The sequence below is a fragment of the Pseudomonas sp. D5(2026) genome, assembly GCF_057766845.1.
The window spans coordinates 748,366-803,036 of sequence record NZ_CM173421.1; the positions used below are offsets into that span (position 1 = coordinate 748,366).

Sequence of the window (54,671 nt, forward strand, 5' to 3'; positions counted from 1 at the left end):
GACTGATGACTGTCATCGCCAGCCTGTTGCGCAACGCGCAGTTGCCCGAATCGCCCACTGAGCGCCTGGATGCCGAGTTGCTGCTGGCTGCGGCCATCGGTAAGTCGCGCAGCTACCTGCACACCTGGCCTGAGCGTATCGTCAGCAGCGAAGATGCCGAGACCTATGCCAGCTACCTGCAGCGCCGCCGTGGCGGCGAGCCAGTGGCCTATATCCTTGGGCTGCAGGGCTTCTGGAAGATCGACCTGGAGGTTGCGCCGCATACCCTGATCCCGCGGCCGGATACCGAGCTACTGGTCGAGACGGCCCTTGAGCTGCAACCCGCTTCGCCAGCCAAGGTTCTTGACCTGGGTACGGGAACGGGTGCCATCGCCCTGGCGCTGGCCAGCGAGCGCCCGGCCTGGCAGGTGACAGCGGTTGACCGTGTGGAGGAGGCTGCTGCCCTCGCCGAGCGCAACCGTCAGCGGTTGGGTCTGGCCAACGCTCGGGTACGGCTAAGCCACTGGTTCGACAGCCTGGCCGGCGAGCGTTTCGATCTCATCGTCAGCAACCCGCCCTACATCGCTGCTGAAGATCCGCACCTGGCGACCGGAGACGTGCGCTTCGAACCCAGCAGTGCACTGGTGGCCGGTGCCGATGGCCTGGACGACCTTCGTGTGATCGCTACCCAGGCCCCAGCGCACCTGTTGCCTGGTGGCTGGCTACTGCTGGAACATGGCTACGATCAGGCGGCAGCGGTACGCGCTCTGCTGGCTGAACATGGCTTTATCGAGGTGGCCAGCCGCACGGACTTGGGCGGCCATGAACGTATTACCCTGGGGCGACTGCCATGCTGAGTGATCAGGAACTGCTACGTTACAGCCGCCAGGTGCTGCTGGCTCAGATCGACATTGATGGCCAGCTGCGGCTCAAGCAGAGCAAAGCGCTGATTGTCGGGCTGGGTGGCCTGGGCTCGCCAGTTGCCCTTTATCTGGCCGCGGCCGGAGTAGGTGAGCTGCACCTGGCCGACTTCGACACCGTCGACCTGACCAACCTGCAACGCCAGGTAATCCACGACAGTGCCAGCGTCGGCATGAGCAAGGTCGACTCGGCCTTGCAGCGTTTGCAGGCTATCAACCCGGAAGTCAGCCTGGTTGCTCACCGCCAGGCACTGGACGAGGACTCGCTGGCGGCTGCGGTGGCGGCGGTCGACCTGGTGCTGGACTGCTCCGACAATTTCTCTACCCGCGAAGCGGTCAACGCTGCCTGTGTCGCCGCCAGCAAGCCATTGGTCAGCGGTGCGGCAATCCGTCTGGAAGGTCAACTGTCGGTGTTCGACCCGCGGCGCGACTACAGCCCGTGCTACCACTGCCTTTACGGACACGGTAGCGAAGCTGAACTGACTTGCAGCGAAGCAGGCGTCATTGGCCCGCTGGTGGGGCTGGTGGGTAGCCTGCAGGCGCTGGAGGCGATGAAGCTGCTGGCGGGCTTCGGTGAACCGTTGGTTGGCCGCTTGCTGTTGATTGATGCCCTAGGTACCCGTATCCGCGAGCTTCGTGTCAAGCGCGACCCGGCGTGCACGGTCTGTGGCAAGCGCGATGGCTGAGCGCTCGGCGCCGGTAGGCGTCATGGACTCGGGGGTTGGCGGTTTGTCGGTGCTCGCCGAGATCCAGCGCCTGCTGCCCAACGAGACGTTGCTGTATGTGGCCGATTGCGGGCATATACCCTACGGTGAGAAGTCGCCGGACTATATCCGCGAGCGCTGCCGGCACATTGCCGGGTTCTTCCATGAGCAAGGCGCAAAGGCCATGGTGTTGGCCTGCAACACCGCCACGGTGGCGGCAGTGGCCGACCTGCGAGAGTTGTATCCGACCTGGCCGTTGGTGGGCATGGAGCCGGCCGTGAAGCCTGCTGCAGCCGCCACCCGCTCGGGCGTGGTCGGTGTGCTGGCCACTACCGGTACCCTGCAGAGTGCCAAGTTCGCAGCCTTGCTCGACCGCTTCGCCAATGACGTACGGGTTATCACCCAGCCTTGCCCAGGGCTGGTCGAGCTGATCGAAACCGGTGACCTTGCAAGCCCGGCGTTGCGCCAGATGCTGCAAGGTTACGTGCAGCCGCTGCTGGCAGCAGGTTGCGATACGCTGATCCTCGGCTGCACCCATTACCCTTTCCTTCGCCCATTGCTGGCCAGCATGGTGCCGGAGGACGTGGCCATCATCGACACCGGCGCGGCCGTGGCGCGTCAGTTGCGACGGCTGTTGGGTGCCAATGATCTGCTGGCCGAAGGCCCGGCTGGCGCTGCACGCTTCTGGACAAGCGCTGATCCAGAAATCCTAAGAAAAATCCTACCTGTGCTGTGGCATAAGTCCGGCGATGTGCAAAGCTTTGCGTTGTGAAAAAAACGTGAAAACCAGCTGAACTATCGTTCCACTTCTGCTTTCTACCGCTTTGCCTGAGATGAGGCGGACACTAACAACAGCATCAGGAAGAAGGATGTTTCTCATGAGGAAACTGCTCGGCTTGGCAGCGGCTGCTGCCTTTGTTATGGGACAATCGATGTCGGTACAAGCTGCCGATGTTTCGTTTTCGGTGGGGCAGACCGGCGATTCGACCATGGTCTACCGGCTAGGGCTGCAATCGAACTGGGATGCGAGCTGGTGGCAGACCAGCGTTGGTCGGCTGACCGGCTATTGGGATGGCGCCTACACCTACTGGGATGGCGACGAGACCGCGAGCAATCACAGCCTGTCCTTCGCGCCAGTGTTCGTCTATGAGTTTGCCGGGGAGTCGGTGAAGCCTTACATCGAAGCGGGGATCGGGGTGGCGGCGTTCTCCAGCACCGAGTTGGAAAGCAACGAGCTGGGTTCGGCTTTCCAGTTCGAGGATCGCATCGGCTTTGGTTTGCGCTTTGCCGGCGGGCATGAGATTGGGGTGCGGGCGATTCACTACTCGAACGCCGGCATCAAAGAGCCCAATGATGGTGTAGAAAGCTATAGCTTGCATTACCGAATGGCGCTCTGAGTTCACCTGCATTCCCCCCTTCGCGGGCAATGCCCGCGAAGGGGGTAGTACTGAATTCAGGTGTTAGCGCGTCAGTGGCCACAGGCTACTGACGTTCAGCGTCTCCAGGACCAGTTCCGGTTCTCGCTGAGGCCACCGCCGCAATAACTCCTCTGCGGCACTGTCGGGCGTCCACGCCTCCGGTATCGCCTGTGCCGACGTCACCGTTACCTTCAGCGATTGTGGTCCTACAATGGTCAGTGCTACCCCTTGCTCCTCAAGGGCCTTGCGCTGCTCACGCATCCACTGCGGCAAGTTGTTCCAGCCCGCAGTCACCTGTGTCGGTGCAAACAGCTGCAACGCCGAATAACGGTTGAAAAGCGCCATCACCTGCGGTGACTGCCCCTTTGCCAGCAACGGCAGCGCTTTGCCCAGGCAATGCTCTGCGGCAAGCTGGTTGGTAGTGACGATTGTTTCGATCAGCTCAGCGTCATTGACATCGGCTGACAGGTAATCGCTGGTGCCGGTGTTGATGATCAGACCGTCCAGCGAACACCAGGCATGGCAAATCTGTTGGCATGCATGGGTGATTTGTTGTTCTTCATGCAACTGCCACGGCAAACGCAACAATTGGCGGCCGTAGCGTGCCCCCAAAGCATCCAGTGCAGCGCCATCCTTGCCGCTGGCGGCAACGCGATGCCCTTCCTCGAGCATCCTCTTCACCAAAGCCAAGCCAAGTCCGTTGCTTGCGCCCGTAACCCAGAAACTGCGTGAGTTATTCAAGACGTTATCCCCTGATTCTGCCGGCGTGGCAGCCCTTTGAACGCTTCCAGGGCCCGCTGGCGACTGCTGCTGAGATCTACGATTGGACTTAGGTAAGCAGTATTACCGAAAAGGTCCGTCGATTTAATGGGGTGATGGATGGCTTTTTCGTCGAGCGCTTGTAGTTCTGGTACCCAGTGGCGAATGAAATGCCCCTGAGGATCGAAGCGCTGCGACTGCGAAATCGGGTTGAAGATACGGAAATAGGGCACCGCATCGGTGCCGGTGGACGCACTCCACTGCCAGCCCCCGTTGTTGGCGGCCAGGTCGCCGTCAATCAGGTGGCGCATGAAGTGCCGCTCGCCCTTGCGCCAGTCAATCAGCAGGTTCTTGCTGAGGAACATGGCCACGACCATGCGCAAGCGGTTGTGCATCCACCCGGTGTGCAGCAGTTGGCGCATGGCGGCATCGATGATCGGGAAACCGGTGCGGCCCTGCTCCCACGCCTCCAGGTCTGCCGGGGCGTCACGCCACGGCAGGGCTTCGGTCTGGGCACGGAAGGCGCGGTGGCGGGAGACCTGTGGATAACCGCTCAGGATGTGCTTGTAGAACTCGCGCCACAGTAGCTCGTTGACCCAGGTCTGCACGCCCGTGCTGCCACTGTCGAACTCGCCCCGGTTGCAGGCCAGTGCACCGTGCAAGCATTGGCGGGGCGAGATCACGCCGGCGGCCAGGTAGGGTGAAAGCTGGCTGGTACCGGGCTTGGCAGGCAAATCACGCAAGTGCTGGTAGTCGTCGATGGTTTCGTCGAGGAAGCGTGACAGGCGGGACTGTGCCTCAGCCTCACCTGCTGGCCAGTGGTCGCGCACTGTGTGCGTGGTTGTTCCGAATCCCTCTACGTGTAGCGGGACCGGATCGCTGCCGATGTTCAACGGTGCCTGGCGCTTCACTCGCCGGGCCAAGGCCGGCAGGCTGCGGTGCAAATGTTCCAGGCAGGTTTTCTTGAACTGGCTGAAGACCTGGAAGTAATCGCCACTGCGGGTAAGCACGGTACCCGGACGGAAGAACAGCTGGTCGAGGTAGCTGTGTGCCTGGATGGCCGACTTTTCCAGCAGTGCCCGGGTGGCATCATCCCGGCGCTGCTCATTGATGCCGTACTCCTCGTTCCAGTGCACGCTTTGCACCTGATGCTGGCGGCAGACATCGAGCACCGCCTGTGGCGCCTGGTCCCAGGTTTCGATTGTGCGGATCAGCAGGGGTATGTTCAGCTTTTCCAGTGATTGGCGCAGGTCATTCAGGTTACGCAGCCAGAAGTCGACTTTGCAGTCGGCATCGTCATGGGCTTGCCATTGCCCGGGGCTGACAAGCCACAGGGCGATGGTCGGGCCGCGCTCTGTGGAGGCGCTGAGTGCAGTGTTGTCATCGATGCGCAGGTCGCTGCGCAGCCAGGTCAGGTGCATGGGGGAGTTTTCTCTACAGGCTGTCGATCGTGGGCTTGAAGCACGCGCAATGCCGCCTGCGGGGTATCGAACAGGAAAAGATCGGGAAGCTCAAAAGCCTTCAAGCGGGCTTCATGCAGCGCCAGCGTGGTACCGCCCAGTAGCTTGGGGACCGGCAAGCCTTGCAGGGTGCGCAGCAACGCCTTGTCGTCGATGCGTGGCCCCAGGTGCAGGAGTAAGGCGCGTGGTTTCAGAACGTTGACGGCGCTTAGCAATTGCGGGCCTGCGACAGGCTGCTCGAGTACCTCGGCCGGGAAGCCGTTGCTGGTGAGCAGCCAGGCGCACAACCATAAGCCTGGACTGAAGGTGCGTTCGCTGTCTTCGGCCAGCAATACGGCAGGGCCTTGCAGCAGCTGGTTGTCGTGATACACGCGGGCACCGAGCTTGCTGCGTAGCCAGCTGTGGAAAAACACCTGCTCCAGCCGAGCGTTGAAGTAATTGCGCCAGCGCAGGTCGAGCATGTCGAGTAGCGGCAGCAGCAATTGCTCGCACAGGGTGACCGCCGGGTACAGCGCCATGGCCTGGTTAAGTTGCTGGTCGAGGGCGCGCTGTGACAGGCTGGCGATGGCCTCGATCAGCTGGAATTGCCTGGCTTGCCAGTCACCCTTTGGTGGAGTGCTGGTAGGTTTGTCGAGCAACTCGCGGACTTGGCCGACCGACGCGCCACGCTGCAGCCAGGCCAGGACGGCCTCGACGCGTTCGACCTGCTCAAGTGGATACAGGCGATGCCCCTTGGCGGTGCGCTGTGGCTTGAGCAACCCATAACGGCGCTCCCAGGCGCGCAGGGTGACGGGGTTGACGCCGGTGCGACGGGCCAGTTCGCCGATGGGCAGCAAGTCCTCAGACCGCATTGCGCAAGCCCAGGCTCTCGGGGTGCGGTTGCAGGTAGGCTTGCTGCTGCAAGTAGGGGTCTGGGTGCTTGCGCAAATGGTGTTTGAGCAGGGTCAGTGGCACTACCAGTGGTACTACGCCTTGTTGGTATTGGCCGATGACTGCCTGCAACTCAGCCTTGTCCTGCTGCGTCAGGGCATCCTTGAAGTAACCGCTCAGGTGCTGCAGCACGTTGCTGTGGGTGCCGCGGCTGGCACAGCGGCGCAGGGCCTGCATCAGCTGGCTGAAATAGCGCGGGCCGATGCTCTGTGGTTCGTCATCCTTGCTCATGCTGCCAAGCAGGCGGCCGAGGGTGCGATAGGCCTGGGGGTTGTTGGCCATCAGCAAATACTTGTAGCGCGAATGAAAGCGCACCAGAGCACCACGGTTCAGGCCTTCGGCCAACAGGCGCTGCCAGTCGGCGTAGGCGTAAACGCGGCTTATGAAGTTTTCGCGCAGCACGGGGTCATGCAGCCGACCTTCTTCCTCTACTGGCAGGTCCGGGCGCAGCGCGCAGAAAGCCTGGGCATAGACACCACGGCCGCCATGCACGGCCGGGTGGCCATTGTCCTGATAGACCTTTACCCGTTCCAGGCCGCAAGAAGGAGACTTCTGCATGAAGATGTAGCCGCAGATGTCGTCAAGTTCGTTGGCCATCTGCTCACCATAGGTGCGCAGCGGGTCGGTCAGGTCCTTGCCGCGGTCGCGGGTGCCGACCACTTCGGGCTGTTCGGGGTTGCCGACCAGGCGAATCGGGTCACGGGGAATACCCAGGCCGATTGCCACTTCCGGACACACGGGTAGCCAGTCGAAGTGATGTTCCAGCTGTTTACGGCACAGGTCGGAAGCCTTGTGGCCGCCGTTGTAGCGCACGCTGTGCCCGGTCAGGCAGGCGCTGATGGCGATGCGTGGCTTGCTGTGTACGGAAGGGTCGTGCATGGCTGCCTCCGAAAATAAACCTGTACGTGACGCAAATCTTGTACAGGTTTATTTCAGCACAGCGCTGAAGTTATGCAAACTAGTATTTTTGTATAGTTCTGCATCACTCAAGGTGTTCGAGCAAGCGCCGAGCTGCTTCCTGGCCACTGAGCCAGGCGCCCTCGACGCGGCCGGACAGGCACCAGTCCCCACAGGCGTACAAGCCTTGGTCAGCATCCGCCAGTGCCCCCCACTCATGGTTGCTGCTGGGGCGGGCATAGAGCCAGCGGTGGGCGAGGGCGAAGGTGGGCGGCGGTACCACGCAGCCGACCAGCTCGGCGAATTCGCCCCACAGCTGTTCGATGACTTCTTCCTTGGGCAGGTCGATGTGCTGCCGGCTCCAGTCTGACGTGGCGTGTAGTACCCATGTGTCCAGGTGCTCATCGCGGCCGGGCTTGCTGCGATTGCGGGCCAGCCAGCCCAGCGGGCTGTCCTGCACGAAGCAGCCTTGCATTGGCGTATCCAGCGGTGCCTCGAAGGCAAGGGCGACGGCCCAGGTAGGTTCCATTTGCACGCCAGCGGCCACGGCAGCCAGCTTCGGTGTGGCGGCCAGAAGTGGCGTGGCCTGCGGTGCCGGGACGGCGATCACTACACGGCTGTAGGGGCCGTGGCTGCAACCTTCGGTATCCTGCAGGTGCCAGTACTGCTTGCCGCGAAACACTTCCGCGATGCGGCAGCCGAAGTTGACGGTGACGTCCTTGAGCAAGCCTCGGGTGATGGCGCTCATGCGTGGCACGCCTACCCAGCGCGTCTGCTCGTCGGGGGAGGGGGTGAGTTCGCCATCAAGGTAGTTGTACAGCTGAGGCTTCCACTGCTCGGCCCAGCCAGCGGCCACCCATTGCTGCACCTGATCGACAAAGCGGCGGTCACGGGCCGTGAAGTATTGGGCTCCGAGGTCGAGCGCGCCGGCCTCGCTGCGCTTGCTGGCCATGCGCCCGCCACTGCCGTGGCCTTTGTCGAACAAGTGCACGGATTGCCCGGCCTTCTGCAAGGCCTGGGCGGCTGACAAGCCGGCGATGCCGGCCCCGATGATGGCGATAGGTACTGTCATGATGGCCTCTTCAAACCTTGCTGTGAGCAGACTACGCTGTCAGGCAAACCTGTACAATGCACAAATTATGTATAAGGTTATTCCGTGTGGCGAACAGGTTGGCCTATGTTTATCCGAGAGCGTCGGGTCAAAAAAGTGCCTTGATGTTAAAAATAGACCACCGCCGCATTCTGCGAGGACACAGCCATGCATATATTGCTGACAGGTGGCACCGGTTTGATTGGCAAGCATCTATGCCAGTACTGGCTTGGCCAAGGGCATCGGCTTACGGTTTGGAGTCGGCGTCCTGAACAGGTGGCGAAGATTTGTGGTAGCGGGGTACGTGGCATCGCCCGCCTGGAGCAGCTGGAGGCCGATGATCATCTTGATGCGGTGGTCAACCTTGCCGGTGCGCCGATTGCCGACAGGCCCTGGACGGCCGCCCGGCGCAACTTGTTGTGGGCCAGCCGTGTCACCCTTACCGAGCAATTGCTGGCTTGGCTGGGCACCCGTGAGCAGCGCCCGGAGGTGTTGATCTCCGGCTCTGCGGTAGGTTGGTACGGAGACGGCGGCGAACGTGAACTGACCGAGGCTTCACCCCCGGTGCGTGAAGATTTCGCCAGCCAGTTGTGTATTGCCTGGGAAGAGACCGCCCAGCGTTCGCAAGCACAGGGGATCCGCGTGGTACTGGTACGTACCGGCCTGGTGCTGGCCAGTGACGGCGGCTTTTTGTCGCGCCTGCGCGTGCCCTTCAAGCTGGGGCTGGGCGGGCCTTTGGGCAACGGGCGGCAGTGGATGCCCTGGGTTCATATAGATGACCAGGTCGCCCTGATTGATTTTCTCTTGCAGCACAAGGATGCCAGCGGTCCTTATAATGCCTGTGCCCCGGAGCCTGTGCGCAACCGTGAGTTTGCCAGGCGACTGGGCCGCGCCCTGCATCGGCCGGCGCTGCTGCCAGTGCCGGCATTGCTGCTCAAGGCCGGGCTTGGCGAGATGTCGACCTTGCTGCTGGGAGGCCAGCGGGCGCGCCCGGTACGCTTGCTCGAAGCCGGCTTCACCTTCCGCTTCAACGATCTGCAATCGGCGCTGGACAACCTGTCCAGTCGCCTCTGACATAGGACGCTGCATGACCGATCACGCCCTGCTGCTGGTCAACCTGGGTTCCCCGGCCTCCACCTCGGTGGCCGATGTGCGCCGCTACCTCAACCAGTTCCTCATGGACCCGTACGTGGTCGACCTGCCGTGGCCGGTGCGGCGCTTGCTGGTGTCACTGATCCTGGTCAAGCGCCCGGAGCAGTCGGCACATGCCTACGCTTCGATCTGGTGGGAGGAGGGCTCGCCTTTGGTTGTGCTGACCCGTCGCCTGCAGGCCGCGATGGTCGAGCACTGGCCCCATGGCCCGGTGGAAATTGCCATGCGCTACGGCCAGCCGGCCTTGCCTGATGTGTTGGCGCGGTTGGCCGCTCAAGGTGTGCGCAAGGTGACTTTGGCACCGCTTTATCCACAGTTCGCCGACAGTACGGTGACCACTGTGGTCGAGCAGGCAAAACAGGCGGTCAGCGAGCGGCAGTTGCCGTTGCAGATGCGCGTGTTGCAGCCGTTCTACGAGCACCCGGCGTACATCGAGGCGCTGGCAGCCAGCGCCCGGCCGTATCTGGAGCAGGGTTACGACCACCTGCTGCTGAGCTTTCATGGCTTGCCGGAACGGCACCTGAAGAAGCTGTTTCCGAAGGGGGTCAAGCACGACCTGCGTGCTGCCGATTGCTGCCACGGTGCACCCGCCGAAGTACGTTCGGTTTGCTATCGCGGGCAATGCCTGGCTACGGCCAAGGCCTTTGCGCAGCGCATGGGCATACCTGATGGCAAATGGTCGGTATCGTTCCAGTCGCGGCTGGGGCGGGACAAGTGGATCGAACCTTACACAGAGACGCGGTTGGATGAGCTGGCCAAGGCCGGGGTGAAGAAGCTGCTGGTGATGTGCCCTGCGTTTGTGGCGGATTGCATCGAGACGCTGGAAGAGATTGGCATGCGTGGCAGCGAGCAGTTTGTCGAGGCTGGCGGCCAGGAGCTGGTGCTGGTGCCGTGCCTGAATGATCACCCGGAGTGGGTCAGGGTGTTGGCTGATATGTGTGAAAACGCCTGAATCAAAGGGGCCGTGTGGCGGCCCCTTCCGACCGGTTATACATCCAGCTTCTTGTGCTTCCAGCCATCATTGCCCGGCAGAATCAGGTTCAGGGCAATAGCCACAATGGCGCACAGGGCGATGCCCTTCAGGCCCCAGTCATCCGGACCGTCACCGCTGCCGATCAGCACGCCGCCGATACCGAACACCAGTGTCACCGAGACGATCACCAGGTTGCGTGCTTCGGCCAGGTCGATCTGGTGGCGGATCATGGTGTTCATGCCCACCGCTGCAATCGAGCCGAACAGCAGGCACAAAATGCCGCCCATCACCGGCACCGGGATGCTCTGCAGCAGCGCGCCGAACTTGCCGATGAAGGCCAGGGTAATGGCGAAGACCGCCGCCCAGGTCATGATCTTCGGGTTGTAGTTCTTGGTCAGCATCACCGCGCCGGTCACTTCGGCGTAGGTGGTGTTGGGCGGGCCGCCGAACAGGCCGGCAGCAGTGGTGGCCAGGCCGTCGCCCAGCAAAGTCCGGTGCAGGCCGGGCTTTTTCAGGTAGTCACGGCCGGTCACGCTGCCCACTGCGATCACCCCGCCGATGTGCTCGATCGCCGGCGCCAGAGCAACCGGGACGATGAACAGAATGGCCTGCCAGTTGAACGCAGGGGCGGTGAAATTGGGGATTTCCAGCCACGGTGCGGCAGCGATCTTGGCGGTGTCGACTACGCCAAAGGCGAACGACAGGGCAAAGCCCACCAGCACGCCGGAGATGATGGGAACCAGGCGGAAAATACCTTTGCCGAATACGGCAACGATCAAGGTTGTCAGCAGCGCTGGCATCGAGATCAGCATGGCCGTCTTGTACGGCATCAGTGCTGTACCGTCCCCACCTTTGCCCATCGCCATGTTGGCGGCGATCGGTGCCATGGCCAGGCCGATGGAGATGATCACCGGGCCGATCACTACCGGCGGCAGCATGCGGTCGATGAAACCGGTGCCTTTGACTTTGACCATCAGCCCCATGAAGGTGTACACGAAGCCAGCAGCCATTACACCACCCATGGTCTCGGCAAGGCCGAACTGGCCTTTGGCGAGGATGATCGGCGTAATGAAGGCAAAGCTCGAGGCCAGGAACACGGGTACCTGACGACCGGTGACCAGCTGGAATAGCAGCGTGCCGATGCCGGCGGTGAACAGCGCGACGTTCGGGTCGAGGCCGGTGATCAGGGGCATCAGCACCAGCGCGCCGAATGCCACGAAGAGCATCTGCGCGCCCGAAACGACCTGGCGCCAGAGCGGGTCGTTGAAGCCGTCCTGCATGGTCAGGCGTCCTTTTGCTTGGTGCCGAAGATCTTGTCACCGGCATCGCCCAGGCCAGGCACGATGTAGCCGTGTTCGTTCAGGCGCTGGTCGATCGAGGCGGTGTAGATCTTCACGTCCGGGTGGGCTTTTTCCACCACCTCGATGCCTTCTGGCGCGGCGACCAGGACCATGGCGCGAATCTCTTTACAGCCGGCCTTTTTCAACAGGTCGATGGTGGCAACCATCGAGCCGCCGGTGGCCAGCATCGGGTCGATGATCAGGGCCAGGCGCTGGTTGATGTCCGGCGCGAGCTTTTCCAGGTAGGTATGGGCTTCGAGGGTTTCTTCGTTACGGGCAACGCCGACGGCGCTGACCTTGGCACCCGGAATCAGGCTGAGCACGCCGTCGAGCATGCCGATGCCGGCGCGCAGGATCGGCACTACAGTGATCTTCTTGCCGGCGATTTTTTCAACCGAGACCTTGCCACACCAGCCGTCGATCTCGTAGGTTTCGAGGGGCAGGTCCTGGGTGGCTTCATACGTCAGGAGCGCGCCGACTTCCTGGGCGAGTTCGCGAAAGTTTTTGGTACTGATATCGGCACGGCGCATCAGGCCGAGCTTGTGGCGGATCAGCGGATGGCGGATCTCACGAGTGGGCATAGGGGGGCTCCGAAAGGCGGGCAAAAAAACCGCGCTAGATTAATCTATTCAGCCTGTGCTGTCGTCTGGTCATTCTGGACGTTAGTCCATAAATGCTTGATCTGTGACGAGCGGATGCGTACCTTTGCCCGCTTTTCCAAAATGCACCCCCGGAGAGCGCCATGTCCGCCGATCTCGAGCATATCCGTCAAGTCATGCGTGAAGCTGACTGCCTGTACACCGAAGCCGAAGTCGAAGCGGCCATCGCCAAAGTCGGCGAGCAGATCTGCAAGGACCTGCACGACAAGAACCCGGTTGTGTTCTGCGTGATGAACGGCGGCCTGATCTTCTCCGGCAAACTGCTGACCCACCTGCAGTTCCCGCTGGAAGCTTCGTACCTGCACGCTACCCGCTACCGCAACCAGACCAGCGGTGGCGAGCTTTTCTGGAAGGCCAAGCCGGAAGTGTCGTTCATCGACCGTGACGTGTTGATCGTCGATGATATCCTCGACGAAGGGCACACCCTCAGCGCCATCATCGAGTTTTGCAAGCATGCCGGCGCCCGCTCGGTGTACACCGCTGTGCTGATCGACAAGGACCACGACCGCAAGGCAAGCCCTGACCTCAAGGCCAACTATGTGGGCCTGCCTTGCGTTGATCGCTATATCTTCGGTTACGGCATGGACTACAAAGGTTACTGGCGCAACGCTAACGGCATCTTCGCCGTAAAGGGGCTGTAACCGTGCGCCAGCCTGCGTTCATCGACCAATCGCTGTTCGCCGGGCTGGCCGAAAAGGCTACTGCCAACCCGCGCGGGCGGCAGCATCACACCTTCCATGAAATGGAAGAGCCGTGCCATCGCATGGCGGTCGGGCTGCAACCGAGCACCTACATTCCGCCGCATCGCCATTTGAGCGCCGACAAGGCTGAAACCTTGATAGCGCTCAAGGGGCGCTTTGGCCTGTTGATCTTCGATGAGCAAGGCGCGGTCACTGACAAGCGGGTGCTGCAGGCCGGTGGCGACTGTCTGGGGGTGGATCTGGCGCCTGGTACCTACCATGGCTTGGTGGTGCTGGAGCCGGACAGTATGTTGTTCGAGTGCAAGGCTGGGCCATACCGACCGGTGGGCGAGGGTGAGCACGCACACTGGGCGCCGCGCGAGGGTGAAGCCGGTGTGGCCGATTACCAGGCCTGGATGCGCGCGCAGTTCGATTGATATCGGCTGTACCCGGCGTGCTAGAGTGCTCCTTCAGACAAGGAGCCTCACATGCGTGCGATTCTTCCCCTCCTGCTGGCGGTCAGTATGCCGCTCGCTGCCGCACCGCTGCACAGTCAGTTCCTGCCACCTGATGACCAGTCCCTGCGCCAGGAAGCGCCGACCAGCCAGCAATTGCTGCAGGTGACTGACTATTCGGTGGTCGTAGGGGCCCAGCGCCAGTCCGATCAGCAACCGATCCCGATCACATCGTCATTGCAGGTGCGTCTGAAGGGCAAGCCGCTGAGCAAGGGTGCGACCATTGCCCAGGTGCTGCTGACGTTCGATGGTGAAGCGGCCAAAAGCCTGAAAAAGCCTGTGTATGACGCTAAAACCCGTACCTTGAGCCTGAATTACCCGGTCAGCAACTACCGGGTGGTCATGGACCTGCTGCGTAACGAAACCCTATACGTGCAGTTTCTGACTTATGGCAACGGCCACATCTGGGCCGACCTGCACACCGGGACGGTACGTACGCGTTGAGGCGCGAAGCCTGCGGGGGGTAAACTGCCGGCCTTCGAAATTCAGTGATGGTCCAGTTGGAGTCGGCAATGCGTAAAGACAAGAAACAGGTAATCGGTGACGAAATCAGCGACGACTACGTCAAGTCGTTCCTTCAGTTCGAGCCGGCCGATGGTGTGACTTCGCCGTCGCTGCACAAGCTGGTCAAGGCCTACCGTGGCCTGCGCGTTGGCGACTTCGAGCGCTTTGTAGGCTTCTTCGTCGAAGCTGGCCTGGACCTGGATGGCAAGGACGAGCACGGCAAAACCTTCGTCGAGCAGATTGCCGACCAGCGCAATGCACCTGAGTACATCGAGATCATCGATAAAGCCCGCGGTTGATCTTCAACCTGTGCTGGCCCTTTCGCGGGCTCGCCCGCTCCCACAGGGATGAGGGCAGCGCCGAACCTGTGGGAGCGGGCAAGCCCGCGAAGAGGCCGGCACAGGCTGATAGGTCTCCAGGCACAAAAAACGCCCCGAGGGGCGTTTTTTCGTTAGCAGGCAGTTCAGGCGTAATGCTTGGCCGCCGGGCTGCTTTCTGCCAGGTCCAGGGCCGCGTCGTTATCGGCACTGATCTTGTGGTACAGCGCAGCATCGGTTGCCAGGGTCTTCTCGCGAGCCGGGAAGATTTCCTTGAGCTTGGCAGCCCAGGCACCCTTGGCCTGCTCGGGGAAGCAGCGCTCAATCAGTTCCAGCATGATCGATACGGTTACCGAGGCACCCGGCGATGCGCCGAGCAGTGCGGCCAGGCTGCCGTCCTGGGCCGAGACCAGCTCGGTACCGAACTGCAGCACGCCGCCTTTCTTCGGGTCTTTCTTGATGATCTGCACACGCTGACCAGCCACTTCCAGGCGCCAGTCCTCGGCCTTGGCCTGCGGATAGAAGCGACGCAGGGCTTCCAGGCGCTGCTCCATCGACTGCATCACTTCGCTGACCAGGTACTTGGTCAGGTCCATGTTGTCGCGGGCCACAGCCAGCATCGGGCCGATGTTGCCCATGCGCACCGACAGCGGCAGGTCCATCAGCGAGCCGTGCTTGAGGAACTTGGTGGTGAAGCCGGCATAGGGGCCGAACAGCAGCGAAGTCTTGCCGTCCACGACGCGGGTGTCCAGGTGCGGTACCGACATCGGCGGGGCGCCTACGGCGGCCTGGCTATACACTTTGGCCTGGTGCTGCTTGACGATTTCCGGGTTGTCGCAGCGCAGCCACTGGCCGCTGACCGGGAAGCCGCCGAAGCCTTTGCTTTCCGGAATGCCGGACAACTGCAGCAGCGGCAGAGCCGCGCCACCAGCGCCGAGGAAGACGAAGCGGGCGTCGACTTCACGGCTGCCGCCGCTGTTGACGTCCTTGATGCTCACGGTCCAGCCGCTGCCGTTACGGCGCAGGCCGACAACCTTCTTGCTGTACTTGACCTGCGCGTCCGGCGAGTCGCCCAGCAGCTTGAGCAGCTTGTTGGTCAGTGCGCCGAAGTTCACGTCGGTGCCTTTGGCCACGCGGGTAGCGGCGATGTGCTGGTCGGCCGGGCGGCCAGGCATCATCAGCGGCATCCAGTCGTTCATCACGGCCTTGTCTTCGGTGTATTCCATCTCGGCGAAGGCATGGTGCTGCTTGAGCAGCTCGAAGCGCTTCTTGAGGAAGGAAACACCCTTGTCACCCTCGACATAACTCAGGTGCGGGACAGGGTTGATGAAGGCACGCGCCGAGCCGAAGTTGCCCTTCTTGCACAGGTAGGCCCAGAACTGGCGCGAAACCTCGAACTGGGTGTTGATGTGCACGGCCTTCTTGATGTCGATGCTGCCATCGGCGGCCTGCGGCGTGTAGTTCAGCTCGCACAGGCCGGCGTGGCCGGTGCCTGCGTTGTTCCAGGGGTTGGAGCTTTCCGCGGCCCCGGAGTCCATCGCCTCGACGACCTCAAGCTTCAGGGTCGGGTCAAGCTCCTTCAGCAGTACGGCCAGGGTGGCACTCATGATGCCCGCGCCTACCAGTACCACATCAACCGATTCGTTCTGCGCCATTTAACGCGTCTCCACAATCTACAGCTACCTAATTGACAGCATAGGACCTGGGGTTGCCAGGGTCGCCATGTCCGACTTTTCGCAGTTCTTGCAACTTCCGCGGACACCGCCAATCAGTCTTCGGGTTCGGGTATTGAACGCCGTTTGCCACAGGTGCGGCAATTCGACTTATGGTCAAGGTGTCGTGCGTGCGTTATGGAACGGTTCAGACACTCATACAGGATGAGCGCATCTGCCGCCTGTTCAGGGCTGTTCGGGACACATCTGCCGCTTTTGCACATGCCAGACTGTTCATTTGCTCGCCACACTCTTGTGAAGTTGTGAAAACCGTTTTTTCACGCTCTTTTGGAGACGTGAACCTCAAAAGGGGACTGCGCGATGGCAACCCGCAGGTTCATGCAGTGTGAAGGGCCGGAAAAACAGGCACGACAGCCGATGCAAGACCTGAGTGGAAGGCTCTCTGTGGGCGAAGCGGTGAAGTTGCCGGGGTCAATCGGCGGATGCGGGGCCCGATCAGGAGACGTCCTTATAATCGGGGGGAGATTATAGCGATGTCGCGGGCAGAAATGTCGCCATTCGTGGTTTTTATTGCAGCGTTTGTCAGACAGCGAGGAGGCGCTGGTGCCAACGGCGGCTTGCGCGGGCGCAAACCCGGGCTTCGATGGGCAGCTCGCGCCCCAGCCAGGCTAGCTGAATTTCGCTGACCTGCACCCAGTCGATGCCGCTTGGTGCCTGGCTGCATTGCTTGAAGGCCAGGCATTTGCCATCAGCGTCAAGGCGGGCATAAGCGTTGTGGCGCGGCCGTTGGAAGAGCAGAGTCCAGAGCGAGGCCATGGCGGCGAGTCCTTTGCGTTAGGGCTTGGCGCAAGGATAAGGGAGTGGCCATGAAACGATTGTGACAACCGGGGCGGGCCGATGACTGGTCTGTGCCTGGCTGGGTATACTGTGGGCCTTTGCCGCATTTTCTGGAGAAACGCGCATGTTGCAACGTCTGTTGTTCGGTTTGATCGCCGTGGCCAGCCTCAGCCTGGTCGGTTGTGCCCACAGCCCGCAACAACTCAATCCGCAACCCACGCTCAAGGCCCAGCTGGCCCCGGTCGGCCATGGCCAGCCGGTAGTGGTCCGGGTAGTGGATGGGCGGCCTTCGCAGTCCCTGGGTACCCGCGGTGGCATGTACCCCGAGACCAGCACCATCAGTGTCAGCGGTAATGACGTGGTGCCCAAGCTGCAGGCTCAGGCTGAAGCGGCTGTGCGCCTGCTCGGCTTCACCCCGACCCCGAACGCCGGCAATGCACCGCAGCTGACCGTGACCCTGGCTGAGCTGAAGTACCAGTCGCCCAAAGACAACCTTTACGTGACCGAGGCCACCATCGGCGCCACCTTCCGTGCTGATGTGACCAATGGTGGCCGCCGTTACAGCGGCCGTTATGGCGCTTCGCTGGACCAGCGTTTCGGCATGGCGCCGAATCAGGACACCAATAACCAGCTGGTGGGTGATGTGCTGAGCGATGCCCTGACCCGCCTGTTCAAGGACCCGAGCATCGGGCAGGTGCTCGGTCAGTAAGCTTCAGGTTGTACAAGAAAACCCGCTGCCTGAGTGACAGGCCGCGGGTTTTTTATTGTCCGGTCGGCGCAGGCTCACGCAGCTTCTATGTGGAAATCCAGCAAGCTGAATCCTGTGCCTGCATGCACTTCGGGCAAATCCTCATGCGCGTGCCCGCCAAGCGCACAGTAGACCAGCCACTGGCGGTCCTGCACATTGATGGCAAAACCATCGATCAACGCCTGTTGTTCATCGCTCTGGGCAACGAGGTAGAGGCGGTCCTGGTTTTCGGCGTGCAACATGAAAAGGCTCCGGGCCATGAAAAGGCCGACAGGGTCGCCTGTATTGATGACGAGCGGATGACAGATGAAATTTAATGACAGTTTGTCGCCAAGGCCGGGCACCAAGGTGCGACTTGGGTAGAATGCTGGCCTTTGCCGTTGCTCACACCGAGGTTGCGTGATGTCCTTGCAAGTGCTCTGGGGGTTCCTGGCCGCCCACCCCACCAAGCTGATCAACCTGCTGGCGCTGCTGCTGACCTGCCCGGGCGGTTTGCTGCTGCACAGTGCTCGGCGGCGCGAGGCCGAAACCCGCGAGTACATGGCAGCAGACGAGGGGGTCGTGGACGCGTTCGACCTTCGGGTGCCGAAATACTTCTACATTCTTGGCTTTTCGTGCCTGGCGATGGCGCTGCTGCTGTCCTGGTTCAGCACCTGGGTCTGAGAACCATCGGGGCCGCAAGGCAGCCCCGAACCTGATCAGGCTACAGGTGCCTGCTGTCTGACCTGGTACTGGTTGCGCACCGGCGTCGCATACTGCAACACCAGGTAAGGCCGCTGCTCTTGCGGGCAGGCATCCAGACGCCGTTGCCATTCTTCCTTGGCCTTGGCCAGCTCATCCGCCGGGAACACCTTCTCAGCGCTTGGCACCTGCAGGGCTTCGTCCTTGCCCTCCCACATCGCATACGCCAGGTAATGCACCGGGAACAGTCGGTAGCCCCCCAGAATCTGCCGGTCGATCTCCGCAGCCAGCTGCTTGGTGTCTTCGTGGTATTCGGTTACTGGCGGCGCAAAGTTGATGTGCACGCGGCCCTTGTAGCCGGTAATGCCTTTGGCAATGCTGTTGTCATCTTCGCCCGGCGCCTTCTTGTAGGTGCCGGTGGTGGCGCGGATGTACAGCTCCCGGGCCTTGGCCTGGTCGCACGGGTCGTACTCGTAGCTGATCGACACCGGGGTCAGGTTCAGGCTCTGGATCACTGCACCGAACGGCTCGTCCTTGCGGCTCATGTGGAACATCTTGAGGATCGCCGAGTCGGTGCGGTCGTCACCGTCCTTGGCCCGACCTTCGGCCTGGGCGATCCAGATCGAGGTGGCATCGTTACGGATCGAGTGGTTGATGTAGGCCGATAGCAGTTGGTAAGCAGCCAGTTTTTCGCGTCGCCCGCTGATCGAACGGTGCACGATGAAGCTCTTGTTCAGGCGCATCATGTCGCTGACAAAGGGCTTTTGCAGCAGGTTGTCGCCAATGGCGATGCGCGGCGTGGGCAGGCCGGCGTGGTACACCGCATAGTTGACGAAGGCCGGGTCCATGACGATGTCACGGTGGTTGGCCAGGAACAGGTAGGCGGTGCCGGCCTTGAGCTGTTCCACACCCGAGTAGGTGACGCCGTCGGTGGCGCGATCGATGGTCTGGTCGACGTAGTACTCGACTTTGTCCTGCAAGGTCGAGACACAGGTAACGCCGGCGAATTCCTTGCGCAGGCGGCGTGCAATCAAGGGCTTGAGCAACCAGCCGAGAGCACCGGCCGCCCGCGGAAAGCGGAAGTGGGTGAGGATATCGAGGAATGCCGGGTCGCTGAGCAGGCGTGCCAGAACGGCAGGGACCTCAGCGTCGTCGTACGGTCGGATGGCATCGAATTCGCCCATCATGCTCTCTTGTTGGAAACGGCTAGGGTAATAAGGTAGGGACGGGCTCCGAAAAACGGCTCGGACGCACACAGACCCTGTAAACAGACCGGCAATTATACGCATAAGTCACTGCGGAGGCCGCGATGCTGGAAACCGACTTCTATGATTGCCCTTATTGTGGCGAACGTGTGGAAACTACCGTCGATCTATCTGCTGGCGACCAGGTTTATACCGAGGATTGCCAGGTGTGCTGCCAGCCTGTGGTGTGCATTCTGCAGGTGCACGGTGACGAATGGATGCTTGAAGTCCGCCGCGAGGACGACACCTGATGCAGCGCATCTATGAACCGGAAAGCCTGCTCGAGGCGCAAATGCTGGCGGGCATGCTTGCCAGCGAAGGGATCGAGGTACATGTGGTCGGCCGTGACCTGCTCGGTGCCGCCGGCGAGCTGCCTTTGCAGGGGCTGCTGGGGCTCATTGTCGCTGATGAGCAGGCCGAATGCGCACGGCGTCTGATCGATGCGTACAATGATGCCCAGCCATTGGTTGGCGACGAACCGGAGGATGTCCCCGGTACCTTGATCTGCTAGGTTCTGAATTCGCCCATGTGTGGACGTTACGCCCTGTTTCGCTGGCCCCAGGCCCTTGCCAGTCTGCCGGGCTTCCCCGTCGGCCAGCCGGCCCAATGGAATATATCGCCTGGGGCGTCGGTGCTGATCCAGCGTCAGCTTGACGGCCAACAGCAACTGGCCAAGGCGCGCTGGGGGTTGACCCCGGCCTGGCTCACCGACCTGTCCCGTACCCCCGCCCATGCCCGGGCCGAAACGCTGGCCGAGCAACCGATGTTTCGCGATGCATTTCGCCAGCGTCGCTGCCTGATGCCGGCCAACGGCTTTTACGAATGGCGTGGCAACGTGCGCAAACGCCCGTTCTGGTTGACCCCGGGGGAGGGCGCGTCGTTGTACTTTGCGGCGGTTTGGGAAGCCTACCCGGTGCAGGACCAGGTATGGCTGAGTTGCGCGGTGGTGACCCAGGCCGCCATGAACCAGCGCCGGCCGCTCATCCTCGACGAAGCGGGGCAGGCGGCCTGGCTTGACCCGGACACGCCGGTTGCCCGTTTGCACGAGCTGCTGGCCAGCCCGCCGGCGACGTTGCGTGAGCGAGCCTTGGCCAATTTCGTCAATGACCCGAAGCTGGATGCGCCGGAGTGTTTGACCCCGGCTTGATAGGTTGTCTGCGCCGGTCCTTTGGCGGGCAAGCCCGCTCCTACAACGGTCGTGTTCCCCTGTGCGGACGGGCTTGCCCGCGAAGGGATCGGTACAGGCGACGAAAATCTTCCCTGCGGCTATGGCAGCCACTGGCGACTCGGCCTAGGATACGGCGCATGTAAAAAGGGAGTGTTTTCATGCGTAAGTCTTTTGTCGTCAGCCTGTTGAGTGCTGGCATCCTGCTGGCCGGCTGCCAGGCGGTGAATACCACCAGCGGCGGTGCTGTTGGCGTCGAGCGCCAGCAGTACATGTTCAGCATGCTCTCGACCGACGAGGTCAATCAGATGTACGCCCAGTCGTATCAGCAGACCCTGGGTGAAGCATCGAGCAAGGGTGTGCTCGACAAGTCCAGTGCCGATGCCAGGCGTGTGCAGGCCATTGCCAACCGCCTGATTGCCCAGGCGCCCAAATTCCGCCCGGATGCCGCGCAGTGGGACTGGCAAGTCAACGTGATCAAGAGTGACGAACTGAACGCCAACTGCGGCCCGGGCGGCAAGATCATCGTTTACACCGGGCTGATCGATCAGCTCAAGCTCACCGATGCGGAAATTGCCGCAGTGGTAGGGCACGAGATTGCCCACGCCTTGCGTGAGCATAGCCGCGAGGCCATGTCCAAGGCATACGGTGTGGAAATGGCTCGCCAGGGTGCCGGTGCCATCTTCGGCCTCGGCCAGAGCAGCATGGCCATGGCCGACACGGTGGTGAACTACGCCATGACCTTGCCCAACAGCCGGGCCAACGAGAACGAGGCCGACCTCATTGGCCTGGAGCTGTCGGCCCGTGCCGGCTACGACCCGAATGCCGCGATCACCTTGTGGAACAAGATGAGCAAGGCTTCCGAAGGTGCACCGCCTGAGTTCATGAGCACTCACCCGGCGTCCGCGAGCCGCATTGCTTCGCTGCAGGCGGCGATTCCGAAGGTGATGCCGCTGTATCAGGCTGCAGCCAAACCGTAACTGCCTGAATGCAGGGGCTGCATGGCAGCCCCCGCTTTCCCTTTACCCAATCCAGCCACTGGTCTTCATTGCCGAATAGACGGCCACGATCGCCAGCACGAAGAACGCCGTTGCCGCCAGGCGGCGAATCAGCGTCAACGGCAGTTTGTCAGCCGCGAAGTTGCCCGCCAGCACCACCGGCACGTTGGCAATCAGCATGCCCAGGGTAGTGCCGATAATGACCATGATCAGGTGCGGATACTGCGCGGCCAGCATCACGGTAGCGACCTGGGTCTTGTCGCCGATTTCGGCCAGGAAGAACGCAATCAGTGTCGTCAGGAACGGCCCGAAACGGCGAGCCGGGTTCTCGTCGTCATCCATTTTGTCCGGCACCAGGGTCCACAGTGCGGTGGCGGTAAAGCTCGCGGCCAGGATCCAGTGCAGCGCCGATTCGCTGAAGAAGCTGCCGACCCAAGCCCCCACGGCACCAGCCGCGGCATGGTTGGCCAGGGTGGCGGCGATGATGCCGGCGATGATCGGCCAGGGTTTGCGGAAGCGGGCAGCGAGAATGAGTGCGAGCAGTTGCGTCTTGTCGCCGATCTCGGCCAAGGCAACGATAGCGGTGGGGACCAACAGAGATTCCAGCATCAGGATTCCTACGGGGGCGGGTCGACACGGCTATGACACGTACAGCCTCCCCGCCCCGGGTAAGGTGTGCGTGTCATAGGTCTTGTCAAACCCTCGATCCGTCTATGCGGATCTCGCCATGCAGGCTTGCATGGTGGGTCGCACGCGCCATGGTCTGTGGACCAAGTATGTTGACGCGTACCGGGCGAGCTGGGTGCTCGCGGGAGACTACTCCCCTAGGACGGTGCGGATTCTGCCTAGGCAAAACGCTTTCGGCAAGCGCTGTTTTTATCCGTGAGTTGCCTGGTAGATGCGGAAACCGTCGGCCTCGTCACGTACCTGACAGTTGCCCAATGCCCCTTCGATCAGTGGCTGGTAGCGCAGGAAGCTGTTGGCAACCAAGCGTATTTCGCCACCTTTTCGCAGATGAACGGCCGATTTTTTCAGCAAGTTTTCTGAAGCTTGATAGTTGGTATGAACGCCGGTGTGGAACGGCGGGTTGCTCAGGATAAGGCTCAGTTCGGTAGGGGCTGCGTCAATGCCATCGCCGCTGATCACTTCGCCTTCCAGGCCGTTGGCAGCCAGCGTCAGGCGGCTGGCGGCCACGGCGAAGGCATCCACGTCCAGCAAGGTCACCCGGCTTTGTGGGTATCGGCGTTTGAGCGTGGCACCCAGCACCCCGGCACCACAGCCAAAGTCCAGCATGTGGCCATCGGCCAGGCCGTCAAGATGCTTCAGTAGCAGGGCAGTACCTCGGTCGAGTCGGCCATGGCTGAATACCCCAGGCAGGCTGACCACCTGAAGCGGGCCGTCTTCCAGGGCCAGCTCGAAGCGCTCGGCCAGGCTTTCCAGCGGTTTTGCCTGTGGCGCCTGGTCGATGGTCACTTGCCACAGCTGGCAGTGCCGGGCACTGTCGAGTTTGCGTGGCTTGCCAAAGGCCTGCAACTGCTTGGCCGCGCCCTCGATGCCACCGCGCTTCTCACCGACCAGGTACAGCTCACGGCCAGCCAGGCGCGACGCCAGGGCGTTGAGCAGGTAGGCGGCCAGCTCGCGGGATTTGGGCAGGAACAGCACGGCGCTGTCGAATGCTGTTTCAGGGGCCTCGACGCCGTAATGGCTGCGGCCTGCGAAACGGCTTTCGAGCATGGCCTGATCGCCGGCATGCCAAGTCCAGGCCTGGGCCTGAGGCAACTGGCCGAGCAGGTCGTCGGCGGGGGCGCCGGCGATCAGCAGCGGCCCCTGAAACAGCTCTGCCTGGCGGAGCAACACTTCACTGCGCGGGTCCATGGACGACGTCTCCTGGAAAAAAGTGGCGCAGTGTAGCAGAGGCAGGCGCCTGGCTCAGCTGACCACGCGGCGTGGCTGCCCGGCGAAGAAGGCTTGGGCGTTCTCGCTGAGCTGGCCGACGATGCGCTGGCGGGACTCTACGGCACCCCAGGCGCTGTGCGGGGTGATGATCAGGCGCGGGATGCCGGGCTCCAGCAGCGGGTTGCCGTTGACCGGCGGCTCCACGCTCAGCACATCGGTGGCCGCGCCGCCCAAGTGACCACCGCGCAGGGCGTCTGCCAACGCCTGTTCGTCGATCAGGCCGCCGCGGGCGGTGTTGACCACCAGCGCATTGGGCTTGAGCAGCGCCAGTTCGCGGGCACCGAGCATATGCCGGGTGTACTCGTTCAGCGGGCAGTGCAGGGTCAGGGCGTCGACTTGCGGCAGCAACTCGTCCAGCGGTAGCCGGTCGGCGCGCTCCGGGCGGCCAGGGATCTGCCCGCTCAGTACGCGCATACCGAAGGCTTCGGCCAGCCTCGCCACGGCGCCGCCCAGTTCACCGTGGCCGAGCAGACCGAGGGTTTTGCCTTCCAGTTCGACGATAGGAAAGTCCAGCAGGCAGAACTGGCTGGCCTTGGCCCACTGGCCTTCGGCTACCGCCTGGTTGTAATCGCACAGCCGGGTGGCCAGGGCCAGCAGCAGGGCCAGGGTATGCTGGGCGACAGACGGCGTGCCGTAGCCCTGGCAGTTGCATACGGTGATGCCCTGGGCGCGGGCGGCGGCCAGGTCGACATTGTTGGTGCCGGTAGCGGCCACCAGGATCAGCTTCAGTTGCGGGTTGGCGGCCAGGGTCGCGGCATCGAGCATGACTTTGTTGCTGACCACTGCCACGGCGCCCTGCAAGCGTTCTGCAACCTGTTCCGGGCGGGTCGCGGCGAACAGTTCGAACGCGTCGAACTGCTGCTTCAGGGGTGAAAGGTCGAGGTCGCCAAGGTCCAGGGACTGGTGATCGAGAAACACGGCGCGACGCGGGCTGGGCATGAAGATCTCCGGTGGCAGGGAGGGATAAGGGTGTTGTGGCCATTCGCGGGCACTACAACCCTTGCGGGAGCGGCCTTGCCCGCGAAGAGGCCCTCAGCTTCGGCACAAAACTGAAGCCGACGCCGCAGTGTCTAGCTCAACCTTGCCGCCCGTCAACGCCCGCCACTCATACCTCTGCCACGCAAATCATTCCTTCGGCTGATTTAGCCGTCATATTGGCGGACTACAGTAATCCCCAGACTTGTCCGGCCCGCTTTTCAGAAAAGGGATACCCATGTTGCAGACGCGCATCATCAAGCCCGCCGAGGGCGCCTATGCCTATCCACTGCTGATCAAGCGCCTGCTGATGTCCGGCAGCCGCTATGAAAAGACCCGCGAAATCGTCTATCGCGACCAGTTGCGGCTGACGTATCCACAGCTCAACGAGCGCATTGCCCGCCTGGCCAATGTGCTGACCGAGGCCGGGGTCAAGGCCGGGGACACCGTGGCGGTGATGGACTGGGACAGCCATCGTTACCTGGAATGCATGTTCGCCATCCCGATGATCGGTGCCGTGGTGCACACCATCAACGTGCGCCTGTCGCCCGAGCAGATCCTTTACACCATGAACCACGCCGAAGACCGAGTGGTGCTGGTCAACAGCGACTTCGTCGGCCTGTACCAGGCCATTGCCGGGCAGCTGGCCACTGTCGACAAGACCTTGCTGCTGACTGATGGCCCGGACAAGACTGCCGAACTGCCCGACCTGGTCGGCGAGTATGAGCAGCTGCTGGCTGCTGCCAGCCCGCACTACGACTTCCCGGACTTCGACGAGAACTCGGTAGCCACCACCTTCTACACCACTGGCACCACCGGTAACCCCAAGGGCGTGTATTTCACCCATCGGCAACTGGTACTGCACACACTGGCCGAAGCCTCGGTCACCGGCAGTATCGACAGCGTGCGCCTGCTGGGCAGCAACGACGTGTACATGCCCATCACCCCGATGTTCCACGTACATGCCTGGGGCATCCCCTACGCTGCCACCATGCTCGGCATGAAGCAGGTGTACCCGGGGCGCTACGAGCCAGACATGCTGGTCAAGCTCTGGCGCGAAGAGAAGGTCACCTTCTCCCACTGCGTACCGACCATCCTGCAGATGCTGCTCAACTGCCCGAACGCCCAGGAGCAGGACTTCGGCGGCTGGAAGATCATCATCGGCGGCAGTTCGCTCAACCGGTCGCTGTACCAGGCCGCCCTGGCACGCGGCATCCAGCTGACCGCCGCGTATGGCATGTCGGAAACCTGCCCGCTGATCTCGGCCGCACACCTGAACGATGAACTGCAGGCCGGCAGCGAGGATGAGCGCGTCACCTATCGAATCAAGGCCGGTGTGCCGGTGCCGTTGGTCGAAGCGGCCATCGTCGACGGCGAAGGCAACTTCCTGCCCGCCGATGGTGAAACCCAGGGCGAGTTGGTACTGCGTGCGCCGTGGCTGACCATGGGCTACTTCAAGGAACCGGAGAAGAGCGAGGAGCTGTGGCAGGGAGGCTGGCTGCACACCGGTGACGTCGCCACCCTCGACGGCATGGGTTACATCGACATCCGCGACCGCATCAAGGATGTGATCAAGACCGGCGGCGAGTGGGTTTCCTCGCTCGACCTGGAAGACCTGATCAGCCGCCACCCGGCCGTGCGCGAAGTGGCGGTGGTGGGGGTGGCCGACCCGCAGTGGGGTGAGCGCCCGTTTGCCCTGCTGGTGGTACGGGACGGCCACGATATCGACGCCAAGGCGCTGAAGGAACACCTCAAGCCGTTCGTCGAGCAAGGTCATATCAATAAGTGGGCGATTCCAAGCCAGATCGCCGTTGTTACTGAAATTCCCAAGACCAGTGTCGGCAAGCTCGACAAGAAACGCATCCGCCAGGACATCGTCCAGTGGCAGGCCAGCAACAGCGCATTTCTTTCCACGTTGTAACCTTTGTGCGGGTCGCGTACGTCAGGGCGCGACCCGCATGCTAGAGAGCCCGCCGCCTTGCCAAACGGCAGAAATGCGCCATCCTTGAGCACTGCCAGCCCGCAACCGGAGCAAAACGGCAGCGAGTTGGTGGCATGGAGCGCAAATCACACTTTAGAGGGATCAAGCGCCTGTGCCTGCTGGCTATAGTCGGGGCCAGGGGATTTTCAGGAATGGGGGAGGGCGACATGCGCAAGCTGTGTCGCCGCAGGTGCAAGCCTGCAAACCGGTCGCTCGGGCCGTTCTTGAAAGGACTCACTGCCATAACAAAAAAGTACATGGAGTAGCGTCGATGAAATCTGCAAACCTGTTCTGGCGCCGGGCCAAGCTGCCCTTGGCCGTCAGCCTTGCTTCCACGCTCGCAAGTCCTGCTTTCGCTGTCAGTTTCAACATTGGTGAAATCGAAGGCCAGTTCGACTCCTCGCTCTCCATCGGCGCCAGCTGGTCGACGGCCAACCCCAACAAGAACCTGATAGGGGTTAACAACGGCGGCAAGGGCCTGTCACAGACATCCGACGATGGCCACCTGAACTTCAAGAAGGGCGAAACCTTCTCCAAGATCTTCAAAGGCATTCATGACCTGGAGCTCAAGTACGGCGACACCGGTGTGTTCGTCCGTGGCAAGTACTGGTACGACTTCGAACTGAAGGACGAAAACCGCGAGTTCAAGGACATCAGCGACTCCAACCGCAAGGAAGGCGCCAAGTCGTCCGGCGCCGAGCTGCTCGACGCCTTTGTCTACCACAACTACGCCATCGGCGATCAGCCTGGCTCGGTGCGTTTTGGCAAGCAGGTGGTGAGCTGGGGCGAAAGTACCTTCATCGGCGGCGGCATCAACTCGATCAACCCCATCGACGTGTCGGCGTTCCGCCGCCCTGGGGCCGAAATCAAGGAAGGCCTGATTCCGGTCAACATGTTCTATGTGTCGCAAAGCCTGACCGACAACCTGTCGGCCGAGGCCTTCTACCAGATCGAATGGGACCAGACGGTCGTCGACAACTGCGGCACCTTCTTCTCGCAGCCGGACATCATTGCCGATGGTTGCAGTGACAATCTGCGGGTGTTGAACAGTAGCAGGGCGTTGTCGCCCCAGGCGCTTGCCGGTTTGTCGGCATTTGGTGTGGACGTGAACAGCGAGGGTGTGAAAGTACCGCGTGGCGCCGACCGCGATGCGCGTGACAGCGGCCAGTTCGGCGTCGCGTTCCGCTACATGTTCGAGCCGCTGGATACCGAGTTCGGTGCCTACTTCATGAACTACCATAGCCGGGCACCGATCTTCAGTGCTACCGGGGCGCCGCAGGCGCTGTTCAACCTGGTGAACAACCCACTCGCGTCACCTGCGGTACGAGCGCTGGCGCCGTTGATCATTGCAGGCAACTCCCAGTACTTCGTCGAGTATCCGGAAGACATCCGTCTGTACGGGCTGAGCTTCTCCACCACATTGCCTACTGGCACGGCCTGGAGCGGCGAACTTAGCTACCGCCCTAACGCTCCAGTGCAACTCAACTCCACAGATATTCTGTTTGCCGGTGTAAGGCCGATCGATAGACCGCCCTACAACAATGCCTCGGTGCTGACTGGCACTCCAGGACAAGACCTGCACGGCTACCGGCGCAAGGAGGTCACCCAGTTCCAGACCACCTTCACGCACTTCTTCGACCAGGTCATGGGTGCCAGCCGCCTTACCGTGGTCGGCGAAGTCGGCGTTACCCATGTGGGTGGGCTGGAAAGCAACAGCAAGGCGCGCTACGGGCGTGACCCGGTCTATGGCCCGGGCCCATTGCCAAACGGCACCTGCGCCACTCTCAACGGTGCCACCATCGTCGGTTCGGGGCTTGGCTCCTCAACCGCGAACCTTGATCGCAACTGCGAAAACGACGGCTTTACCACCTCGACCTCCTGGGGCTACCGCGCCCGTGCCATCTGGGACTACAACGACGTATTCGCCGGGGTCAACCTCAAACCAAGCGTGGCCTGGTCCCATGATGTCTCCGGCTACTCGCCCGGCCCTGGCGGCAACTTCGAGGAAGGCCGCAAGGCAGTCAGCCTGGGCCTGGACGCCGAGTACCAGAACACCTACACGGCGAGCCTGTCGTACACCAACTTCTTTGACGGCAAGTACACCACAGTGGATGACCGCGACTTCGTCGCCCTCAGCTTCGGTGTGAACTTCTAAGCATACAGATCCAGGACGACACGACATGAACAAGACCAGAAGTCTGCTGCAAGCCGGTGTGCTGGGCCTGTCCCTGCTGGCGACCAGCGTCATGGCTGCGGTATCCGCCGACGAGGCGGCCAAGCTGGGCAGCACCCTGACCCCGATGGGCGCCGAGAAGGCCGGCAACGCCGACGGCTCCATCGGCCCATGGGAGCCGCTGTCGAAGACCGCAGGCAGCGTCGACGGCAAGGGCTTCCTGTCCGATCCGTACGGCAGTGAAAAGCCGCTGTTTACCATCACGGCGCAAAATGCCGACCAGTACAAGGACAAGCTCTCGCCGGGCCAGATGGCCATGCTCAAACGCTACCCGAGCACCTACAAGATCCCGGTGTTCAAGACCCATCGCGGCGCAACCGTCCCGGCCGATGTGTTCGCGGCCATCAAGGAAAACGCTACCAAAACCACCCTGGTGGAGGGCGGTAACGGCCTGAGCAACTTCCGCACGGCGGTGCCGTTCCCGATCCCGAAAAGCGGCCTGGAGGTGATCTGGAACCACATCACCCGCTACCGCGGCGGCAGTGTCAGCCGCCTGGTGACCCAGGCCACGCCGCAGCAGAACGGCTCGTTCAACCCCGTGTACTTCTCCGACCAGTTCGTCTTCCGCGACAAGATGAAGGACTACGACCCGAACAACCCGGGCAACATCCTGTTCTACTTCAAGCAGGAAGTCACTGCGCCTGCGCGCCTGGCCGGGACTGTGCTGTTGGTGCACGAAACCCTCGACCAGGTGAAGGAGCCGCGCAAGGCGTGGATCTACAACGCCGGCCAACGCCGTGTGCGCATGGCACCCCAAGTGTCGTATGACGGCCCGGGTACCGCCGCAGACGGCCTGCGTACATCGGACAACCTGGACATGTTCAACGGTGCACCCGATCGTTATGACTGGAAGCTGGAAGGCAAGAAGGAACTGTACATCGCATCGAACGCCTTCAAACTGGATGATCCGAAGCTCAAGTATGCCGACATCATCAAGGCCGGACACATCAACCAGGACCTGGCCCGTTACGAGCTGCGCCGCGTCTGGCACGTAGTTGCAACCCTCAAGCCGGGCCAGCGGCACATCTACGCCAAGCGTGATTTCTACATCGATGAGGACACCTGGCAGGCAGCAGTGATCGACCAGTACGACGGCCGTGGCCAACTGTGGCGCGTGTCCGAGGCCCACGCTCAGCCTTATTACAACGTGGAAGTGCCTTGGTACACCCTGGAAGCCATCTACGACCTGCAGTCCGGTCGTTACCTGGCCCTGGGCATGAAGAACGAAGAGAAACGCGCCTACGATTTTGGCTTCAGTGCCAGCAAGGCCGACTTCCAGCCAGCGGCGCTGCGTCAGTCGGGTATTCGCTAAGCTGAAATCACGGAAATCCGTGTGATCCCCAGAACGCCCCGGCTCGCCGGGGCGTTTCTATTTCCTGAGCTGGCCTCTTCGCGGGTTCACCCGCGAAGAGGCAGGGCAAGGCAATAAACCTCCTGAATACCTCTCCAAACCCCCGCTCCAGCCCCTGTCCATCAGCCATGTTGCTTTTTGTCGCAGTCTTTTCCATGGCAATTGCGCCCATCATCTTCAAATGCGCCGCATTACCCGCTAGTCTCGCAAGCATCCATACCGCCGTTGTCTTCCAACCAGAACGAGCCGGCCATGACAGATTTGTCCCGTACGCATGGATTCGCGAGTCAGGCCCTTGGCCTGCGGGACGGGCGTTTCTTCCGGCCGCCGCTGCCGGATGGCCATGTGCCGCGCCTGCGTTTGTGCCAGCGGCTGGAAGCCGGCTTGGGCGGGCGACTGTTGCTGGTCAATGCCCCGGCGGGTTTCGGCAAAAGCTCCCTGGCCATCGAGTTTTGCGAAGCATTGCCCGAGCACTGGCGCAGCCTGTGGCTGGGCCTGAGCCAGCGGGATGCCGACCCTGGCCGCTTCCTTGAGCGCTTGCTTGAAGGCCTGCAGCAGTACTGCCCGGCCCTGGGCGGCCAGGCCATGGGCCTGCTGAAAATGCGCCAGCGCCACCAGCCGTTTGCCTTTGAAGAATGGCTAGATGGCCTGCTCGATGAGCTGGCGGTCTACCTGCAGGCCGATACGCCGCTGCTGCTGGTACTGGACGACTATCACCTGGCCCAGGGGCCGGTGCTCGACCGCTGCTTGCAGTTCTTCCTCAATCACCTGCCCCCCGGCCTGGTACTGCTGGTGACCAGCCGCCAGCGGCCAGACTGGCACCTGGCGCGCCTGCGCCTGTCCCGGCAGTTGGTCGAGCTTAACGAACAGGACCTGCGCCTCACCGCAGATGAGTCGCTGGCAGTGATCGGCCGCCAGCCTACCGGCCTGCGCGGCCAGGCGCTGGACAACCTGATCCAGCGCAGCGACGGCTGGGTGGCCGGGTTGCGTTTCTGGCAGCTGGCGGCCAGCGACAGCGCTGACGAGCAAGCCTTGCCCCAGGCGCTGCATGGTGGCGAGGGCCTGATCCGCGACTACTTGCTTGAAGAGGTCATCGACAGGCTACCTGCAGACGTGCAGGCCTTCTTGGACGAAACCGCCTGCCAGGAGCGTTTCTGCGCTCCACTTTGCGATGCGCTGCGTGGCCGCCATGACAGTGCCGCCGTCCTGAGCTTCCTGCAGGCGCATCAGGTGTTCCTGGTGCCGCTGGACGAGCATGGGCACTGGTTCCGCTACCACCATTTGTTCTCCGACCTGCTGCGCAGCCGCCAGGCCAGCGAATCACTGGTGGCTCTGCATTTGCGAGCCTGCCGCTGGTTTGAAGCCCAGGGCCTGCTGGATGAGGCGGTGGAGCAGGCTTTGCGTGCCGGCCACCTCGATGTTGCCGCCGACCTGGTGCAGAGCCTGTCCGAGGAGCAACTGCTGGCCGAGCAGAACGTCGGCATGTTGCTGCGCTGGAAGATGGACCTGCCCGACAGCCTGTTGATCAGCACGCCGCGGCTGATCGTGCTGTACAGCTGGGCGTTGGGCCTGGCTTGCCAGCTGGATGCTGCCGAGGAACTGGCCGGCTACCTCAGTCGCTTTTTGCCCGCGCCTTCGGCGACTGCGCAGAAGTCGATGCTGGCCCAATGGCTGGCACTCAGTGGGGTCATTGCCCGTGGCCGTGGCGATCGCGAGCGCACCTTGGCCTATTGCGGCGAAGCGCTACAAAGCCTGCCGAGCAAGCGCTATGGCCAACGCCTGGTGTGCTTGTCGACGCTGTCCAACCTGGCCATTGCCGATGGTGACTTCTGGCGTGCCCGAGGCTGGAACCGTGAAGCCCTGGAACTGGCCCAGCGTGTCGGCAACCCCTTGTTCGAGGCGCTGGCTCATTACGACCGGGCGCGGGTGCTGCATGCCCGTGGCGAGGTGCTGCGCGCGTTGGACGAAGTGCGCCAAGGGCTGCAACGTCTGCAAGGGCTTTCGGCGCAGCGGCTGTATGCCGTGCGTGCGCGCCTGACGCTTTACGAAGGTTACCTGCTGGTCTCGCGCCTGCAGCCGGCTCAGGGCCGGGCGCGTTTGCGCGCGGGGTTGGGGGAGGCGCGAGCGTGCCGGGACATCAGTGTGCTCATCGGCCATTGCGTGATTGCCACGCTCGACGGCCGGGAAGGTCACTTTGCCGAGGCCTTTGCCGAACTGGCCGAGGCCGAGCGTTTGATGCATATATGGGATGTGCCCCCGGTCTACTATCTGGCCATGATTACCCTGGTCAAATGCGAACTGTGGCTGGCCCAGGGGCGTACCGACCTGGCGGAGTCCTGGCTGCAGCGCCTGGGCCAGACCTATGGTGGCGAGCAGCCGGCGGTGCCACCGGAATTCCATCCGCTGCTGCCTTTGCACATTGCGTTGCAGCAGGCATTGCTCGATCGTATCCAGTTGCGTAGCGACGATGCCGTGCAACGCCTGGCTTGCCTGGTAGAGCGCGGCCAGGCCAGTGGCGGCATGATGCTCGCCGTAAGCGCCCTGTGCCAATGGCTTTCCCTGCTATTGGACGAAGGCAAGGAAGGGCAGGCCGCGCAGTTGCTGCCCAGTTTGCTGGAGGCGGCTCATGGCGGCGTGATGCAGCCGATGCAGCCACTACTGGAAAAACACCCGCAATGGCTTCATGAACAACTGCAGGCAGGTGCCGTTTGCCCGGTGCAGGCTGAACTGCTCAAGCATCTGCCGCCAGTGCCAATCGCCAGTACGGGCAACGGCGAAGCGCTGAGTGGTCGTGAGTTGGCCGTGCTCGAACTGATTGCCCAGGGCTGTTCCAATCAGCAGATCAGCGAGCGGCTGTTCATTTCCCTGCACACGGTGAAGACCCACGCCAGTCACATCAACAGCAAGTTGGGTGTGGAGCGGCGCACCCAGGCGGTGGCCAAGGCCAAATCCCTGGGGTTGCTGGCGTGATACTGGCTATGTAGGTCATTGTTCGTTAAAGCGATGGCCTGGCGCCATGGTTCGTGGCCGGCAATGCTCTATCCTCATCTTTCCCGACCAGCTGCCGATACAGCTATCGGTGGCATCGCCTCGCGCGATTTTTCAATCATTCCAAGGCAGGTCGTGTTGATGCTGCAGTACGGGCAAAAGAGCTTTCTGATCGTCGACGACTTTACCGACTTTCGTACGTCGACCCGTTCCATGCTGCGCGAGTTGGGCGTGCGCGATGTGGACACCGCTGACAGCGGCGAGCAGGCGCTGCGCATGTGCGCGCAGAAGCGCTATGACTTCATCCTGCAGGACTTCCATCTGGGCGATGGCAAGAAGAACGGGCAACAGGTGCTTGAAGACCTGATCATCGACAAGCACATCAGCCATGAATGCGTGTTCATCATGGTCACCGCCGAGAGCAGCCAGGCGATTGTCCTCAGCGCCATTGAGCACGAGCCCGATGCCTACCTGACCAAACCGTTCAACCGGGTTGGCCTGGCCCAGCGCGTCGAGAAACTGTTCCAGCGCAAGACGTTGCTAAAGCCGATCCTGCAAGCGCTGGACCGCAACCGCCCGGCCGAAGTACTGGCGGCCTGCGCCGAGCTGTGCAAGAGGGATCCGCGCCTGGCTCCATTGTGCTTGCGCTACCGGGCCGATGCCCTGCGCAACCTCAACCGCTTCGAGGAACTGGAAAAGTTCCTCAAGGCCATCCTGGCCAGCCGCCCGCAGCCGTGGGTTTACGCCGCGTTGGGGGCACTGATGCACAAGCGTGGTCAAAATGCCCAGGCCCAGGGTGTATACGAGCAGGCGCTCAAGGCGTTCCCGATCATGCCAGGCCTGTACGATGGCATGGCCGAGGTGCTGGTGGCTCAGGGCGATACCCGGCGCGCGCAGAACTTGCTTGAAGAAGCCGTGCGCCTGTCGCCATTGTCGGTGCGTCGGCAGTCGACGCTGGGCAAGCTGGCGCTGGAGAACGAAGACTTCGAGAGCGCATCGAAGGCGTTTCGCCATGCGGTGAACCAAGGGCAAAGTTCGCGTTACAAGGATGCCGAAAACAACCTTGGCCTGGTCCAGGCGTTGATGAGCAAGAATGCAGGCTTCGGCCTGGACGCCCGTACCCGGGTCGAGATCAACACCACGCTCAGCGAGGTAGCCAAGGAAAACCCCGAGGACCAAGGCCTGCAGGTGCGTGCGCGGATGATGAAGGCTGCCAGCCTGCAGCAGGCCGGTGACCCGGAAACGGCCGGCAAGCTGACAGAACAGGCGATTCAGCGCCTGGACAAGATGAACCAGTTCTTCTCGGTCGATTCGGCCCTGACCGTCGCTGCGCAATTGCAGGCAATGGGACAGGAAGCCGCTGCCATCGGAGTGCTGAGGAGTTGTGTGGAAAGTTATGGCGATGACCCCAAGGTCATGGAGAAAGTGGGCAAGCTGACGGATGACCCCAGCGTGCTCAACGCCATTACCGAAGCCGTCACCCTCAATCGTCAGGGGGTACGCAGTTACCAGGGAGGGCAGCTTGGAGAGGCGTTGCAAATGTTCCGCAAGGCATTGGGTTTACAGCCGAAGAACATCAGCATCGCCCTCAACACCGCCCAGGCGCTGCTGCGCATCGGCGGTGACAACCCTCAGCCTGCGATCATGCAGGAGTGCCGCGACGCCCTCACCAGCGTGGCCGGTATCCCTGCCAGCGACAATCGCTATGACCGTTACCGCAAACTGCATATCCGAGTGTTCGGCGCATGAATCAAGACAATCAGGGGCTGGATTTTTCCACGGTGATCGCCTCCACCGTGCACGACCTCAAAAGTTCATTGTCGGCGCTGATCCAGTCCCACAGCCAGTGGGTGGAACGCTTGCCCGAGGAGCTGCGTGGCGGTGCCGAACAAGGGATCATGGAGCATGAATTTCGTCACCTCAACGGCATGCTGGTGCAGTTGCTGGGCTTATACAAACTGGGTGTGAACCAGTTGCCGGTATGCCCGGACTACCATGAGCTGGATGATTTCATCGAAGCCCAGCTGGCGGCGCACGAGGAAGTACTCAAGCACAACGACATTCTCGCCACCTGGCGCATCGACACCGATAACCCGCTGGGTTTCTTCGACCGCGAACTGGTGGCCTCGGTGATCTCCAACGTTATCACCAACGCCACCCGCTTTGCCGGGCACGCCTTGCTGATCACCATCGAAGAGGCCGATAACCAGTTGGCCATTTGCGTCAATGATGACGGCCCGGGTTATCCAAAGCACATGCTCGAGCGCCAGGAGGAGTACATCCAGGGCATTGACTCGACCAGCGGCAGCACTGGCCTTGGGCTGTATTTTGCGGCGCGGATTGCAGCGTTGCATGAAAGCGGTGGTGCGCGTGGGCGGATCGAGATATCCAACGGCGGGGCGCTTGGGGGCGGGTTGTTCAGGTTATTCCTGCCTTGAGGTATTGGGTGCCTGGGCGATCGAGCGCCGCCCGCGCGGCGCATCGCGAGCAAGCTCGCTCCTACATCTGTTTCGGGCCAGTATTGCCTGCGTCCACGCGCGCGACCGCCTTGTTTGTTCCACACAATATCCAGGTGGGCACCAAGGTGGCGCGCACCTCCGCCTCAGGAATAACTGGCCCGCAACAAATGTAGGAGCGAGCTTGCTCGCGATGCGCCGCGCGGGCGGCGCTCGATCTCACAGGCGCCACTTCGCTCAAGACATGAACCTCGTGCACCCACCCCATTTTCCTGTCAGGCTCCCAGCAGAACCCAGCTTCACCTGCGAGAACACCATGACCCAAGCCCCGCCTGCTCTCATCCGCGAAACCTTCCCCGTCGGCCCCTTGCAGTGCAACTGCACGCTGATCGGCGACCCCCTGACCAAGAAAGCCATTGTCGTCGACCCGGGTGGTGACGTGGACAAGATCCTTGCCCGCCTGCAGGCCCACGGCCTGACGCTGGTGAGCATCATCCACACCCATGCGCACTTCGACCACTTCCTCGCGTCAGGCAAGCTCAAGGAGCTGACGGGTGCCACGCTGCACCTGCACAAGGACGACCAAGTGCTGTGGGACAACCTCGAGATGCAGTGCCAGATGTTCGGTGTACCTTACACCCCGGTACCGGCACCGGACCGCTGGCTGGGCGATGACGAAGAACTCGCCTGCGGCTGCGGGGTGGCGCTGCATACGCCTGGCCATACCCCGGGCTCGATGAGCTTCTGGTTTGCCGATGCCAAATTGTTGATTGCCGGTGACACCCTGTTCCGTCGGGGTATTGGCCGCACTGATTTGTGGGGTGGCGACCAGCGGGCAATCGTGCGCTCCATCAAGGAGCGGCTGTACCGGCTGGACGAAGAGGCCATCGTGGTGACCGGCCACGGGCCCGACACCCGTTTGGGCGACGAGATGCGCGAAAACCCGTTCGTGCGTGCCTGATGGCACATGAAGGCACTTTCATGGAATTTTTCGTTGCCGATGCAATCCAAGGCTGGCATAGATCCCTTCGAGATCTGCCGCATTTATGAATTTCAGTAGGAGCTTGTCCATGTTCACCATGCGTCGTCTGATTATCGTCGCAACTGCCGCAGCACTGATGACCGGCTGCGCCGGCCAGAATCCTTACGACAACCAGGGTCAGGCGCAGGGCTCCACAGGGATGAGCAAAACCGCCAAGTACGGCGGCCTGGGGGCGCTGGCCGGTGCCATCGCCGGTGCTGCGATCGACCACAACAACCGTGGCAAGGGTGCACTGATTGGTGCTGCCGCAGTGGGTGCCGCTGCAGCCGGTTATGGCTACTACGCCGACAAGCAGGAAGCCGAGCTGCGCGCGCAAATGGCCAACACGGGGGTGGAAGTACAGCGTCAGGGTGACCAGATCAAGCTGATCATGCCGGGCAACATCACCTTCGCCACCGACTCGGCCAACATCGCCCCAAGCTTCTACTCGCCGCTGAACAACCTGGCTGGCTCGTTCAAGCAGTTCAACCAGAACACCATCGAAGTGGTCGGCTTCACCGACAGCACTGGCAGCCGCCAGCACAACATGGACCTGTCCCAGCGCCGCGCGCAGGCGGTCAGCACCTACCTGACTTCGCAGGGTGTGGATGCCTCGCGTATCTCTGTACGTGGCATGGGCCCGGACCAGCCGATCGCCAGCAACGCTGACGCCAATGGTCGTGCGCAGAACCGCCGTGTGGAAGTGAACCTGAAGCCGATTCCGGGTCAGCAGTATGAGCAGCAAGGTCAGGTTCAGCAGTATCCCTGATTGACCTTCAGGGCCGCCTTGCGGCCTTGTGGGAGCGGGCAGTCCCGCTCCCACAAGGCTTGGCAAAGCCTCTGCTTTTAGCGCGTTACGCTAGCCTGAATCGCCGTCAGGGCAATGGTATGCACGATATCGTCAACCTGCGCCCCACGCGGCAAGTCGTTCACTGGCTTGCGCAATCCCTGCAGCATCGGCCCCAGGCTGACCCCGTCGGCACTGCGCTGCACCGCCTTGTGCGTGGTATTGCCGGTATTCAGGTCGGGGAACACGAATACCGTGGCGCGCCCGGCCACCGGGCTAGCCGGCGCCAGCTCTCGGGCAATCGCCGGGTTTGCCGCCGCGTCATACTGTAACGGCCCGTCGATCAGCAGCCCCTGCGCCGCGTCCTGTGCCAGGCGTGTTGCTTCGCGTACTTTCTCGACTTCTTCATCGCTGGCCGAATCGCTTGAATAACTGATCATCGCCACCCGTGGCGCGATGCCGAAGGCCTGCGCCGATTCGGCACTCTGCTGGGCAATCTCTGCCAGCTCGGCAGCGCTTGGGTGCGGGTTCATCACGCAGTCGCCGTACACCAGCACCTGCTCAGGGAACAGCATGAAGAACACCGACGAGACCAGGCTCGAGCCGGGTGCGGTCTTGATCAGTTGCAGGGCCGGGCGGATGGTGTTGGCCGTGGAGTGCACCAGGCCCGAGACCAGGCCGTCCACTTCGTCCAGGGCCAGCATCATGGTGCCGATCACCACCGGGTCTTCCAGCTGCTGCTCGGCCATCGGTGCGTTGAGGTTCTTGCTTTTGCGCAGCTCGACCATGGGCTCCACATAGCGCCCGCGAATCAGTTCGGGGTCGAGAATCTCCAGCCCCGGCGGCAACGTGATGCCCTGGGCGCGGGCCACTGCGTCGACATCTTCGGGTTTGGCCAACAGCACACAGCGGGCAATGCCGCGGGCCTGGCAGATGGCTGCGGCCTGCACCAGCAGTGGCTCGGCGCCTTCTGGCAGGACGATGCGCTTGTTGGCCTGCTGCGCACGCTGGATCAGCTGGTAGCGGAACACTGCCGGTGAGAGGCGCAGTTCGCGCGGCGTACCGCAGCGTTGGTGCAGCCAGGCCGCGTCGAGATGGCTGGCGACGAAGTCGGTGATGAACTCGGCACGCTCCCGGTCGTCCACCGGGATTTCGCGGTTCAGCGAGTTGAGCTGGTTGGCGGTGTCGTACGAGCCGGTGCTGACCGACAGGATCGGCAGGCCGGCCTGCAGTGCACCGCGGCACAGGCCAAGGATACGCTCGTCAGGCTTGCTGTCGCTGGTCAGCAGCAAGCCGGCCAGTGGCACGCCATTGATCGCTGCCAGGCTGACAGCGAGGATGATGTCGTCGCGGTCGCCCGGGGTTACCACCAGGGTACCCGAGGTCAGTAGCGGGACCGTGTTGGCCACCGTGCGCGCACAGATGATGATCTTGCTCATGCGCCGCTGCTCGTAGTCGCCGGCATTGAGCACCTGTGCGCCGAGCAGCTCGGCCACATCGCGGGTCCGTGGTGCGTTCAGCTCGGGTTGGTAGGGTATGCAGCCAAGTAGACGGAAGTCATTACCGCGCAGCAATGGCGAGTGCTCGCGCAGGCGGGTGGCAAAGTCCGCCATGCTCTCGTCGGTGCGCACCTTGTTGAGGATCACCCCGAGCACTTTCGGGTCGCGTGGGCCGCCAAACAGTTGGGCCTGCAGTTCGACCCGCCCAGACAGCTCGCTGAGCACTTCGTTTTCCGGGGCCGATACCAGGATTACCTCGGCATCCAGGCTCTTGGCCAGGTGCAGGTTGACCCGCGCTGCGTAGCTGGCGTGGCGCGTGGGCACCATTCCCTCGACCACGACAACGTCGTTGCCGACGCAGGCTTGCTGGTAGAGGCGGATGATTTCTTCAAGCAACTCGTCCAGCTGGCCATCGCCGAGCATGCGCTCGACGTGGGCCAGGCTCAGTGGGACCGGTGGCTTGATGCCGTGAGTGCGGGCGACCAGTTCGGTGGAGCGCTCGGGGCCGGTGTCACCCGGGTGGGGCTGGGCGATAGGCTTGAAGAAGCCGACCTTCAGGCCGGCACGCTCCAGGGTGCGCACCAGGCCCAGGCTGATCGAAGTCAGGCCGACACCGAAGTCGGTCGGCGCAATGAAAAATGTCTGCATGCGTGCTTCTCGAAATAAGCGGTGCAAGAAATTAACGGTCAAGGGTAGCGCTATCGGCCCCTTGTGCGCACCAGCCGCAAGCGAAAGGCTGGCCGATGTGTTGCGCACGTTGTGCCGGGTCGAGCACCCACGGGCGTGCCTGCCACGGCGGCTGGTGGCGCAGGTGCTGGGTATGGCCGCACGAAAGCTCCGCCACCCAGTGGCCTTCTGCGTCCTGATGAAAGCCGTTGATCCGACTGATGGGCCGTTGCTCGTCCGCAGTTCGTTCGCAATCGGACGATGGCTTGGTTACACTTGTGCGCTCTACATTCTTTTGCAAAAGGTCTTGCCCCATGCTGATCGCCGCCAACAAGGCTGTCTCCATCGACTATACCCTGACCAACGACGCCGGGGAGACCATCGACAGCTCCGCCGGTGGCGCGCCGCTGGTTTACCTGCACGGTGCCGGCAACATCATCCCGGGCCTGGAAAAAGCCCTGGAAGGCAAGCAGGCTGGTGACGAGTTGAACGTTTCCATCGAACCTGAAGAGGCCTATGGCGAGTACCTGGCCGAACTGGTCAGCACCCTGAACCGTAGCCTGTTCGAAGGTGTCGACGAGCTGGAAGTGGGCATGCAGTTCCACGCTTCGGCACCGGACGGCCAGATGCAGATCGTCACCATCCGCGACATCGACGGCGACGACGTTACCGTTGATGGCAACCACCCGCTGGCTGGTCAGCGCCTGACCTTCCAGGTCAAGGTTGTCAACGTGCGTGACGCCAGCGACGAAGAAATCGCTCACCGTCACATCCACGGTGAAGGTGGCCATCACCACTGATTTTCTGCGCTAAGCTCAGAAAGTCGCCAGGCGCTCGGGCAAGCCGATTTGCCTTCCTACGGGAGGTGAACGGTTTGGACGAGCGCCTTTTTAGTGGGCGAAATTCGCCTGCACGGCAACCGGGAACCTGAGAGGGGATTTCATCATGAGTGCATTTCACGACCTGAAACTGGAAGCGCTGAACGGCGGAGAGCTGCCCCTCGCACCCTTCAAGGGCCAAGTGGTGCTGGTGGTCAACGTTGCCTCCAAATGTGGCCTGACGCCGCAATACAAGGCCCTGGAAAACCTCTACCAGATCTACAAGGACAAGGGTTTCAATGTGCTTGGCCTGCCGTGCAACCAGTTTGCGGGGCAGGAGCCGGGTAGCGAAAAGGAAATCCAGGACTTCTGCAGCCTCAACTACGGGGTCAGCTTCCCGCTGGGGGGCAAGCTGGAGGTCAACGGGCCGCAGCGCCATTCGCTGTACCGCCTGCTGGCAGGCGAGGGGGCCGAGTTCCCCGGTGACATTACCTGGAATTTCGAGAAGTTTCTGGTAGGCAAAGATGGCCGGGTGCTGGCGCGTTTTTCACCCCGCACGGCGCCGGATGACCCGGCAGTGGTGCAGGCCATTGAAAAAGCACTGGTCTGAATAGTACCGGGCGCGATCATTGTGGCGCCTGTGAGAGTGAGCGCCGCCTGCGCGGCGCTCACTCTCACAGGCGCTGCACATACTGCGTCGAACGACCAGCCGCAGCACTGACATTTCGACAGGCGCTATCCAGATACTCCTCGAACTGCTCGACAATCGCCGGCCAGCCCTGGCGGCTGGCGTGTTGTCGCGCATTCAGGCGTACCCTGCGCAACGTCTCTACTTCTTCCAGCAACCAGCAAGCCGCGTCGACAAACGCAGCCTGGTCCCCTGGCATGGCCAGCGCGCCGCTGTGGCCATGGCGAATATGCTGCGCTGCGGCTGCCTCGTCATAAGCAACCACCGCCAACCCTGAGGCCATGGCTTCGAGCACCACATTGCCAAAGGTCTCGGTCAGGCTCGGGAACAGGAACAGGTCGCCGCTGGCGTAGTGCTCGGCCAGTCGTTCACCGCGCTGGGCGCCGCAAAACACGGCGTCCGGTATCTGTTGTTCAAGGCTGGCGCGCTGAGGCCCGTCGCCGACCATGATCAGGCGCAGACGCTTCTGTGGATACGTCTTGCGTAATGCCTCAAAGCAAGGCCGTAGCAAGCCAAGGTTCTTTTCCGCCGCCAGCCGCCCGACGTGCAAGACGGCGATATCCTCCGGGCCTAGCCCCCAGCTTTCGCGCAAGGCCTGGCTACGTCGGGCCGGATTGAACAGGCAGGCATCGACCCCTCGTGCCAGCAGTTCCAGGCGCTCGAAACCGCGACGCTCAAGCTCCAGGCGCTGGCTGGCGCTCGGCACCAAGGTGATTGCCGTGCGCCGATGGAACCAGCGCAAGTAGTGGGTGAGCAGGCGCGCCAGCAGGCCAAGGCCGTACTGGCCGGAATACTGCGGGAAGTTGGTGTGGAAACCACTGACCACCGCCACCCCCAGGCGACGGGCCGCACGAAGGGCGCTGAGCCCCAGCGGCCCCTCGGTGGCGATGTACAGTACATCCGGGCGCTGTCGGCGCCAGCGGCGCAACAGCTTGTGCATCGACACCTCGCCCCACTGCAAACCCGGGTAGCCAGGCAGCGCCCAGCCCCGGCACAGCATCAGGTGCGGGTCGTTGTGCGCGTGCCCTTCGTCGGCCTGGCGCGGGCGCACCACCTCGACCTCATGGCCGCGCAGGCGCAACCCTTCGCTGAGGCGGCCAAGGGTGTTGGCCACGCCGTTGATCTCGGGTGGGAAGGTTTCGCTGACCAGGGTGATGCGTAGCGCGGGTGTATTCATGACAAAAAGTTTCCGCCTGCCGGGTTGCGCTAATGTGACTGCCTTATGACGTAAATATGACGCCTGATCGCCGGCATTTTTGCCTCTATGAATATTTCCTCGCACAGCACTCAAGAAGGTGTCGCCGGCAGCCGATGAAGATGCATTCGACTACGTGATGCGCTCCAGGAGAGCGGTGATGTTCAACAACAAGCTCAAGCAAGAAATCCGGCAACTGCGCGAAGACCTGATGTCCATCGAACAGGTCAAGAGTAGTCTCGACAGCGAGATGCTGGTGCTGCAGCTCGACCCTCAGGGACGGATCGAGATGGTCAACGGCAACTTCGAGAGCGAGATGCTCTACCGTGCCGAACAATTGCTTGGACGCAATATCGAGGACATCGTCCCCGCCCACGTAAAGTCACTGGACTTCTACCAGCGCATGAAAAGCGCGATCAGCCGTGGCGAACACCTGAACGGTGCGTTCCGTCTTCTGCGCGGCAATGGTCAGGAAGCCTGGCTGCGCTCGATCCTGCAGCCGGTGAAGAACAGCGAGGGGCGCATCAAGTACTTCACCCTGCATTCCAGCGACCTCACCCGAACCATCGAGACCTCACGCGAGCACGAAAGCCTGATCAAGGCGCTGATGCGCTCTACTGCGGTGATCGAGTTCGACCTCGACGGCATCATTCTCACTGCCAACGAACGTTTCCTGGCCACCGTCGGTTATCGCCTGGAGCAGATTCGCGGTAAGCACCACCGCATGTTCTGCGAACCGCAGGAGGTCAACTCGGCCGGCTACCAAGCGTTCTGGGACAGGCTACGCCGTGGCGAATATGTTGCCGAGCGCTTCAAGCGCATCGATGCCCATGGTCGGGTGATCTGGCTGGAGGCCTCGTACAACCCGATCTTCGATGCCCACGATGTGCTGTACAAGGTGGTCAAGTTCGCCACCGTGATCACCGATCAGGTCAACCAGGAGCAGGCAGTGGCCGAGGCGGCGGATGTCGCCTACAACACCTCGCTGGGTACCGATGTCAGTGCTCGCAAGGCCACCGAAGTGGTCACCCAGACTGTCACTGTGATGCGTGGCCTGGAGGCTTCGATGCAAGAGGCGGCCGACGGCATCCAGGCGCTGGATACCCAGTCGCGGGTGATCGGTTCGATCATCAAGACCATCAGCGACATTGCCGGGCAGACCAACCTGCTGGCCCTTAACGCGGCCATCGAAGCTGCCCGCGCGGGCGAGCAAGGGCGGGGCTTTGCCGTCGTTGCCGACGAAGTGCGCCAGCTGGCCTCTCGCACCAGCACCGCCACCGAAGAAATCGCCCGGGTGGTACAGCAGAACGAACAACTGGCGCAGGCGGCAGTGTCGATCATCGATACCAGCAAGCGCCAGGCCGAACAGGGGCTGGCGCTGGCGGATGAGACGGGCAGCGTGATTGTCGAGATCCAGGACGGGGCGAAGCGGGTAGTGGACGTAGTGGGGCAGTTTTCCAGCCGGCTGAGTCTTTGATATGGCTTGGGGTTTGTAATGGCCATGGGATCGAGCTTCGCCTGCGCGGCGCTCGATCTCAAGAACGATAAAAATTTCAGCCTTACTCACGCTAGCAACTGAACAGCTGAACTTCGCCGAGCATGCCGGAAACGAAGGCGCACTTTCCTACAACTGACTCAGAAACCTCCGATCCGAATCCATGATGGGATTTCCCCCTGCACACGTTGTCAGGGAGACACCTCATGTACCTGGATTACCTCGTGCCCTCATGGCACGAGATCGAGTCACGTGTCATCGCCATGGTGGGCTACCCAAGCGGTGGCCAGTTCCGCACCGGCCTCAATGAAGAGGTCGCCTCGCTGGGCCTCAACCTGCGCCGGGTCGACGCTGTCCGCACAGCCTTCCACCAGGCTGAATGGCAGGCGGCGCACATGCTACGCCAGCGCTTCGCCGACCTCGACATCAACAGCATTAAAGAAAGCGGCCGAAAGGGTACCGCTGGAGTTCAGAGGCTCAATCCGCATGAATGTCAAATTACATAAGTGCTAAGGTGAGAAGGTTGAAATGGATAAAGTATTTGCCAATTTGATTGAGAATTTCGGTCCGCCGATTGACCGCCGGGAAGTACCTGGCTCCACAATCGAAAAATACAGAGACAAGCTTCCTCCCAAGCTTTTGGAATATTGGTCCGAGCATGGGTGGGGGGGCTACGGTGAGGGCATATTCTGGCTAGTCAATCCGCAAGAATATGACGCCGTAGTTTCCTGTTGGATTGCAGGCACGGCACTTGCTTCGTACGACAACTATCATTTGGTTGCGAGAAGTGCCTTCGGAGACTTGTACCTTTGGGGAGAGAAAACTGGCTTTTCATTGGAGATAACAAGCGTGGGCTCTCAGTACATATTTTATCGAACTGAGTTCACAAAGGAACAACTAAATACTGAGCTTCAAGGCTTTATTTTGTCAAGAGAAGTGGAGTCAATGGATTTCAATGGTCTCTTCAATCCCGCCAAGGAAAAACTGGGTAGACTTAAACATGACGAGATGTACGGCTTTTTCCCCGCGCTCATGCTGGGCGGGGCTGACTCCCTGCAACATCTTAAAAAAGTCAGCGCTGTTGAACACTTGATCTTTCTGGCGCAATTGACAGATCTTCAACCTTACTCCTTTTCCGAGCAGCCAGATTAATGCCGCAGTCAACCAGCACCGCCACCGAGGAAATCGCCCGGGTGATGGACGTGGTGGAACAGTTTTCCAGTCGGTTGAGTCTTTGATAATTTGTAATGGCCATGGGATCGAGTTTCGCCTGCGCGGCGCTCGATCTAAAGAACGATAAAAATCTCCAGCCCCACCCACGGTAACAACTGAGCAGCTGAACTTCTAAGTTACAGGAGAGAATTCAGAGAGATCTTATGATAGCTATGAATGCCATTGAAGCTAGAAAGCTCTCGGTGAAGCAGGCAAAGGAAACCCTGTCATCTCTAGCAGCTTTGCACAATCCATGAATGCTAGTCGCTTGAGGTTTTCGCCGTGGATGAGGTTTTTTCCCTGTTTGTAGAGCAAGTTGGTGAGCCGTTTTTTCGACAGGAGGTTCCTCCCTCAAGTCTGGATCGATACAGAGGCATCTTGCCGAACAAATTGTTAGAGTATTGGAGTGAGCACGGTTGGTGCGGGTATGGTGACGGGATATTTTGGACTGTCAATCCCCAGGAATATGAAGGGGTAACTGCCTCGCTTATCGAAGGCACAATATTGGAGAAGCGGGATAGATACCACCTGATCGCTCGCGGCGCATTTGGTGACCTGTATCTCTTTGGAGAGCAAACGGGTTTCTCAGTAAAGATTTTGGCTCATATTTCACGATACAGGGGCAGTGAATATGAGTTGACGGTGGCGGATATGGACAGGGAAGTGCAAGGTTTCTTCCTTGGCAAAGAGAAGGCGTCTGTTGACTTTGATGGTATGTTCGAGCCCGCAAAGAAGAAATTGGGCATGCTAAAGCATGATGAAATGTATGGGTTCGTTCCAGCCTTGGCATTCGGCGGGTCAAGCGACCTTGCTAACCTCGAGAAGGTTAAGGCAGTGGAACATCTAATACTGCTTTCTCAGATTGCCACCCTCGAACCCTACAGTTTCTCCGACTTCTAAAAAGCAATCCGCAAAAAGGGGCTGCCCTGCAGCCCCTCGCTCCTTCAGCTCCGCTCCCGCACCCAGAACAACGTAGCCCCGGCCACCGCCGCCGGCATCATCAGCACGTTCACGCCTGGAATCATCAGCGCCAGGTAGGTGATGCCGCCAAAGCCCAGGCTCTGCCAGCGCTTCTGGCGCAGCCAGGCGAGCATGTCCTGCCAGGTCATCTTGTTGTTGTCCGCCGGGTAGTCGATGTACTGGATGGCCATCATCCACACGCCGAAGATCAGCCACAGCGGCGCAGCCACCACGTTGACCACCGGGATCAGCGACAGGACGAACAGGCCGATGGCGCGTGGCAGGAAGTAGCCCAGCTTGCGCATTTCGCGGCTGAAGGTGCGCGGTACCATGGCTGCCAGCTCGCCCCAGCTGAAGGCTGGGAAGGTGTCTTCGCCACGCACTACCACCTCGACCTTTTCCGCCAGAAAGCCGTTGAACGGCGCGGCAATGATATTGGCCACCAAGGTGAAGGTGAAGAACACCATCAGCACCAGCAAGGCAACGAACAGCGGCCAGAGGATGTAGCTGAGGAAGCTCAGCCAGTCAGGCAGCGTGGGCATCAGGGCATCGAGCCACATGCCGAACTGGTGGCCGGCGAAGTAGATCAGGCCACCGAACAGCAACAGGTTGACCGCCAGTGGCAGCAGCACGAACAACCGTAGGTTGGGGCTCAGCACCAGTTTCAGGCCTTCGCGCAAGTATTGGGGGCCAGAGAGGACAGGGGCTTGCATCTAGATACTCCGCAGAGAAGGAAAACGCGCTGACCTTACCGAGTTTGCCGCGCCGACGAAAGGCACGCAGTGGGCGGGAAACGGGATGTAACAAAAGCGCCCGGCGCGTGTTTATCGATGAAATCGCAGCATAGGCGATGCCTATGAGGTGGATTGTCTAAGGATATTTCCTTAATCTTTGCGACCTCGCTACAGTGCGCTCAACTTTTCGCTTTGCGGGCCTGCGCGTTTTAGCCTTCCCCAAGTGCTGCGTGGGTCCTTTTTAATTTCTTGGCTGGCGCAGCCGGTACACCGATGCCGGCCCTGCGGCCCGCTCGACAGGAGTTCGACATGTCTGAAGTACGTCATTCGCGCGTCATCATTCTCGGTTCCGGCCCTGCCGGTTACAGCGCTGCGGTGTATGCCGCCCGTGCCAACCTCAAGCCGCTGCTGATTACCGGCATGCAGGCTGGTGGCCAGCTGACCACCACCACCGAAGTCGACAACTGGCCGGGCGACCCCCACGGCCTGACCGGCCCGGCCCTGATGCAGCGTATGCAAGAGCACGCCGAGCGTTTTGAAACCGAAATCGTCTTCGACCACATCAACGCTGTCGACCTGGCCAACAAGCCGTTCACCCTGCAGGGTGACAGCGGCAAGTACACCTGTGATGCGCTGATCATCGCCACTGGCGCCAGCGCTCGCTACCTGGGCCTGCCGTCGGAAGAAACCTTCATGGGCAAGGGTGTTTCGGCCTGTGCCACCTGTGACGGTTTCTTCTACCGCAACAAGCCGGTCGCCGTGGTGGGCGGTGGCAACACTGCCGTGGAAGAGGCACTGTACCTGGCCAACATCGCCAGCAAAGTGACCCTGGTACACCGTCGCGAGACCTTCCGCGCCGAGAAGATCCTGGTCGACAAACTGAACGCCCGTGTGGCCGAAGGCAAGATCGAGCTTAAGCTCAACGCCACCCTGGACGAAGTGCTGGGTGACAACATGGGCGTAACCGGTGCGCGTCTGAAGAACAACGACGGCAGCAGCGACGAAATCAAGGTCGACGGTGTGTTCATCGCCATTGGCCACACCCCGAACACTTCGCTGTTCGAAGGCCAGCTGACCCTGAAAGACGGCTACCTGGTAGTCAACGGCGGCCGCGAAGGCAACGCCACCGCTACCAACGTCGAGGGTGTGTTTGCCGCTGGCGACGTGGCTGACCACGTTTACCGCCAGGCCATCACTTCGGCCGGTGCGGGTTGCATGGCAGCGCTGGATGTCGAGCGCTACCTGGACGGTTTGGCCAACGCCTCGTTCTGATCTGAGAAAAAGGGGGGCAAAGCGCCCCCAATAAAAAACCGGCCAAGCGCCGGTTTTTTATTGTCTGCAATCAGCTCACAGGCTCAGTCGCATCGACAGGTCCACCGCTTTCACATCCTTGGTCATGGCGCCAATCGAGATGTAGTCCACCCCTGTCTCGGCAATCACCTGCAGGGTCGTTTCGTTTACGCCGCCGCTGGCTTCAAGCTTGGCTTTGCCAGCGGTAATGCGCACGGCTTCGCGCATTTCGTCCAGGTTCAACTCGTCGAGCATGATGATGTCCGCGCCAGCGGCCAGTGCCTGGCGCAGTTCATCCAGGCTTTCGACCTCGATTTCAACCGGCTTGCCCGGCGCAATGCGGTGCGCTGCGGCCACGGCCTCGGCCACGCCGCCGCTGGCGGCAATGTGGTTTTCCTTGATCAGGAAGGCGTCGTACAGGCCTATGCGGTGGTTGTCGCAACCACCGCAGGTAACCGCGTACTTTTGCGCCAGGCGAAGGCCGGGCAGGGTTTTGCGGGTGTCCAGCAGGCGCACCTGGGTGCCTGCTACCAGGTCGGCGAGGAAGCGCGCACGGGTGGCGACCCCCGACAGCATCTGCAGGAAGTTCAGTGCGCTGCGCTCACCACTGAGCAGCGAACGGGCCGGGCCTTCCAGGTGGAACAACGGTTGATTGGCAGTGGCCTGCTCACCGTCGGCCACCTGCCAGTGCACAGCAACGCGCGGGTCGAGCTGGCGGAACACGGCATCGACCCAGGCGGTACCGGCGACCACGCAGTCTTCGCGGGTGATGATGGTCGCCTTGGCCAGGCGCTCGGCCGGGATCAGTTGCGCGGTGATATCGCCACTGCCGATGTCCTCCAACAGCGCGCGGCGCACGTTGGCTTCAATTTCAGCGGTCAGGTCGGCAAGGCGTAGGTTCGGCATGGTCGGCTCCACAAGCTAGGTGCCCGCGATTATAGGGCAGGGGGCCTGTGTGTACAGCCGCCTTGGTGCTGACCTTTGGTCGGGCATTGTGAGTAATCGGAGCAGAGCAGGGTCATTAGCCAACCAGCGAAACGGCGCTGGCAGGCATACGATTTTTTACCGATAATGGTGACCAGTATTTGGCGTCATAGCTTTGACGATTTTCAGCCCTTTCGGGCAAGACACCCTGCAAGGAGTCCAGGATGCAAAAAGAAGGCAAGGTGGTGGCCTTGGCGGCAGCCATCGACCAAGGGGGGCGTACGCCTCTGCCTTGCCTTCCGGTCCTGTTGCTGCAGGTGCGCGACAAGGCCGCGTTGCAGTTGCGTCAGGGGCTGCAGGACTTGTTCGACAATGCCGATGACACGCTCTTCGAAATGGCCGACAAGGCCTTGGACCGCGGTGACCAAAACCTGTACTTCGAGGCCATGCGTGACCTGCGTCTGAAGCGCAAGAGCATCGAGCGTGGTTTTCTGGATACGTTCCATGATGCTTTCCTCCGAACCGGCCAGGTCGACTTGCTGGCAAACCTGGCCCAGCCGGGCAACCCGCGCAGCAAGGCTCAAATGGAGCGGGCCGCCGCCATTGAGGGCATGGTGGCGCGGGTGCTGTCACGCGATGGCATTGCCCTGCAGCAACTGGGTTTGCGCCTGCAGGCATTGCTCGACCGGCCCCTGTACGAGCAGCACAACCCATTGGGGCCTGCCGCGCTGTGTCGTTACTTCCTCGATGCCGGGCGGAATCTGGGTGTTGGCCTGCGGGTCAAGCTGGTGCTGCTGAAGCTGTTCGAGCGTTATGTGTTGCGCGATGTCGATGTGATCTATGGCGAAGCCAACCAGTTGCTGGTCGCTGCCGGCATACTGCCCGAACTGCAACCGGCGCCGCGCCGGCGTGCCGAAGACCGGCGCATGCGTGCGCGCCCAGGGCCGGCGAACCTTGGCCAGGAGGTGGGGGCGGACGCCGCAGGGCAGGCGTTTTTCGACTCGTTGCAGGCACTACTGGCGCCGGTACGCGGGCAGTTCGCTCCGCGGTTGCACGCGGTGGCTACCGCCCAGCCGATCAGTACCGCCGACCTGCTCCGGCTCCTTTCGCATTTGCAGCGCTACGTGCCCGCCACCCACGAGGCCGATGACTTCGAGCTCGGCCAGCAGCTTGAGCAACTGTTGTTGCGGGTGAGTGTGCGCAGCGGCACGCGTCGGCGCCTTGGAGTGGCTGACGAAGACGTGATCAACCTGGTTGGCTTGCTGTTCGCATTCATCCACAACGACGACAACCTGCCCGCCAGCCTGCGGGCGCTGATTGCGCGCCTTCATATTCCCCTGCTCAAGGTGGCATTACTGGACAAGGGGCTGTTCAGCCGGGGTAGCCATCCGGCGCGCCGGCTGATCAACGAAATCGCCGGCGCCGCGATTGGCTGGGAGTGCGGCAGCGAAGGCCAGCGTGACAGCTTGCATTTGCGGGTAGAGCGTATCGTCCAACGCCTGCTCAATGATTTTGCCGACGATGCAAGCCTGTTCGCCGAGCTGCTCGACGACTTCCTGGCATTCAATCAGGACGAACGGCGACGCAACGAGTTGCTGGAACAACGCACTCGCGACGCCGAAGAAGGCCGTGCCCGGGCACTGCAGGCCCGGCAGCAGGTGCAGCATGTGCTCAACCAGCGCCTGCGTGGTCGGGTATTGCCGCAGGTGGTGGTGCAAATGCTGGTGCAGGCCTGGAGCCAGGTACTGCTGTTGGCTTGGCTGAAGCAGGGCGAGGCCTCACAGGCCTGGCGCGACGCATTGCAGACGATGGACATGCTGCTGGTCAGCATCACGCCGCCGCATGAGCCGCAAACCTTGTTGCAGCAGGTGCCGGCCCTGCTCAAGGCGCTGCGCGATGGCCTGGCCAGCGTAGCCCTGGACGCGGTGGCGACCCGCGAGTTCTTCCTGCAACTGGAACAATTGCACCTGCGCGCCTGCGCAGGTAAAGAGGCGTTGCCAGCAGGTGAGGGCCAATCCTTGGGTGACGTGCTGGTGGCCGAAGAGATTGTGCTGGCGATTGCCGAAGAGCCCGCCTGCGTGCCCCTGCACGCTGCCGAGGGGCAGGCTGCAGCGCTGCGCCAGGCTCAACGCCTGCGCATCGGCACCTGGGTCGAGGCACTCGACGAGGATGAACCACTGCGCTGCAAGCTGGTCGCGCGCATCGACAGCAGCGATAGGCTGGTGTTCGCCAACCGCACCGGCATGAAAGTGCGCGAGTGGAGCAGCGCCAGCCTGGCCCAGGCATTTCAGCGGCACGAAGTGCGCGTGCTGGATGACCGCCTGTTGTTCGAGCGGGCGCTGGAGGCGGTACTTGATAGCTTGCGGCAAGGGCAGGCGCAATAGGCAGACGCATTACAATCATTCACATGCACACGGCGTTGACGGCAGGGCATACTGTGGGCATGTTCACGGCGTTTTTCAGGATCTGCCCATGCAATTGGACCGTGCCACTGGCTGGTTCCACGGAATCGGAATCACCCACTGCCCCTCGCCGAACTTCAATACGCGCCCTGAAGGCGAATCGATTTCCCTGCTGGTGATCCACAACATCAGCCTGCCCCCGGCCTGTTTCGGCACGGGCAAGGTGCAGCAATTCTTCCAGAACCGCCTGGCCCCTGATGAACACCCGTATTTTGCCAGCATCAACCACCTGACCGTGTCGGCGCACCTGTTCGTCGAGCGTGACGGCGCGGTGACTCAGTTCGTGTCGTTGCATGACCGTGCTTGGCATGCGGGTGTGTCGAGCTTTGACGGGCGCGAAGGCTGTAACGACTTTTCCATCGGCATCGAACTGGAAGGCACCGACGACCTGCCCTATACCGATGCCCAGTATGCGGTGCTGGAACAACTCACCCGGCACATCCGCGATGCCTGGCCGGCCATCGACCTGAACCGCATTCAGGGCCACAGCGACATTGCCCCGCAGCGCAAGACTGACCCCGGCCCGGCCTTCGACTGGCCGCGCTACCGCCAGGCGCTGCAGCACAACGAGGACAAGGCATGAGTTTTCTGGTGTTGTTGCTGGCGCTGTGGGTCGAGAAGTTTTCAGCCCTGCGCCATCGGGTGCAGCGCGACGGGTTCTTTCTTGGCGAACTGGTGCGTCTGGAACGCAACGGCAAGGTGCACCCATGGTGGACGTTGGCCATCCTGGTGTTGGCACCAGTAGCGCTGCTGGTGTTGCTGCTGCATGTGCTGGAGCCGGTGGCCTATGGTTTGCTGGCGTTGCCGGTGCACCTGCTGGTGCTGATCTACAGCCTGGGTCGCGGCGATGCGAAGGCATCGCTGGGGGCGTTTCGTGATGCCTGGCGGCGGGGGGACGATCAGGCGGCGCTGCACGTGGCCGAGCGCGACCTTGGCCTGGTGGCCGATGAACCGCACAGCCTGCTGGTGCGGGTGCAGGGTAATTTGCTGTGGCAGGTGTACCAGGGCTTTTTTGCGGTGATCTTCTGGTATTTCGTGTTGGGCCCTGGCGCTGCGCTGGCTTATCGACTGTTGGCGCTGTGTGGTGAACACAGCAAGCAGCCGGCGCTGAAGGTACGTGCCGAGCAGTTGCGGCACATCATGGACTGGTTGCCGGTGCGGGCGCTGGCGTTGAGCTTTGCCTTGGTGGGCAACTTCCTTGCGGTTACAAGGGTGATGCTGCACGAGGTGCTCAATTGGCACATCAGTGCCGGGCACCTGGTGGCTCGGGTCGGGCGCATTGCCGATGACATTCCCGAGGAAGAAGACAGTCAGCGCGGGTTGGGGCGGCTGGACAGCCTGTGGGAACTGCTGCTGCGCTGCGCAGTGCTGTGGTATGCAGGTTTTGCGCTGTGGACCGTGCTGGTCTGATTGCGGGCCAATCGCATCCCACGGGAATCCCGTTCACCTGGGTTTCACCAGCCAAACAACGCGCAAGCATTGCGGGTGCTGGCCTGTGCCAGCACCTCGACATCCAGTCCCATCACTTGCGCCAGCGCCGCAGCAATGTCTGGCAGATGCTCCGGGCTGTTGCGTACCCCCGGGTACATCACCGGTGCCATGTCCGGTGCATCAGTCTCCAGCACCACGCTGTCCAATGGCAGCCGCGCCAGGGTCTTGCGCAGCCGCAGTGCCTGCGGCCAGGTAGCCGCACCGCCCAACCCCAGCATGAACCCCAGCTTGATGTACTCGCGGGCCTCTTCGTAGCTGCCGGCAAACGCATGAATCACCCCCGCCCGCGCGGGCTTGTAGCGCTTGAGCGTGGCAATCACTTGGGCATGGCTGCGGCGCACGTGCAGCAGGGCCGGTAGTTCGAAGTCGCAAGCCATCTGCAGTTGCGCTTCGAACAGCGCCTGCTGGCGAGTCTTGTCCAGGTCTGTAAGGTAGTAGTCCAGGCCAAACTCACCCACGGCACATAGTCGCGGGTTGTCGCGCAGGCGCTCCAGCCACTCGCGCAGTTGCAGTAGGTGCTCAGGTCGATGCTGGTCGAGGTAGACCGGGTGCAGGCCAAGTGCGGCGAACAGGCGCGGCTCGGCGCAGGCCAGTTCCCACACCCGTTGGAAATTCGCCTGGTACACCCCCAACACCACCATCCGCTCCAGCCCACGCGCCGCCGCGTTGGCAAGCAGGCGCGGGCGGTCGGCGTCGAAGTCGGGGAAATCCAGGTGGGTGTGGGTGTCGATCAGGCGCATGTTCAGGTCGCTGAGATACGTTGCTTGAAGGTGCGGCCAACAGCATGCACGCCGGGTTCATAGCGTTTTTCCTCGATGGCGGCCAGTGCCAGTTCAAGCGCAGTGGCGGCAATCTGGCCATGCTGCTGGGCCATGGCATTGACCGGCAGCGGCAGGAAGTCGAGCAACTGGTTGTCGCCAAAGGTACCCAGCTGCAGTTGGCGCGAGTCGACCGGGCGCGCCTGGAGGGTGTCGAACACGCCCTGCAACAGTACGTACGAAGTGGTCACCAGAGCATCAGGCAGGCCACCCAGGTCGTCGATCAGTTGCTGCATCAGGCGCTGGCCGCACTCGCGGCTGAACGCTTCGCCCTGATAGCGGCGCACTTCGCCGGTATAGCCTTGCAGGGCTTCGTCGAATCCGCCGGCACGCGCCTGGCTAACCGACAGCTCGGGGCGCGCGCCTATCAGGGCTATGCTACGTGGTGCCGCGCTGAGCAGGCTGGCGGCCAGCTGGCGGCTGGCATCGCGGTCGTCGCTGATCACCGAGCAGAAGTGTGCGGGGTCCAGACGGCGGTCGATGGCTATCACCGGCAGGCCTTTGTCCTGCAGCTCGCGGTAGCTGTCATCTTCTGGCGGCAGGCAACTGGCAACGAACAGCGCATCGCAGCGGCGCGCACGAAACAGCTGCTGCAGTTGGCGCTCGCTGTCTGGCTGGTCGTCGCTGCTGGCGATCAGAAGCTGGTAGCCGCGGGCGCGGGCGCCTTGCTCCAGTTGCTTGGCAATGCGGGCGTAGCTGGGGTTCTCCAGATCCGGGAGAATGAAGCCCAGGGTGCGGGTATGCCGGCTGCGCAGCCCAGCTGCCTGCGGGTTGGGGGTGAAGCCGTGGGCTTCGACCACCGCGCGTACCCGCTCGACAGTACTGTTACTGATGCGCTGCTGTTCAGCCTTGCCATTGATGACGTAGCTGGCAGTGGTCACGGACACACCGGCCAGACGGGCGATATCGCTGAGTTTCACCGAATTTTCCTTGTTATTACCGGGGCTGGCTGTGAGGCCGGACCGGGTAGTTTGACCCGGTACAGGCATCACGCGCAGACGACCATTGTCGCAATTGTCCGACAGGAT

Annotated in this window: 54 protein-coding genes, 3 pseudogenes and 1 riboswitch (1 of these 58 running past the window's edge); of the genes and pseudogenes, 36 read left to right on the forward strand and 21 right to left on the reverse strand. The window is 61.8% G+C overall.

The genetic code is table 11. The features are described 5' to 3' along the window. The 5 genes from prfA to AC3B5Q_RS03520 all read left to right on the forward strand — a co-directional run. Positions 1–6, forward strand: partial view of a peptide chain release factor 1 gene (prfA, locus tag AC3B5Q_RS03500; protein WP_003247392.1) — the 3' end only. 1,077 nt of this gene lie to the left of the window's left edge; only the last 6 of its 1,083 coding nucleotides appear in the window; its start codon lies beyond the left edge, outside the window; the stop codon is at positions 4–6. Continuing rightward, a complete protein-coding gene (gene prmC, locus AC3B5Q_RS03505; protein ID WP_021783503.1) occupies positions 6–836 on the forward strand; it encodes a peptide chain release factor N(5)-glutamine methyltransferase in 831 nt (276 codons plus the stop codon). Before prfA ends, prmC begins: the two co-directional genes overlap by 1 nt. Further along, complete coding sequence (locus AC3B5Q_RS03510; RefSeq protein WP_028698055.1) at positions 830–1,585, forward strand: molybdopterin-synthase adenylyltransferase MoeB; 756 nt, start codon at positions 830–832, stop codon at positions 1,583–1,585. The genes prmC and AC3B5Q_RS03510 overlap by 7 nt, the downstream gene beginning before the upstream one ends. Then, positions 1,578–2,375, forward strand: a complete 798-nt coding sequence (murI, locus tag AC3B5Q_RS03515) for a glutamate racemase (RefSeq protein WP_028698056.1) — start codon at positions 1,578–1,580, stop codon at positions 2,373–2,375. The genes AC3B5Q_RS03510 and murI overlap by 8 nt, the downstream gene beginning before the upstream one ends. A 106-nt stretch (positions 2,376–2,481) precedes the next feature. Then, positions 2,482–3,000: an acyloxyacyl hydrolase gene (locus tag AC3B5Q_RS03520; RefSeq protein ID WP_028698057.1), complete on the forward strand. Its 519-nt coding sequence runs from the start codon at positions 2,482–2,484 to the stop codon at positions 2,998–3,000. A 63-nt stretch (positions 3,001–3,063) separates the two neighbouring features. Here AC3B5Q_RS03520 and AC3B5Q_RS03525 read toward each other — a convergent pair whose 3' ends face one another. The 5 genes from AC3B5Q_RS03525 to AC3B5Q_RS03545 form a co-directional block, all read right to left on the reverse strand. After that, positions 3,064–3,762: an SDR family oxidoreductase gene (locus AC3B5Q_RS03525; protein WP_028698058.1), complete on the reverse strand. Its 699-nt coding sequence runs from the start codon at positions 3,760–3,762 to the stop codon at positions 3,064–3,066. After that, positions 3,759–5,201, reverse strand: coding sequence for a deoxyribodipyrimidine photo-lyase (gene phrB / locus AC3B5Q_RS03530; RefSeq protein WP_028698059.1), 1,443 nt, complete (start codon positions 5,199–5,201; stop codon positions 3,759–3,761). Before phrB ends, AC3B5Q_RS03525 begins: the two co-directional genes overlap by 4 nt. Beyond that, a complete protein-coding gene (locus tag AC3B5Q_RS03535; RefSeq protein ID WP_274118920.1) occupies positions 5,192–6,091 on the reverse strand; it encodes a MerR family transcriptional regulator in 900 nt (299 codons plus the stop codon). The genes phrB and AC3B5Q_RS03535 overlap by 10 nt, the downstream gene beginning before the upstream one ends. After that, on the reverse strand, positions 6,081–7,049 hold the full coding sequence (locus AC3B5Q_RS03540) for a YbgA family protein (protein ID WP_274118921.1): 969 nt from the start codon (positions 7,047–7,049) through the stop codon (positions 6,081–6,083). Before AC3B5Q_RS03540 ends, AC3B5Q_RS03535 begins: the two co-directional genes overlap by 11 nt. A 103-nt stretch (positions 7,050–7,152) precedes the next feature. After that, positions 7,153–8,139 carry an NAD(P)/FAD-dependent oxidoreductase gene (locus AC3B5Q_RS03545; protein ID WP_021783495.1) on the reverse strand — a complete coding sequence of 329 codons (987 nt, stop codon included), beginning with the start codon at positions 8,137–8,139 and terminating at the stop codon, positions 7,153–7,155. Between the two features lie 186 nt (positions 8,140–8,325). On the opposite strand from AC3B5Q_RS03545, the gene AC3B5Q_RS03550 reads away from it, so the two are divergent. Together AC3B5Q_RS03550 and hemH are read left to right on the forward strand one after the other, a co-directional pair. Beyond that, positions 8,326–9,231: a TIGR01777 family oxidoreductase gene (locus tag AC3B5Q_RS03550; RefSeq protein ID WP_274118922.1), complete on the forward strand. Its 906-nt coding sequence runs from the start codon at positions 8,326–8,328 to the stop codon at positions 9,229–9,231. A 13-nt stretch (positions 9,232–9,244) separates the two neighbouring features. After that, complete coding sequence (gene hemH / locus AC3B5Q_RS03555) at positions 9,245–10,261, forward strand: ferrochelatase (RefSeq protein ID WP_021783493.1); 1,017 nt, start codon at positions 9,245–9,247, stop codon at positions 10,259–10,261. A gap of 35 nt (positions 10,262–10,296) precedes the next feature. Here the strand turns inward: hemH and AC3B5Q_RS03560 are convergent, their stop codons facing one another. Further along, entirely contained in the window at positions 10,297–11,562 is a 1,266-nt protein-coding gene (locus AC3B5Q_RS03560) for a uracil-xanthine permease family protein (RefSeq protein WP_021783492.1), read from the reverse strand. 2 nt (positions 11,563–11,564) lie between these two features. Beyond that, entirely contained in the window at positions 11,565–12,203 is a 639-nt protein-coding gene (gene upp, locus AC3B5Q_RS03565; RefSeq protein WP_003247366.1) for a uracil phosphoribosyltransferase, read from the reverse strand. A 161-nt stretch (positions 12,204–12,364) separates the two neighbouring features. Between upp and AC3B5Q_RS03570 the strand changes: the two genes are divergently transcribed. The 4 genes from AC3B5Q_RS03570 to AC3B5Q_RS03585 all read left to right on the forward strand — a co-directional run bounded on the left by AC3B5Q_RS03570 (position 12,365) and on the right by AC3B5Q_RS03585 (position 14,279). Then, positions 12,365–12,922: a hypoxanthine-guanine phosphoribosyltransferase gene (locus AC3B5Q_RS03570; protein WP_003247364.1), complete on the forward strand. Its 558-nt coding sequence runs from the start codon at positions 12,365–12,367 to the stop codon at positions 12,920–12,922. A 2-nt stretch (positions 12,923–12,924) separates the two neighbouring features. Next, positions 12,925–13,398 carry a WbuC family cupin fold metalloprotein gene (locus AC3B5Q_RS03575; protein ID WP_021783491.1) on the forward strand — a complete coding sequence of 158 codons (474 nt, stop codon included), beginning with the start codon at positions 12,925–12,927 and terminating at the stop codon, positions 13,396–13,398. 51 nt (positions 13,399–13,449) lie between these two features. Beyond that, positions 13,450–13,920, forward strand: a complete 471-nt coding sequence (locus tag AC3B5Q_RS03580) for a hypothetical protein (protein ID WP_021783490.1) — start codon at positions 13,450–13,452, stop codon at positions 13,918–13,920. Positions 13,921–13,988: 68 nt separating this feature from the next. Further along, the gene (locus AC3B5Q_RS03585) at positions 13,989–14,279 is read left to right on the forward strand and encodes a PA4642 family protein (RefSeq protein WP_021783489.1); all 291 of its coding nucleotides are present in this window, start codon (positions 13,989–13,991) and stop codon (positions 14,277–14,279) included. A 164-nt stretch (positions 14,280–14,443) separates the two neighbouring features. Here AC3B5Q_RS03585 and mqo read toward each other — a convergent pair whose 3' ends face one another. Further along, on the reverse strand, positions 14,444–15,952 hold the full coding sequence (gene mqo, locus AC3B5Q_RS03590; protein ID WP_021783488.1) for a malate dehydrogenase (quinone): 1,509 nt from the start codon (positions 15,950–15,952) through the stop codon (positions 14,444–14,446). 600 nt (positions 15,953–16,552) lie between these two features. Further along, entirely contained in the window at positions 16,553–16,786 is a 234-nt protein-coding gene (locus AC3B5Q_RS03595) for a hypothetical protein (RefSeq protein WP_028698060.1), read from the reverse strand. A gap of 145 nt (positions 16,787–16,931) precedes the next feature. Between AC3B5Q_RS03595 and AC3B5Q_RS03600 the strand changes: the two genes are divergently transcribed. After that, a complete protein-coding gene (locus tag AC3B5Q_RS03600) occupies positions 16,932–17,516 on the forward strand; it encodes a YajG family lipoprotein (RefSeq protein WP_021783486.1) in 585 nt (194 codons plus the stop codon). Positions 17,517–17,590: 74 nt separating this feature from the next. Here AC3B5Q_RS03600 and AC3B5Q_RS03605 read toward each other — a convergent pair whose 3' ends face one another. Beyond that, a complete protein-coding gene (locus AC3B5Q_RS03605; protein ID WP_031322363.1) occupies positions 17,591–17,797 on the reverse strand; it encodes a hypothetical protein in 207 nt (68 codons plus the stop codon). 160 nt (positions 17,798–17,957) lie between these two features. Between AC3B5Q_RS03605 and AC3B5Q_RS03610 the strand changes: the two genes are divergently transcribed. After that, entirely contained in the window at positions 17,958–18,218 is a 261-nt protein-coding gene (locus AC3B5Q_RS03610) for a hypothetical protein (protein ID WP_021783484.1), read from the forward strand. 35 nt (positions 18,219–18,253) lie between these two features. Here the strand turns inward: AC3B5Q_RS03610 and AC3B5Q_RS03615 are convergent, their stop codons facing one another. Further along, a complete protein-coding gene (locus tag AC3B5Q_RS03615; protein ID WP_014589682.1) occupies positions 18,254–19,423 on the reverse strand; it encodes a 1-acyl-sn-glycerol-3-phosphate acyltransferase in 1,170 nt (389 codons plus the stop codon). Positions 19,424–19,545: 122 nt separating this feature from the next. Here AC3B5Q_RS03615 and AC3B5Q_RS03620 point away from each other — a divergent pair, with 122 nt between their 5' ends. From AC3B5Q_RS03620 to AC3B5Q_RS03635, 4 genes are all read left to right on the forward strand, one after another. Then, complete coding sequence (locus tag AC3B5Q_RS03620) at positions 19,546–19,731, forward strand: CPXCG motif-containing cysteine-rich protein (RefSeq protein WP_010951999.1); 186 nt, start codon at positions 19,546–19,548, stop codon at positions 19,729–19,731. After that, complete coding sequence (locus AC3B5Q_RS03625; protein ID WP_021783483.1) at positions 19,731–19,991, forward strand: putative signal transducing protein; 261 nt, start codon at positions 19,731–19,733, stop codon at positions 19,989–19,991. Before AC3B5Q_RS03620 ends, AC3B5Q_RS03625 begins: the two co-directional genes overlap by 1 nt. A gap of 15 nt (positions 19,992–20,006) precedes the next feature. Beyond that, on the forward strand, positions 20,007–20,627 hold the full coding sequence (locus AC3B5Q_RS03630) for an SOS response-associated peptidase (RefSeq protein WP_021783482.1): 621 nt from the start codon (positions 20,007–20,009) through the stop codon (positions 20,625–20,627). A gap of 179 nt (positions 20,628–20,806) precedes the next feature. Continuing rightward, positions 20,807–21,625, forward strand: a complete 819-nt coding sequence (locus tag AC3B5Q_RS03635) for a M48 family metallopeptidase (RefSeq protein WP_021783481.1) — start codon at positions 20,807–20,809, stop codon at positions 21,623–21,625. Between the two features lie 42 nt (positions 21,626–21,667). Here the strand turns inward: AC3B5Q_RS03635 and AC3B5Q_RS03640 are convergent, their stop codons facing one another. The 3 genes from AC3B5Q_RS03640 to AC3B5Q_RS03650 form a co-directional block, all read right to left on the reverse strand. After that, positions 21,668–22,249, reverse strand: coding sequence for a TMEM165/GDT1 family protein (locus AC3B5Q_RS03640; protein WP_172402786.1), 582 nt, complete (start codon positions 22,247–22,249; stop codon positions 21,668–21,670). 90 nt (positions 22,250–22,339) lie between these two features. Beyond that, positions 22,340–22,480, reverse strand: a riboswitch (yybP-ykoY riboswitch). Positions 22,481–22,519: 39 nt separating this feature from the next. Next, positions 22,520–23,518, reverse strand: coding sequence for a methyltransferase (locus AC3B5Q_RS03645; protein WP_103443489.1), 999 nt, complete (start codon positions 23,516–23,518; stop codon positions 22,520–22,522). Positions 23,519–23,572: 54 nt separating this feature from the next. Further along, positions 23,573–24,538, reverse strand: a complete 966-nt coding sequence (locus AC3B5Q_RS03650) for a 2-hydroxyacid dehydrogenase (protein WP_021783478.1) — start codon at positions 24,536–24,538, stop codon at positions 23,573–23,575. 274 nt (positions 24,539–24,812) lie between these two features. On the opposite strand from AC3B5Q_RS03650, the gene AC3B5Q_RS03655 reads away from it, so the two are divergent. From AC3B5Q_RS03655 to AC3B5Q_RS03690, 8 genes are all read left to right on the forward strand, one after another. Further along, the gene (locus AC3B5Q_RS03655) at positions 24,813–26,495 is read left to right on the forward strand and encodes a fatty acid--CoA ligase (protein ID WP_103443490.1); all 1,683 of its coding nucleotides are present in this window, start codon (positions 24,813–24,815) and stop codon (positions 26,493–26,495) included. A 331-nt stretch (positions 26,496–26,826) separates the two neighbouring features. Continuing rightward, a complete protein-coding gene (locus tag AC3B5Q_RS03660; protein WP_103443491.1) occupies positions 26,827–28,710 on the forward strand; it encodes a DUF1302 domain-containing protein in 1,884 nt (627 codons plus the stop codon). A 25-nt stretch (positions 28,711–28,735) separates the two neighbouring features. Then, entirely contained in the window at positions 28,736–30,100 is a 1,365-nt protein-coding gene (locus AC3B5Q_RS03665; RefSeq protein WP_021783475.1) for a DUF1329 domain-containing protein, read from the forward strand. 291 nt (positions 30,101–30,391) lie between these two features. Beyond that, positions 30,392–33,109, forward strand: coding sequence for a winged helix-turn-helix domain-containing protein (locus AC3B5Q_RS03670; protein ID WP_103470143.1), 2,718 nt, complete (start codon positions 30,392–30,394; stop codon positions 33,107–33,109). Between the two features lie 159 nt (positions 33,110–33,268). Further along, positions 33,269–34,876 (forward strand): tetratricopeptide repeat-containing response regulator, encoded by a 1,608-nt coding sequence (locus AC3B5Q_RS03675; RefSeq protein WP_021783472.1) that lies wholly within the window; start codon positions 33,269–33,271, stop codon positions 34,874–34,876. After that, positions 34,873–35,565 (forward strand): sensor histidine kinase, encoded by a 693-nt coding sequence (locus AC3B5Q_RS03680; RefSeq protein WP_021783471.1) that lies wholly within the window; start codon positions 34,873–34,875, stop codon positions 35,563–35,565. Before AC3B5Q_RS03675 ends, AC3B5Q_RS03680 begins: the two co-directional genes overlap by 4 nt. A gap of 334 nt (positions 35,566–35,899) precedes the next feature. Next, the gene (locus AC3B5Q_RS03685; RefSeq protein WP_021783470.1) at positions 35,900–36,544 is read left to right on the forward strand and encodes an MBL fold metallo-hydrolase; all 645 of its coding nucleotides are present in this window, start codon (positions 35,900–35,902) and stop codon (positions 36,542–36,544) included. Between the two features lie 109 nt (positions 36,545–36,653). Then, a complete protein-coding gene (locus tag AC3B5Q_RS03690; protein ID WP_003247328.1) occupies positions 36,654–37,373 on the forward strand; it encodes a YiaD family glycine zipper/OmpA-like lipoprotein in 720 nt (239 codons plus the stop codon). Between the two features lie 77 nt (positions 37,374–37,450). Here AC3B5Q_RS03690 and pta read toward each other — a convergent pair whose 3' ends face one another. Together pta and AC3B5Q_RS03700 are read right to left on the reverse strand one after the other, a co-directional pair. Beyond that, positions 37,451–39,538 (reverse strand): phosphate acetyltransferase, encoded by a 2,088-nt coding sequence (gene pta, locus AC3B5Q_RS03695; protein ID WP_021783469.1) that lies wholly within the window; start codon positions 39,536–39,538, stop codon positions 37,451–37,453. A gap of 31 nt (positions 39,539–39,569) precedes the next feature. Next, positions 39,570–39,872 carry a DUF3565 domain-containing protein gene (locus AC3B5Q_RS03700; protein WP_028698065.1) on the reverse strand — a complete coding sequence of 101 codons (303 nt, stop codon included), beginning with the start codon at positions 39,870–39,872 and terminating at the stop codon, positions 39,570–39,572. Here AC3B5Q_RS03700 and AC3B5Q_RS03705 point away from each other — a divergent pair. Further along, the gene (locus AC3B5Q_RS03705; protein ID WP_003247325.1) at positions 39,871–40,356 is read left to right on the forward strand and encodes an FKBP-type peptidyl-prolyl cis-trans isomerase; all 486 of its coding nucleotides are present in this window, start codon (positions 39,871–39,873) and stop codon (positions 40,354–40,356) included. The two genes, AC3B5Q_RS03700 and AC3B5Q_RS03705, sit on opposite strands and share 2 nt — an antisense overlap. A 145-nt stretch (positions 40,357–40,501) precedes the next feature. Continuing rightward, positions 40,502–40,984: a glutathione peroxidase gene (locus AC3B5Q_RS03710; protein ID WP_003247324.1), complete on the forward strand. Its 483-nt coding sequence runs from the start codon at positions 40,502–40,504 to the stop codon at positions 40,982–40,984. Positions 40,985–41,048: 64 nt separating this feature from the next. Here AC3B5Q_RS03710 and AC3B5Q_RS03715 read toward each other — a convergent pair whose 3' ends face one another. Further along, positions 41,049–42,239 carry a glycosyltransferase family 4 protein gene (locus tag AC3B5Q_RS03715; RefSeq protein ID WP_103443495.1) on the reverse strand — a complete coding sequence of 397 codons (1,191 nt, stop codon included), beginning with the start codon at positions 42,237–42,239 and terminating at the stop codon, positions 41,049–41,051. Positions 42,240–42,546: 307 nt separating this feature from the next. On the opposite strand from AC3B5Q_RS03715, the pseudogene AC3B5Q_RS03720 reads away from it, so the two are divergent. From AC3B5Q_RS03720 to AC3B5Q_RS03740, 5 genes and pseudogenes are all read left to right on the forward strand, one after another. After that, positions 42,547–43,146 (forward strand): annotated as a pseudogene (locus tag AC3B5Q_RS03720) (PAS domain-containing protein); the annotation flags it as partial. A 174-nt stretch (positions 43,147–43,320) separates the two neighbouring features. After that, a pseudogene (locus AC3B5Q_RS03725) lies at positions 43,321–43,734 on the forward strand (methyl-accepting chemotaxis protein); the annotation flags it as partial. Between the two features lie 224 nt (positions 43,735–43,958). After that, a pseudogene (locus AC3B5Q_RS03730) lies at positions 43,959–44,189 on the forward strand (DUF6861 domain-containing protein); the annotation flags it as partial. Between the two features lie 91 nt (positions 44,190–44,280). Beyond that, positions 44,281–44,904: a GAD-like domain-containing protein gene (locus AC3B5Q_RS03735; protein ID WP_021783463.1), complete on the forward strand. Its 624-nt coding sequence runs from the start codon at positions 44,281–44,283 to the stop codon at positions 44,902–44,904. Between the two features lie 342 nt (positions 44,905–45,246). After that, the gene (locus tag AC3B5Q_RS03740; protein WP_488392833.1) at positions 45,247–45,864 is read left to right on the forward strand and encodes a GAD-like domain-containing protein; all 618 of its coding nucleotides are present in this window, start codon (positions 45,247–45,249) and stop codon (positions 45,862–45,864) included. Between the two features lie 44 nt (positions 45,865–45,908). On the opposite strand, the gene cysZ is transcribed toward AC3B5Q_RS03740, so the two are convergent. Next, a complete protein-coding gene (gene cysZ, locus AC3B5Q_RS03745) occupies positions 45,909–46,637 on the reverse strand; it encodes a sulfate transporter CysZ (RefSeq protein ID WP_021781720.1) in 729 nt (242 codons plus the stop codon). 330 nt (positions 46,638–46,967) lie between these two features. Here cysZ and trxB point away from each other — a divergent pair, with 330 nt between their 5' ends. After that, a complete protein-coding gene (trxB, locus tag AC3B5Q_RS03750; protein ID WP_003247318.1) occupies positions 46,968–47,930 on the forward strand; it encodes a thioredoxin-disulfide reductase in 963 nt (320 codons plus the stop codon). 75 nt (positions 47,931–48,005) lie between these two features. Here trxB and nadC read toward each other — a convergent pair whose 3' ends face one another. Beyond that, positions 48,006–48,854, reverse strand: a complete 849-nt coding sequence (gene nadC, locus AC3B5Q_RS03755; protein ID WP_488392834.1) for a carboxylating nicotinate-nucleotide diphosphorylase — start codon at positions 48,852–48,854, stop codon at positions 48,006–48,008. Between the two features lie 242 nt (positions 48,855–49,096). Here nadC and AC3B5Q_RS03760 point away from each other — a divergent pair, with 242 nt between their 5' ends. The 3 genes from AC3B5Q_RS03760 to ampE all read left to right on the forward strand — a co-directional run bounded on the left by AC3B5Q_RS03760 (position 49,097) and on the right by ampE (position 52,744). Next, positions 49,097–51,256 (forward strand): DUF1631 domain-containing protein, encoded by a 2,160-nt coding sequence (locus AC3B5Q_RS03760; RefSeq protein WP_274149819.1) that lies wholly within the window; start codon positions 49,097–49,099, stop codon positions 51,254–51,256. Positions 51,257–51,344: 88 nt separating this feature from the next. Further along, positions 51,345–51,917 carry a 1,6-anhydro-N-acetylmuramyl-L-alanine amidase AmpD gene (gene ampD, locus AC3B5Q_RS03765; protein WP_021781723.1) on the forward strand — a complete coding sequence of 191 codons (573 nt, stop codon included), beginning with the start codon at positions 51,345–51,347 and terminating at the stop codon, positions 51,915–51,917. Beyond that, positions 51,914–52,744, forward strand: coding sequence for a regulatory signaling modulator protein AmpE (ampE, locus tag AC3B5Q_RS03770; protein ID WP_021781724.1), 831 nt, complete (start codon positions 51,914–51,916; stop codon positions 52,742–52,744). Before ampD ends, ampE begins: the two co-directional genes overlap by 4 nt. Before the next feature lie 44 nt (positions 52,745–52,788). On the opposite strand, the gene AC3B5Q_RS03775 is transcribed toward ampE, so the two are convergent. Both AC3B5Q_RS03775 and cra read right to left on the reverse strand, forming a co-directional pair. Further along, positions 52,789–53,565: a TatD family hydrolase gene (locus AC3B5Q_RS03775; protein ID WP_021781725.1), complete on the reverse strand. Its 777-nt coding sequence runs from the start codon at positions 53,563–53,565 to the stop codon at positions 52,789–52,791. A 2-nt stretch (positions 53,566–53,567) separates the two neighbouring features. After that, entirely contained in the window at positions 53,568–54,563 is a 996-nt protein-coding gene (gene cra / locus AC3B5Q_RS03780) for a catabolite repressor/activator (protein WP_021781726.1), read from the reverse strand. Positions 54,564–54,671 lie beyond the last annotated feature (108 nt).

What these genes read in the sequence shown, in the direction of transcription:
- murI (WP_028698056.1), top strand. Translation starts at nt 1,578, where the DNA reads ATGGCTGAGCGCTCGGCGCCGGTAGGCGTCATGGACTCGGGGGTTGGC.
- pta (WP_021783469.1), bottom strand. Translation starts at nt 39,538, where the DNA reads ATGCAGACATTTTTCATTGCGCCGACCGACTTCGGTGTCGGCCTGACT.
- AC3B5Q_RS03680 (WP_021783471.1), top strand. Translation starts at nt 34,873, where the DNA reads ATGAATCAAGACAATCAGGGGCTGGATTTTTCCACGGTGATCGCCTCC.
- AC3B5Q_RS03660 (WP_103443491.1), top strand. Translation starts at nt 26,827, where the DNA reads ATGAAATCTGCAAACCTGTTCTGGCGCCGGGCCAAGCTGCCCTTGGCC.
- AC3B5Q_RS03600 (WP_021783486.1), top strand. Translation starts at nt 16,932, where the DNA reads ATGTTGCAACGTCTGTTGTTCGGTTTGATCGCCGTGGCCAGCCTCAGC.
- AC3B5Q_RS03700 (WP_028698065.1), bottom strand. Translation starts at nt 39,872, where the DNA reads ATGGGGCAAGACCTTTTGCAAAAGAATGTAGAGCGCACAAGTGTAACC.
- AC3B5Q_RS03690 (WP_003247328.1), top strand. Translation starts at nt 36,654, where the DNA reads ATGTTCACCATGCGTCGTCTGATTATCGTCGCAACTGCCGCAGCACTG.
- AC3B5Q_RS03585 (WP_021783489.1), top strand. Translation starts at nt 13,989, where the DNA reads ATGCGTAAAGACAAGAAACAGGTAATCGGTGACGAAATCAGCGACGAC.
- AC3B5Q_RS03620 (WP_010951999.1), top strand. Translation starts at nt 19,546, where the DNA reads ATGCTGGAAACCGACTTCTATGATTGCCCTTATTGTGGCGAACGTGTG.
- phrB (WP_028698059.1), bottom strand. Translation starts at nt 5,201, where the DNA reads ATGCACCTGACCTGGCTGCGCAGCGACCTGCGCATCGATGACAACACT.
- AC3B5Q_RS03560 (WP_021783492.1), bottom strand. Translation starts at nt 11,562, where the DNA reads ATGCAGGACGGCTTCAACGACCCGCTCTGGCGCCAGGTCGTTTCGGGC.
- AC3B5Q_RS03705 (WP_003247325.1), top strand. Translation starts at nt 39,871, where the DNA reads ATGCTGATCGCCGCCAACAAGGCTGTCTCCATCGACTATACCCTGACC.
- AC3B5Q_RS03550 (WP_274118922.1), top strand. Translation starts at nt 8,326, where the DNA reads ATGCATATATTGCTGACAGGTGGCACCGGTTTGATTGGCAAGCATCTA.
- AC3B5Q_RS03685 (WP_021783470.1), top strand. Translation starts at nt 35,900, where the DNA reads ATGACCCAAGCCCCGCCTGCTCTCATCCGCGAAACCTTCCCCGTCGGC.
- nadC (WP_488392834.1), bottom strand. Translation starts at nt 48,854, where the DNA reads ATGCCGAACCTACGCCTTGCCGACCTGACCGCTGAAATTGAAGCCAAC.
- AC3B5Q_RS03645 (WP_103443489.1), bottom strand. Translation starts at nt 23,518, where the DNA reads ATGGACCCGCGCAGTGAAGTGTTGCTCCGCCAGGCAGAGCTGTTTCAG.
- AC3B5Q_RS03595 (WP_028698060.1), bottom strand. Translation starts at nt 16,786, where the DNA reads ATGGCCTCGCTCTGGACTCTGCTCTTCCAACGGCCGCGCCACAACGCT.
- AC3B5Q_RS03650 (WP_021783478.1), bottom strand. Translation starts at nt 24,538, where the DNA reads ATGCCCAGCCCGCGTCGCGCCGTGTTTCTCGATCACCAGTCCCTGGAC.
- AC3B5Q_RS03760 (WP_274149819.1), top strand. Translation starts at nt 49,097, where the DNA reads ATGCAAAAAGAAGGCAAGGTGGTGGCCTTGGCGGCAGCCATCGACCAA.
- AC3B5Q_RS03545 (WP_021783495.1), bottom strand. Translation starts at nt 8,139, where the DNA reads ATGACAGTACCTATCGCCATCATCGGGGCCGGCATCGCCGGCTTGTCA.
- AC3B5Q_RS03665 (WP_021783475.1), top strand. Translation starts at nt 28,736, where the DNA reads ATGAACAAGACCAGAAGTCTGCTGCAAGCCGGTGTGCTGGGCCTGTCC.
- AC3B5Q_RS03540 (WP_274118921.1), bottom strand. Translation starts at nt 7,049, where the DNA reads ATGCACGACCCTTCCGTACACAGCAAGCCACGCATCGCCATCAGCGCC.
- mqo (WP_021783488.1), bottom strand. Translation starts at nt 15,952, where the DNA reads ATGGCGCAGAACGAATCGGTTGATGTGGTACTGGTAGGCGCGGGCATC.
- AC3B5Q_RS03735 (WP_021783463.1), top strand. Translation starts at nt 44,281, where the DNA reads ATGGATAAAGTATTTGCCAATTTGATTGAGAATTTCGGTCCGCCGATT.
- AC3B5Q_RS03520 (WP_028698057.1), top strand. Translation starts at nt 2,482, where the DNA reads ATGAGGAAACTGCTCGGCTTGGCAGCGGCTGCTGCCTTTGTTATGGGA.
- AC3B5Q_RS03675 (WP_021783472.1), top strand. Translation starts at nt 33,269, where the DNA reads ATGCTGCAGTACGGGCAAAAGAGCTTTCTGATCGTCGACGACTTTACC.
- AC3B5Q_RS03510 (WP_028698055.1), top strand. Translation starts at nt 830, where the DNA reads ATGCTGAGTGATCAGGAACTGCTACGTTACAGCCGCCAGGTGCTGCTG.
- cysZ (WP_021781720.1), bottom strand. Translation starts at nt 46,637, where the DNA reads ATGCAAGCCCCTGTCCTCTCTGGCCCCCAATACTTGCGCGAAGGCCTG.
- AC3B5Q_RS03710 (WP_003247324.1), top strand. Translation starts at nt 40,502, where the DNA reads ATGAGTGCATTTCACGACCTGAAACTGGAAGCGCTGAACGGCGGAGAG.
- AC3B5Q_RS03630 (WP_021783482.1), top strand. Translation starts at nt 20,007, where the DNA reads ATGTGTGGACGTTACGCCCTGTTTCGCTGGCCCCAGGCCCTTGCCAGT.
- ampD (WP_021781723.1), top strand. Translation starts at nt 51,345, where the DNA reads ATGCAATTGGACCGTGCCACTGGCTGGTTCCACGGAATCGGAATCACC.
- AC3B5Q_RS03775 (WP_021781725.1), bottom strand. Translation starts at nt 53,565, where the DNA reads ATGCGCCTGATCGACACCCACACCCACCTGGATTTCCCCGACTTCGAC.
- AC3B5Q_RS03670 (WP_103470143.1), top strand. Translation starts at nt 30,392, where the DNA reads ATGACAGATTTGTCCCGTACGCATGGATTCGCGAGTCAGGCCCTTGGC.
- AC3B5Q_RS03625 (WP_021783483.1), top strand. Translation starts at nt 19,731, where the DNA reads ATGCAGCGCATCTATGAACCGGAAAGCCTGCTCGAGGCGCAAATGCTG.
- ampE (WP_021781724.1), top strand. Translation starts at nt 51,914, where the DNA reads ATGAGTTTTCTGGTGTTGTTGCTGGCGCTGTGGGTCGAGAAGTTTTCA.
- AC3B5Q_RS03605 (WP_031322363.1), bottom strand. Translation starts at nt 17,797, where the DNA reads ATGTTGCACGCCGAAAACCAGGACCGCCTCTACCTCGTTGCCCAGAGC.
- AC3B5Q_RS03580 (WP_021783490.1), top strand. Translation starts at nt 13,450, where the DNA reads ATGCGTGCGATTCTTCCCCTCCTGCTGGCGGTCAGTATGCCGCTCGCT.
- hemH (WP_021783493.1), top strand. Translation starts at nt 9,245, where the DNA reads ATGACCGATCACGCCCTGCTGCTGGTCAACCTGGGTTCCCCGGCCTCC.
- prmC (WP_021783503.1), top strand. Translation starts at nt 6, where the DNA reads ATGACTGTCATCGCCAGCCTGTTGCGCAACGCGCAGTTGCCCGAATCG.
- upp (WP_003247366.1), bottom strand. Translation starts at nt 12,203, where the DNA reads ATGCCCACTCGTGAGATCCGCCATCCGCTGATCCGCCACAAGCTCGGC.
- AC3B5Q_RS03655 (WP_103443490.1), top strand. Translation starts at nt 24,813, where the DNA reads ATGTTGCAGACGCGCATCATCAAGCCCGCCGAGGGCGCCTATGCCTAT.
- AC3B5Q_RS03610 (WP_021783484.1), top strand. Translation starts at nt 17,958, where the DNA reads ATGTCCTTGCAAGTGCTCTGGGGGTTCCTGGCCGCCCACCCCACCAAG.
- AC3B5Q_RS03570 (WP_003247364.1), top strand. Translation starts at nt 12,365, where the DNA reads ATGTCCGCCGATCTCGAGCATATCCGTCAAGTCATGCGTGAAGCTGAC.
- AC3B5Q_RS03535 (WP_274118920.1), bottom strand. Translation starts at nt 6,091, where the DNA reads ATGCGGTCTGAGGACTTGCTGCCCATCGGCGAACTGGCCCGTCGCACC.
- AC3B5Q_RS03635 (WP_021783481.1), top strand. Translation starts at nt 20,807, where the DNA reads ATGCGTAAGTCTTTTGTCGTCAGCCTGTTGAGTGCTGGCATCCTGCTG.
- AC3B5Q_RS03715 (WP_103443495.1), bottom strand. Translation starts at nt 42,239, where the DNA reads ATGAATACACCCGCGCTACGCATCACCCTGGTCAGCGAAACCTTCCCA.
- AC3B5Q_RS03615 (WP_014589682.1), bottom strand. Translation starts at nt 19,423, where the DNA reads ATGATGGGCGAATTCGATGCCATCCGACCGTACGACGACGCTGAGGTC.
- trxB (WP_003247318.1), top strand. Translation starts at nt 46,968, where the DNA reads ATGTCTGAAGTACGTCATTCGCGCGTCATCATTCTCGGTTCCGGCCCT.